General features: G+C 60.2%; 44 protein-coding genes, 1 tRNA gene and 1 pseudogene. 33 read left to right on the forward strand and 13 right to left on the reverse strand.

Annotated features, from left to right (window positions below):
* Nucleotide 1: 1 nt before the first annotated feature.
* The 21 genes from GBM95_RS01970 to pepT all read left to right on the forward strand — a co-directional run bounded on the left by GBM95_RS01970 (nt 2) and on the right by pepT (nt 22456).
* Nucleotides 2-77: transfer RNA gene (locus tag GBM95_RS01970), tRNA-Gly, on the forward strand.
* Nucleotides 78-312: 235 nt separating this feature from the next.
* Nucleotides 313-495 (forward strand): 50S ribosomal protein L32, encoded by a 183-nt coding sequence (rpmF, locus tag GBM95_RS01975; protein ID WP_005430449.1) that lies wholly within the window; start codon nt 313-315, stop codon nt 493-495.
* Between the two features lie 309 nt (nt 496-804).
* On the forward strand, nt 805-1803 hold the full coding sequence (locus GBM95_RS01980) for a beta-ketoacyl-ACP synthase III (protein ID WP_152157541.1): 999 nt from the start codon (nt 805-807) through the stop codon (nt 1801-1803).
* A 36-nt stretch (nt 1804-1839) separates the two neighbouring features.
* Nucleotides 1840-2778, forward strand: a complete 939-nt coding sequence (fabD, locus tag GBM95_RS01985) for an ACP S-malonyltransferase (RefSeq protein WP_152157542.1) — start codon at nt 1840-1842, stop codon at nt 2776-2778.
* Nucleotides 2779-2811: 33 nt separating this feature from the next.
* Nucleotides 2812-3579, forward strand: a complete 768-nt coding sequence (fabG, locus tag GBM95_RS01990; RefSeq protein WP_152157543.1) for a 3-oxoacyl-ACP reductase FabG — start codon at nt 2812-2814, stop codon at nt 3577-3579.
* A 124-nt stretch (nt 3580-3703) separates the two neighbouring features.
* Nucleotides 3704-3943 (forward strand): acyl carrier protein, encoded by a 240-nt coding sequence (gene acpP, locus GBM95_RS01995; RefSeq protein WP_139687876.1) that lies wholly within the window; start codon nt 3704-3706, stop codon nt 3941-3943.
* Between the two features lie 209 nt (nt 3944-4152).
* Nucleotides 4153-5394 carry a beta-ketoacyl-ACP synthase II gene (fabF, locus tag GBM95_RS02000; protein ID WP_152157544.1) on the forward strand — a complete coding sequence of 414 codons (1242 nt, stop codon included), beginning with the start codon at nt 4153-4155 and terminating at the stop codon, nt 5392-5394.
* Between the two features lie 258 nt (nt 5395-5652).
* Nucleotides 5653-7446: a translation elongation factor 4 gene (gene lepA, locus GBM95_RS02005; RefSeq protein WP_152157545.1), complete on the forward strand. Its 1794-nt coding sequence runs from the start codon at nt 5653-5655 to the stop codon at nt 7444-7446.
* Between the two features lie 18 nt (nt 7447-7464).
* A complete protein-coding gene (lepB, locus tag GBM95_RS02010; protein ID WP_152157546.1) occupies nt 7465-8355 on the forward strand; it encodes a signal peptidase I in 891 nt (296 codons plus the stop codon).
* A gap of 52 nt (nt 8356-8407) precedes the next feature.
* Nucleotides 8408-9088: a ribonuclease III gene (gene rnc / locus GBM95_RS02015; RefSeq protein WP_152157547.1), complete on the forward strand. Its 681-nt coding sequence runs from the start codon at nt 8408-8410 to the stop codon at nt 9086-9088.
* Nucleotides 9089-9165: 77 nt separating this feature from the next.
* A complete protein-coding gene (era, locus tag GBM95_RS02020; RefSeq protein ID WP_297611175.1) occupies nt 9166-10104 on the forward strand; it encodes a GTPase Era in 939 nt (312 codons plus the stop codon).
* A gap of 27 nt (nt 10105-10131) precedes the next feature.
* On the forward strand, nt 10132-11031 hold the full coding sequence (gene recO, locus GBM95_RS02025) for a DNA repair protein RecO (protein ID WP_193222537.1): 900 nt from the start codon (nt 10132-10134) through the stop codon (nt 11029-11031).
* Between the two features lie 141 nt (nt 11032-11172).
* Nucleotides 11173-11928: a pyridoxine 5'-phosphate synthase gene (locus GBM95_RS02030; RefSeq protein ID WP_152157550.1), complete on the forward strand. Its 756-nt coding sequence runs from the start codon at nt 11173-11175 to the stop codon at nt 11926-11928.
* A gap of 4 nt (nt 11929-11932) precedes the next feature.
* Complete coding sequence (gene nagZ / locus GBM95_RS02035) at nt 11933-12973, forward strand: beta-N-acetylhexosaminidase (RefSeq protein ID WP_152157551.1); 1041 nt, start codon at nt 11933-11935, stop codon at nt 12971-12973.
* 163 nt (nt 12974-13136) lie between these two features.
* Nucleotides 13137-13652, forward strand: coding sequence for a type II toxin-antitoxin system HicB family antitoxin (locus GBM95_RS02040; RefSeq protein WP_152157552.1), 516 nt, complete (start codon nt 13137-13139; stop codon nt 13650-13652).
* A 154-nt stretch (nt 13653-13806) separates the two neighbouring features.
* Complete coding sequence (gene pncB, locus GBM95_RS02045) at nt 13807-14997, forward strand: nicotinate phosphoribosyltransferase (protein ID WP_152157553.1); 1191 nt, start codon at nt 13807-13809, stop codon at nt 14995-14997.
* Between the two features lie 236 nt (nt 14998-15233).
* Nucleotides 15234-16649, forward strand: coding sequence for a sodium:proton antiporter (locus tag GBM95_RS02050; RefSeq protein ID WP_152157554.1), 1416 nt, complete (start codon nt 15234-15236; stop codon nt 16647-16649).
* 108 nt (nt 16650-16757) lie between these two features.
* Nucleotides 16758-18317: an ATP-binding cassette domain-containing protein gene (locus tag GBM95_RS02055; RefSeq protein ID WP_152157555.1), complete on the forward strand. Its 1560-nt coding sequence runs from the start codon at nt 16758-16760 to the stop codon at nt 18315-18317.
* Nucleotides 18318-18445: 128 nt separating this feature from the next.
* Entirely contained in the window at nt 18446-19387 is a 942-nt protein-coding gene (locus GBM95_RS02060; RefSeq protein ID WP_152157556.1) for an ABC transporter substrate-binding protein, read from the forward strand.
* Nucleotides 19388-19870: 483 nt separating this feature from the next.
* Nucleotides 19871-21022, forward strand: a complete 1152-nt coding sequence (locus GBM95_RS02065; RefSeq protein ID WP_152157557.1) for a porin — start codon at nt 19871-19873, stop codon at nt 21020-21022.
* A gap of 192 nt (nt 21023-21214) precedes the next feature.
* A complete protein-coding gene (pepT, locus tag GBM95_RS02070) occupies nt 21215-22456 on the forward strand; it encodes a peptidase T (protein WP_152157558.1) in 1242 nt (413 codons plus the stop codon).
* 218 nt (nt 22457-22674) lie between these two features.
* Here pepT and guaA read toward each other — a convergent pair whose 3' ends face one another.
* From guaA to GBM95_RS02090, 4 genes are all read right to left on the reverse strand, one after another.
* Nucleotides 22675-24246 (reverse strand): glutamine-hydrolyzing GMP synthase, encoded by a 1572-nt coding sequence (guaA, locus tag GBM95_RS02075; RefSeq protein WP_152157559.1) that lies wholly within the window; start codon nt 24244-24246, stop codon nt 22675-22677.
* Nucleotides 24247-24454: 208 nt separating this feature from the next.
* A complete protein-coding gene (gene guaB / locus GBM95_RS02080) occupies nt 24455-25924 on the reverse strand; it encodes an IMP dehydrogenase (RefSeq protein ID WP_152157560.1) in 1470 nt (489 codons plus the stop codon).
* 371 nt (nt 25925-26295) lie between these two features.
* A complete protein-coding gene (locus tag GBM95_RS02085) occupies nt 26296-28131 on the reverse strand; it encodes an AMP-dependent synthetase/ligase (RefSeq protein WP_152157561.1) in 1836 nt (611 codons plus the stop codon).
* 11 nt (nt 28132-28142) lie between these two features.
* Nucleotides 28143-29996: an AMP-dependent synthetase/ligase gene (locus tag GBM95_RS02090; protein WP_374046797.1), complete on the reverse strand. Its 1854-nt coding sequence runs from the start codon at nt 29994-29996 to the stop codon at nt 28143-28145.
* Between the two features lie 1434 nt (nt 29997-31430).
* On the opposite strand from GBM95_RS02090, the gene GBM95_RS02095 reads away from it, so the two are divergent.
* The 3 genes from GBM95_RS02095 to GBM95_RS02105 all read left to right on the forward strand — a co-directional run bounded on the left by GBM95_RS02095 (nt 31431) and on the right by GBM95_RS02105 (nt 34713).
* Nucleotides 31431-33479, forward strand: coding sequence for a ribonucleoside triphosphate reductase (locus GBM95_RS02095; protein ID WP_152157563.1), 2049 nt, complete (start codon nt 31431-31433; stop codon nt 33477-33479).
* A 214-nt stretch (nt 33480-33693) separates the two neighbouring features.
* Nucleotides 33694-33894, forward strand: coding sequence for an anaerobic ribonucleoside-triphosphate reductase (nrdD, locus tag GBM95_RS02100; RefSeq protein WP_152157564.1), 201 nt, complete (start codon nt 33694-33696; stop codon nt 33892-33894).
* A 12-nt stretch (nt 33895-33906) separates the two neighbouring features.
* Nucleotides 33907-34713 (forward strand): anaerobic ribonucleoside-triphosphate reductase activating protein, encoded by an 807-nt coding sequence (locus tag GBM95_RS02105; RefSeq protein WP_152157565.1) that lies wholly within the window; start codon nt 33907-33909, stop codon nt 34711-34713.
* Nucleotides 34714-34791: 78 nt separating this feature from the next.
* Here GBM95_RS02105 and GBM95_RS02110 read toward each other — a convergent pair whose 3' ends face one another.
* From GBM95_RS02110 to GBM95_RS02120, 3 genes are all read right to left on the reverse strand, one after another.
* Nucleotides 34792-35073: an HU family DNA-binding protein gene (locus tag GBM95_RS02110; protein WP_139687853.1), complete on the reverse strand. Its 282-nt coding sequence runs from the start codon at nt 35071-35073 to the stop codon at nt 34792-34794.
* 602 nt (nt 35074-35675) lie between these two features.
* Nucleotides 35676-36728 carry a tetratricopeptide repeat protein gene (locus tag GBM95_RS02115; protein ID WP_152157566.1) on the reverse strand — a complete coding sequence of 351 codons (1053 nt, stop codon included), beginning with the start codon at nt 36726-36728 and terminating at the stop codon, nt 35676-35678.
* On the reverse strand, nt 36728-37294 hold the full coding sequence (locus GBM95_RS02120; RefSeq protein ID WP_152157567.1) for a hypothetical protein: 567 nt from the start codon (nt 37292-37294) through the stop codon (nt 36728-36730). Before GBM95_RS02120 ends, GBM95_RS02115 begins: the two co-directional genes overlap by 1 nt.
* 192 nt (nt 37295-37486) lie before the next feature.
* On the opposite strand from GBM95_RS02120, the gene GBM95_RS02125 reads away from it, so the two are divergent.
* From GBM95_RS02125 to GBM95_RS02140, 4 genes are all read left to right on the forward strand, one after another.
* Nucleotides 37487-37978 (forward strand): hypothetical protein, encoded by a 492-nt coding sequence (locus tag GBM95_RS02125; RefSeq protein ID WP_226963113.1) that lies wholly within the window; start codon nt 37487-37489, stop codon nt 37976-37978.
* A gap of 194 nt (nt 37979-38172) precedes the next feature.
* Nucleotides 38173-39654: an MFS transporter gene (locus tag GBM95_RS02130; protein WP_152157569.1), complete on the forward strand. Its 1482-nt coding sequence runs from the start codon at nt 38173-38175 to the stop codon at nt 39652-39654.
* A gap of 205 nt (nt 39655-39859) precedes the next feature.
* Complete coding sequence (locus GBM95_RS02135; protein ID WP_152157570.1) at nt 39860-42157, forward strand: inorganic phosphate transporter; 2298 nt, start codon at nt 39860-39862, stop codon at nt 42155-42157.
* Between the two features lie 98 nt (nt 42158-42255).
* A complete protein-coding gene (locus GBM95_RS02140) occupies nt 42256-42966 on the forward strand; it encodes a gamma-glutamyl-gamma-aminobutyrate hydrolase family protein (RefSeq protein WP_152157571.1) in 711 nt (236 codons plus the stop codon).
* A gap of 93 nt (nt 42967-43059) precedes the next feature.
* On the opposite strand, the pseudogene GBM95_RS13125 reads toward GBM95_RS02140, so the two are convergent.
* Nucleotides 43060-43757: pseudogene (locus tag GBM95_RS13125) on the reverse strand (DJ-1/PfpI family protein).
* Between the two features lie 273 nt (nt 43758-44030).
* Between GBM95_RS13125 and GBM95_RS02150 the strand changes: the two are divergent.
* From GBM95_RS02150 to GBM95_RS02160, 3 genes are all read left to right on the forward strand, one after another.
* Complete coding sequence (locus GBM95_RS02150; protein ID WP_193222538.1) at nt 44031-45230, forward strand: hypothetical protein; 1200 nt, start codon at nt 44031-44033, stop codon at nt 45228-45230.
* 91 nt (nt 45231-45321) lie between these two features.
* A complete protein-coding gene (locus GBM95_RS02155; RefSeq protein WP_152157573.1) occupies nt 45322-46497 on the forward strand; it encodes an amidohydrolase in 1176 nt (391 codons plus the stop codon).
* A 94-nt stretch (nt 46498-46591) separates the two neighbouring features.
* The gene (locus GBM95_RS02160) at nt 46592-47863 is read left to right on the forward strand and encodes a Zn-dependent hydrolase (protein ID WP_152157574.1); all 1272 of its coding nucleotides are present in this window, start codon (nt 46592-46594) and stop codon (nt 47861-47863) included.
* A gap of 105 nt (nt 47864-47968) precedes the next feature.
* Here GBM95_RS02160 and GBM95_RS02165 read toward each other — a convergent pair whose 3' ends face one another.
* Nucleotides 47969-48619, reverse strand: coding sequence for a LysE family translocator (locus GBM95_RS02165; protein ID WP_152157575.1), 651 nt, complete (start codon nt 48617-48619; stop codon nt 47969-47971).
* Between the two features lie 382 nt (nt 48620-49001).
* Here GBM95_RS02165 and GBM95_RS02170 point away from each other — a divergent pair, with 382 nt between their 5' ends.
* Together GBM95_RS02170 and GBM95_RS02175 are read left to right on the forward strand one after the other, a co-directional pair.
* The gene (locus tag GBM95_RS02170; protein WP_152157576.1) at nt 49002-49775 is read left to right on the forward strand and encodes a 2-keto-4-pentenoate hydratase; all 774 of its coding nucleotides are present in this window, start codon (nt 49002-49004) and stop codon (nt 49773-49775) included.
* A 165-nt stretch (nt 49776-49940) separates the two neighbouring features.
* The gene (locus GBM95_RS02175) at nt 49941-52436 is read left to right on the forward strand and encodes a tetratricopeptide repeat protein (protein WP_152157577.1); all 2496 of its coding nucleotides are present in this window, start codon (nt 49941-49943) and stop codon (nt 52434-52436) included.
* Nucleotides 52437-52562: 126 nt separating this feature from the next.
* Here GBM95_RS02175 and leuD read toward each other — a convergent pair whose 3' ends face one another.
* The 4 genes from leuD to leuA form a co-directional block, all read right to left on the reverse strand.
* The gene (leuD, locus tag GBM95_RS02180) at nt 52563-53177 is read right to left on the reverse strand and encodes a 3-isopropylmalate dehydratase small subunit (RefSeq protein WP_152157578.1); all 615 of its coding nucleotides are present in this window, start codon (nt 53175-53177) and stop codon (nt 52563-52565) included.
* Between the two features lie 13 nt (nt 53178-53190).
* Nucleotides 53191-54591, reverse strand: a complete 1401-nt coding sequence (leuC, locus tag GBM95_RS02185; protein ID WP_152157579.1) for a 3-isopropylmalate dehydratase large subunit — start codon at nt 54589-54591, stop codon at nt 53191-53193.
* Nucleotides 54592-54593: 2 nt separating this feature from the next.
* Complete coding sequence (leuB, locus tag GBM95_RS02190; RefSeq protein WP_152157580.1) at nt 54594-55691, reverse strand: 3-isopropylmalate dehydrogenase; 1098 nt, start codon at nt 55689-55691, stop codon at nt 54594-54596.
* A 164-nt stretch (nt 55692-55855) separates the two neighbouring features.
* The gene (gene leuA, locus GBM95_RS02195; RefSeq protein WP_152157581.1) at nt 55856-57454 is read right to left on the reverse strand and encodes a 2-isopropylmalate synthase; all 1599 of its coding nucleotides are present in this window, start codon (nt 57452-57454) and stop codon (nt 55856-55858) included.
* Nucleotides 57455-57671 lie beyond the last annotated feature (217 nt).

The raw sequence follows: 57671 nt of genomic DNA on the forward strand, positions 1-57671 counted from the left end.
TGCGGGAGTAGCTCAGTTGGTAGAGCGCAACCTTGCCAAGGTTGAGGTCGCGAGTTCGAGACTCGTCTCCCGCTCCAGATTTTTAGAGAAGGGGAAGTCGATAGGCTTCCCCTTTTTTCCTGTAAGGCTTCGGAATAAAAATATCTGATCTCCGGCTGAGATTTTTCTGGAGATTTGATAAAATCCGCCGCTTGCTGCATGTACCCGGAAGGGAACCTGCAGTGCAATCATGGAATTCCGTGTTCTGGAACGAGTGCCTGGTCACGGAAGCAAATTTTTTCGACACTCGCTTAAACCTACGTGGGGTTAGCCATGGCTGTTCAGCAGAATAAGAAATCGGTCGCCCGTCGCGGCAATCGCCGTGCTCATGACTTCTTGAAGAATCCTCCGACGGCTGTCGAAGCGACGACCGGCGAAGTCCATCGTCGTCATCACATCAGCCCGACCGGCTTCTATCGCGGCAAGAAGGTCATCGCGACGAAGCAGGACGAATAATCCTGGCTGAGGCTGAGCCCTGAACGTTCAGATTCAATAGAAGCCTCGCGCGAAGATGCCGCGCGCACCCCACGGTGATTGTGCTCGACGCAAGAGGCTTGGAAGCTGACGCGTGATTCGAAGGCCAAGAATTACGAGGGCGCAGAAAAGCGAAAAAAGAGGGATCCCTGACGGGGTCCCTTTTTTTATGGCCGGATGACGGAAATACCAAGTAGACGCTACGCCGTGAGGGCGATGAGAACGCCGTTCCCGCAGAAATCTGTACGTGTAATATCTATTGATTCAGATAATTACCGGTACGGCCGCCACATGAGCATGTATTCACGCATTGCCGCAACGGGCTCTGCGCTTCCGAAGACTCGGATCTCCAATGCCGAGCTAGCGACCCGCCTCGCATCGATCGGGGTGGAAACCAATGACGAATGGATTCGCACGCGTACGGGCATTGAAGCCCGGCGCTTCGCAGATCCTGCACTCGGTGAAACAACCACAGAATTAGCTGCCGCAGCTGCGAAGGAGGCGATGGAGCGCGCTCATTTCGAGCCGGATTCCATCGATCTCATCGTGGTTGCGACCACGACGCCCGACATGGTCTTCCCGTCGACGGCCGCGCACGTTCAGTCGATGCTCGGCTGCACCGGGTGCGCGGCGTTTGACGTTCAGGCCGTGTGTGCGGGCTTTATTTACGCCCTCAACGCAGCGGACGCGATGCTCCGCGCCGGTCCTTATCGCCGCGCGCTGGTTGTCGGCGCCGAAACCATGTCCCGCGTGATCGATTTCAACGATCGATCCACGTGCGTTCTTTTCGGCGACGGTGCGGGTGCGGTTGCCCTCGAGGCGAGCGACGCGCCGGGGATTCTCGCTGCCCGCATGTATGCCGACGGGCGCTACGATGAAAAGGTGCTCGGACTTACCGCCTGCCTGAGCAACGGCCGGATTGCCGGCTCGCCCTACATCAATATGGACGGCAGGCAGGTATTCAAGCTCGCTGTCGACGGCCTCACGGGATCGGCAGAAGAGGTGGCGCGTCTTGCCGGCGTCTCTCCCTCGGAAGTGAAGCTTTTTGTTCCCCATCAGGCAAATCTGCGCATCATGACGATGGTCGCGAAGAAGCTCGGAATCCCTGATGAGGCGATGGTGAGGACCGTGAGCGAGCACGGCAATACCTCCGCCGCAAGCGTTCCTCTGGCGCTCGACGCTGCCGTGAAGGAAAACCGCGTGAAGGACGGCGACCTTGTGCTTCTGCAGGCGGTAGGCGCCGGCATGGCCTGGGGATCGGCAATTCTCAAGTGGCGTGCAAACGTCTGATAGTCTCTTTTTCATTCTTTACTAGGAGCCTGGACTATGCGTCTAGCTTTTGTCTTCCCCGGCCAGGGCAGCCAGTCTGTCGGCATGCTGAACGGCTTTTCCGGCAACGAGGTTGTTGAGGACTACGTGCGGCGCGCGGATGCGGCGCTCGGTTTCCCGATCTCAAAGCTGATTGCGGAAGGACCTGCTGAAGAGCTCGGCCTTACCGTCAACACGCAGCCCGCGCTGCTCACGGCAAGCGTCGCGTTTTATGAAGCCTGGCTCGCTGCCGGCGGCATGAAGCCCGAAGTGATGGCCGGCCACTCGCTCGGCGAATATTCCGCACTGACTGCTTCCGGCGTTTTCGGCTTCGAAGAAGCTGTGAAGCTCGTGCGCTTCCGTGCCGAAGCGATGCAGAGCGCCGTTCCCGTTGGCGTCGGCGGCATGTGCGCCGTGATCGGCCTCTCCGACGCGGATGTGCTTGAATGCTGCGCGGAAGCTTCTAAAACGGGGCCGGTGGAAGCCGTCAACTTCAATTCTCCCGGCCAGGTTGTCATCGCGGGCGAAAAGAAAGCCCTCGCGAAGGCGATTGAACTCGTCAAGGCTAAAGGCTGCCGCCGCGCTATTGAACTTGCCGTTTCGGGTCCCTTCCATTCGAGCATGCTGAAGCCCGCGGGCGAAAAGCTTGCCGCCCGGCTTGCGGAAGTCGAGCTGTCCGTGCCGGAAATTCCCGTTATCGCCAATGTGGACGTTAAGACGCATGCCGATCCGGCTGAAATCCGCACGGTGCTCGCCGAGCAGGTTTCCTCGCCAGTGCAGTGGGTGAAGACCATCCAGAAGATGGCGGCCGACGGCGTCACGGACATCGTCGAATGCGGTCCGGGGAAGGTCCTCCAGGGCCTCATCCGCCGCATTGCGCCTGAAATCCGCATCTACGGCATTTCGGATGCGGCGACGCTGGCCGCCGCGCTCGAGAAGCTGAAGGCCGCGCAGTAAGCCCCGAATTCAAAGGAAATAAGGATCTTAAAAATGGAAAAGATGATTTTTGCTGCCGACGCGCTTGCCGGCCAGGTGGCCCTTGTGACGGGCGCTTCCCGCGGCATCGGCGCTGCGGTCATGGAAGCCTTCATGAAGGCGGGCGCCTACGTCGTCGGTACGGCGACCTCTGAAGCGGGCGCGCAGAAGATTACCGAGCGCGCAGAGGCGCTCGGCGGCTCCGGCAAGGGCATCGTGCTTAATGTCTGCGATGCGGCGGCTTCCCAGAAGGCTGTGACCGACCTCGTGAAGGAAAAGGGCAGAATCGACATTCTCGTCAACAATGCCGGCATCACGAAGGACGACCTTGTTCTTCGCATGAAGGACGACGCCTGGGAAGACGTGATTGAAACGGATCTCACGGCAGCCTTCCGGCTCGCCCGCGCCTGCGTTCGTCCGATGATGAAGCAGCGCTCCGGCCGCATCATCTCCATGGGTTCCGTTGTGGGCGCCATGGGCAATGCCGGTCAGGTGAACTATGCCGCCGCCAAGGCGGGCCTCATGGGCATGACGAAGGCGCTTGCGCGCGAAATCGGTTCGCGCGGCGTGACGGTCAACTGCGTCGCCCCCGGCTTCATCGATACCGACATGACGAAGGATCTTCCTGAGGATCATCGCGAAGCGCTCCTCAAGCAGATCGCCCTCGGTCGCCTCGGTCAAACGGATGACATCGCCAATGCCTGCCTCTACCTCGCATCGCCTGCGGGCGCCTATCTGACGGGCGTTACGCTCCATGTGAACGGCGGCATGTTTATGGGCTGATTTTCAAAAGCACCTCAGAAAGGCTTTTGCTAAAATCACCGGATAAACTTTTTTCAACCCTGCCTGCTCCATAAGCACGGGGTTTTCCCAAAGTGAAATCAACCCCTACGGAGTGAAATTAAAAATGGACGAAATCGAACAGAAGGTCAAGAAGATCATCGCCGAACAGCTTGGCATCAAGGAAGAGGACATCAAGAACGAATCCTCCTTCATCGAAGACCTCGGCGCCGACAGCCTGACCACCGTTGAAATGTCCCTCGCTCTCGAGGACGCTTTCGGCATTGAAATCCCTGACACCGAGCAGGAAAACCTCCGCACGGTTCAGCAGGCTGTTGACTTCGTCAAGGCTGCCGTCAACAAGTAATCGGCATTCTCTCTAGAGAGAGCCGGCCTGTGCGCTTCTGCAAAGAGGAATTTCGGACTTCGGAGTCATCCTCATAGGAAGGCCAGGCATCAGCGGGACTCGGTAACGGGTCCCGCTTTGTTTGCGGGGACAGGGATATCCCGAGTTTCTGCTAATCCATCCGTCGGAGCTTCTGGATGCTCAGGGCGGGAAGCAAGGAGTTTTTGGAAATGATGAATCGCCGCGTAGTCGTGACCGGCCTCGGCATGGTCTCCCCCCTTGGCGCGGATCTCGCGACAAGCTGGAAGAATGCGCTTGAAGGCAAGAGCGGCATCGGCCGCATCACCGCCTTTGATCCTTCAGAATTCGGCTGCCAGATTGCAGGCGAAGTGAAGGATTTTGACGCCGCGAAGTATCTCGGCGTCAAGGAAGTCCGCCGCTTCGACCGCTTCGTGCATTTCGGCGTTGCCGCCGGCCTGATGGCGCTTGAGGACTCCGGCCTCGAGATCACCGAGGAAAACGCTCCGATGACGGGCGTTGCGATCGGTGCGGGCATCGGCGGTCTTCCCTCCATCTGCGCCAACAACGACGCGATGGTGAGCCGCGGTCCCCGCCGCATTTCTCCCTTTATGATCCCGGGCTGCATCATCAACATGGTTTCGGGTCAGCTCGCCATCATGAAGGGCCTGAAGGGCCCCAACATTGCGCACGTCACGGCCTGCTCGACGGGTCTTCACGCCATCGGCGAGGCGATGTACATCATTGCCCGCGGCGATGCGGACGTGATGATTGCGGGCGGCGCTGAAGCGACGGTCTGCAAGCTGGGCATCGGCGGCTTCGACGCCATGCACGCGCTTTCGCGCCGCAACGACGAGCCTGAGAAGGCTTCCCGTCCGTTCGACGTCGACCGCGACGGCTTCGTGATGGGCGAGGGTTCGGGCGTTCTCGTTCTCGAGGAGCTTGAGCACGCCAAGGCACGCGGCGCGAAGATTTATGCCGAAGTCGTGGGCTACGGCCTCTCGGGCGACGCGCATCACATCACGACGCCTGCCACCGACGGTCCGGTCCGCTGCATGCGCATGGCGCTTCGCCATGCCGGCATGAACCCCGACGACATCGACTACCTCAATGCGCACGGCACCTCCACGTCCGTGGGCGACGCCAACGAAGTGAAGGCGATCCGCGAGGTCTTCGGCGAACACGCGAAGAAGCTTGTCGTCAACTCCACCAAGTCGATGACGGGTCACCTTCTCGGCGGCGCGGGCGGCATCGAGTCCGTCTTTTCCGTCATGGCCGTTGCCGAACAGGTTTCGCCCCCGACCATCAACCTCGACAAGGTTGATCCGGAGTGCGAGGGGATCGACTTCTGCGCCAACCAGGCAAGAAAGATGACGATCCGCGCGGCGATGAAGAATTCCTTCGGCTTCGGCGGCACGAATTCGACGGTGATCTACAAGCGCTACGAAGCCTGATTGCCGCGTTGAAAACGCGCTGATTTCGGAAAGGACGTCTTCTCATTACGGGGAGGCGTCCTTTTTCTCTTGCGGGCGAGAGAAGGGTGCCGCATCTGCTGTAAAATCCCGGATTCCGGGGATTTTTGCCGCCTTGACTTAATTTGGAAAGCGCGGATTCCGAGCGCCCTGCAGACGGCCGCTCGATCTGATTATTCCTGATCGCTCGCCAACCGCCGAGCAATGATCTCGCCCCGACTGAACACCATTTCCCTGACGATGCAGAACATTCGCAACTTTTCGATCATCGCCCATATCGACCATGGCAAGTCAACGCTTGCCGACCGCTTGATTCAGCGCTGCGGCGGCCTCTCCGACCGTGAAATGAGCGAGCAGGTGCTCGACAGCATGGATCTCGAGAAGGAGCGCGGCATTACGATCAAGGCCCAGACGGCTGCGCTTCGCTACAAGGCGAAGGACGGAAAGGTCTATGAGCTCAACCTCATCGACACGCCGGGGCATGTTGACTTTTCCTATGAAGTGAGCCGCTCGCTCTCCGCCTGCGAAGGCGCGCTTCTCGTCGTCGATGCGACGCAGGGCGTTGAGGCGCAGACGGTTGCCAACTGCTACACCGCGATCGATCTCGGCGTTTCCGTGATTCCGGTCCTCAACAAGATGGACCTTGCGAGCGCGGATCCGATTGCCGCTGCCGAGGAAATTGAGGACGTGATCGGCATCGATGCGACGGATGCGATTCCCTGTTCTGCGAAGACGGGTCTCGGCGTCGACGAGATTCTCGAGCGCGTCGTGCGCGACGTTCCCGCGCCCAAGGGCGATCCTGAGTCGCCGCTCCAGGCCCTCATCATCGACTCCTGGTTCGACAACTACGTGGGCGTCGTGATGCTCGTGCGCGTGGTGAACGGCACGATCCGTCCGAAGGACAAGATTCAGCTGATGGCGACGGGCGCCACGCACCTCGTTGAACAGGTGGGCGTCTTCACGCCGAAGAGCAAGCTTCGCGATGCGCTCTCCGCGGGTGAAGTGGGCTTTGTTATTGCCGGCATTAAGGAACTGAAGCACGCCCGCGTGGGCGACACGGTGACGCTCGCCCAGAAGCCCGCCGAGAAGCCCCTTCCGGGCTTCAAGGCCGTGAAGCCTCAGGTCTTCGCGGGCCTCTTCCCGGTTGAGTCGAACCAGTACGATGCGCTTCGCGACGCGCTCACGAAGCTCCAGTTGAACGACGCGGCGCTGCGCTTTGAGCCCGAGAGCTCTCAGGCTCTCGGCTTCGGCTTCCGCGCGGGGTTCCTCGGGCTCCTTCACATGGACATCGTCCAGGAGCGTCTCGAGCGCGAATACAACATGGACCTCATCACGACGGCGCCTTCCGTCGTCTATGAGGTGCTCCTCACCGACGGCGAAGTGATTCAGGTTGAAAACCCCTCGAAGCTTCCTCCCGTCGACAAGATCGAGGAAATCCGCGAACCCATCGATTCGGTCACGATCTTCGTGCCCAACGAATTCGTGGGCGCCGTGATGAAGCTCTGCCAGGAAAAGCGCGGCATTCAGACAAATCTCGCCTATCACGGCCGTCAGGTGCATCTCACCTATGATCTCCCGCTCGCTGAAATTGTTCTTGACTTTTTCGACCGCATGAAGTCCTTGACGCGCGGCTATGCTTCCATGGACTATGAGTTCAAGGAGTACCGTGCGGCTGACGTCGTTCGAGTCGACATCCTCATCAACGGCGACAAGGTGGACCCGCTCTCCGCGATCATGCACCGCTCCAATGCGGTTCCCCGCGGGCGCGAGCTCGTGCAGCGCCTGAGAACGCTCATTCCCCGCCAGATGTATGAAGTCTCCATTCAGGCGGCAATCGGCGCCAACATCATCGCCCGCGAGAATGTGAAGGCGCTCAGAAAGAACGTTCTTGCGAAGTGCTACGGCGGCGACATCACCCGCAAGCGCAAGCTCCTTGAAAAGCAGAAGGCCGGCAAGAAGCGCATGAAGCAGGTGGGCAGCGTGGAGATTCCGCAGGAAGCCTTCCTTGCGATCCTCCAGACGGAAGAAAAGTAATTTTTTAAGAAGACTCAGATGAATTTTGCTCTGATCCTATTTCTCCTCTCGATCTTCACGGGCATTTTCTGGATTCTCGAGCGCGTGAAGTTTTATCCCGCCCGGGTGAGGAAGGCCGAGGCGCTCGCGAGCGAGTTCGAGGCTGCCAATCGCGAGGCGCTGCGCCGCGGCGAAGCTTCGGTTGCCGAGGAATACCGTGCGATCCGCGCCAGGGCGATTCGTCAGCCCTGGTGGCTCGAATACACCGCCGGGCTCTTCCCGGTGATTCTGGTGGTCTTCCTTCTGAGGAGCTTCCTCTTCGAGCCCTTCCGCATTCCTTCCGGGTCGATGCTGCCGACGCTCCACATCGGCGACTTCATCCTCGTCAACAAGTTCGACTACGGCATTCGTCTTCCGGTGTCGAACATGAAGGTGATCGACCTCGGCGCGCCGAAGCGCGGCGATGTCGTCGTCTTCCGCTATCCGATGGATGAGAACGTCGACTTCATCAAGCGCGTTGTGGGCGTCCCGGGCGACCGCGTGGAATACCGCGACAAGGTCGTCTACATCAACGGCGTCGAGCAGAAGCAGAGCGATCCGCGCGACTTCGTCGACGAATCCACAATGGTGACCCTTGACGAACGCGACGAGGATCTCGCGGGCGTCTCGCACCTCATGGCGCTCGACCACCGTCGTCCGAGCTGGGTTCCCATGCATGCCGTCATGAGAAAGGAAGAGACCTGCGACTACAACAATCGCGGCTTCGTCTGCACCGTTCCCGACGGGAAGTACTTCGTCATGGGCGACAACCGCGACAACAGCGAGGACAGCCGCTACTGGGGCTTCGTGCCTGACGAAAATCTGGTCGGCCGGGCTGTATTCATCTGGGCCAATTTCGGAGACATGACCCGCATCGGCAGCTTCCGCTGACCGAAATGGTTCCGAATGTGACCCCCAGGTATTAATAGAAGACTAAAAAGACATGCTTCCGCTTACAGAGCTCGAAGAACGCATCGGATATGAATTCACCGATAAAAAGCTCCTGAGGCGTGCGGTCACCCACCGCAGCTTCGCTCAGGAGCATAACGAGCGTCTGGAATTCTTGGGCGACTCGGTTCTCAACTGCGTCATCGGCTACGCGCTGTTTCTGCGCGACAAGCACTTCAACGAGGGCGAACTGTCGCGCGTGCGCGCAAACCTCGTCTGCGAGGGAACGCTCTTTGAGATTGCGACCCGAATCGATATTTCCTCATTTCTCTTCATGGGCGAAGGCGAAATCAAGACGGGAGGCGCTCACCGCCCGTCCATTCTCGCCGACGCCATGGAGGCGATTTTCGGTGCGGTTTTCCGCGAGGCGGGCTTTGAGACCGCTCAGCGCGTGATTCTGCATCTCTACGAGCCGATTCTCACGGCGCTCACGCCGGAGAAAATGAGCAAGGATCCGAAGACGCGCCTGCAGGAACTCCTTCAGGGCGAGCATCTTCCGCGTCCTGAATACGCGATCGTCAATACGACGGGCGCGGCGCATGAGCGTTCCTTTGAATGCGAGTGCCGCATCCATTCCCTCAACATCATTACGACCGGAAAGGCCGCAAGCCGCCGCGCTGCCGAACAGGCAGCCGCCGAGACGGCCCTTCAACTGGTGAAGGAGCGCTCGAAATGACTGAAGAGAACATGAACCCGCAGGAGCTCCCCGAAAAGGAGGAGCCCGCGGAATCGTCCGAGAGCGACTTTGAGGCGATGCTTGCCCGTGCGGGCGCGCTCAATTCCGTGAAGGTCCCCGAAGGCTTCCGCTGCGGCTACGTCGCGGTGGTGGGGCGCCCGAATGTCGGAAAGTCGACCCTCATCAACGCGCTTGTGGGCGAAAAGGTTTCGATCACCTCGAAGAAGCCCCAGACCACGCGCAACCGAGTGCTGGGCGTCCTCACGACCGAGATGGCGCAGTTCATCTTCGTCGACACGCCGGGCTTTCAGACGAAAGTAAAGACTCAGCTTACGCGCCGCATGAACCGCTCCGTCCGCTCGACCCTAGGCGAGGTGGACGCGATCGTGCTCCTTATCGAGTCCTCCGGCTGGCGGCCTGCGGACCTCGAGGTGCTTTCGCTCATCCCGAAGGACGCTTCGAACGTCATCCTCGCCATCAGCAAGACTGATCTTGCGAAGGACAGAAACGCGATGCTTCCCCTCATGGCCGATTCCATGAGGCGCTTCCCCTTTGCGTCCATCGTTCCGGTTTCGGCGGAGAAGCACCGTCAGCTCGACGACCTCCTGAAGGAGATCGAGAAGCTTCTTCCGGAAAGCATTCCGTACTTTGATCCCGAGCTCTACACGGACAAGTCGCCGCGCTTCATGGCGGCCGAAACGATTCGCGAGAAGGCCTTCAGGCTTCTGGGCGACGAGCTTCCCTACGGAACGGCGGTCACGATCGACCGCTGGAAGGAAACCGAGGAAAACGGCGAACGCCACGCGGACATCGTCGCCACGCTCATTGTTGACCGCGAGAGCCACAAGCCGATCGTGATCGGCGAAAAGGGCGCGAAGCTCCGTGAAATTTCGCGTCTTGCGCGAGCGGATATCGCCGAACAGCTCGGCTGCCCCGTGCACCTCGAAGTCTGGGTGCGCGTGCGCCGCGGGTGGTCCGACGACGTGAAGGCGCTGAAGACGCTCGGCTACGACTGATCTACTTCCATCACAAGCGGATCTTTCGTGACGGAACGTTCAGGAGCAGATAACCCGACGCCGGAGAAGAAGCTTCCCGAAGAGGCTTCTTCCCCGGCGCCTGCGCTCCGCGCAAAGCGCCGGGACGATGAGGAAAGCATCGCGCACCTCATCGGGAACGAGCGCGCAGCGCTCGAGATCCTTTCTGAAATTGAAGCCGAAAGCGATCGCCCGTCGGGAAGAAAGACCGGACGACCCGCCGGGCAGCCCGCCTTCATTCTGCACACCTACCCCTGGAGCGAATCGAGCCTTGTGCTCGACGCCTTTACCGCGCGCTTCGGGCGGCTCCTCCTCATTGCAAGGGGCGCGAAGCGCCCGGGCTCCACGCTTAAAGGGATGCTGATGCCCTTTGTTCCGCTGAAGCTTTCCTGGACGGGACGCAAGGAAGCGAAGATCCTTACGCGGGCGGACTGGCTCGGCATTCTTCCGCCCCTGAGAGGAGAAGCGCTCCTTTCCGGGTTTTACGTGAACGAACTTCTCATGCGGCTCACTGAGCGAGAGGACGTCCATCCCGGGCTCTTTCCGGCCTACGTGCGCGTGCTTGAAGCGTTGACGCTCCCCGATCCTGCTGCTCAGCAGCGGGGCTTGAGGCGCTTTGAGGCGGAGCTCCTTCGCATCTGCGGCTGGCAGGTGCTCATTTCCGAGGGCGAGGATGCGCCGAGGTTTGCGCTCCGCTCAACTGGTGACCTTGCCGGCGTTTCCGGAACGATCGGGAATGAAATCCGCACGTGGGAGAGACGTGATGTGCTCGACGTCCTCGCAGGACGACTCGAACGCCCGGAAGCGCTCCGTGCCGCGCGGGAAATCTACCGCGAGGCGATTGAGCTGAGGCTTGACGGCCGGCCGCTCAGGACGCGGCGCGTGCTCGCGGAACTGAAGCGCCTCTGACGGTTTTTCTCTCCGTCATTCCGGGAAACAGACGGATACTTCCGTGTCTTTGGGCGCGTGTTATGCTCGAAGGTTCTATCTCAGCCGAAAAGCTTTCTTCAGAAGGCATCCGGCTTCAAATTGCTCTGGAGTTTCGCGTTTATGGTCCGCACTCAGCTTTCCGTCAATCTGAATAAAGTCGCGCTTATCCGCAATTCCCGCGAAGGCAACTGGCCCGATCCGGTCTTTTTCGGCCGCATCGCGCTCGAGGCGGGAGCTGCGGGACTCACGGTGCATCCGCGTCCCGATGAGCGCCACATCCGCGTGAGCGACCTGAAGCCCCTGAGCGACCTCGTGAAGGAATATCCGGGCCGGGAATTCAATATCGAAGGGAACCCTTTCGAAAATCTGATGCCGATCCTGCGCGACATCCGCCCGCATCAGGCGACCTTCGTGCCCGATGCCGTGGGCCAGAAAACCTCAGACCACGGCTTTGACTTTTCTGATCCGGAAGTGCGCGCCAGGCTCGTTCCCGTGATCGAGGAAGCGAAGTCATACGGCTGCCGCGTGAGCCTCTTCATGGATCCGGAGCCCGAATACACGCGTTTTGCCAAGGAAGTCGGGGCCGACCGCATTGAGCTCTATACCGAAGCCTATGCGGACGCCTGGAATACGCCGATTGCGGACGCGATCGTCACGCCCTATGCCGACTGCGCGAAGTTGGCCGATGAAGTGGGGCTCGGCGTCAATGCCGGCCATGATCTGTCGCTCGAAAATCTTGAGCCGCTCCTTAAGGCCTGCGGCAATGTGCTCGAAGTCTCGATCGGACACGCCTTTACGGCTGAGGCGCTCCAGTTCGGTTTTGCCGAGACCGTGCGCCGCTACAACGAACTCCTCGACAAAATCGCCGCGGAGTAAGCGAATGCTCACGCTTGAAAAGCTCGAACGCGCTCGATCGCTCGGCCCCGTCGTGGTCGATATTGAAGGCACGACGCTCAGCGCTCATGAAATCAAGCGCCTTCAGCATCCGCTCACGGGCGCGGTAATTCTCTTCACGCGGAACTATTCCACGCCCGAGGAGCTCACTGCGCTCACGGGCGCCATTCATGCGGTCCGCCCCGGCATTCTGATCACGGTCGATCATGAAGGCGGGCGCGTGCAGCGCTTTCGCGAAGGCTTTACCGAGATTCCGCCCATGGGGGACTTCCTGCGGCTCGGTTCCCGTGCGCCGGGGCTTCTCGCTCAGGCGGGATTCATTCTCGCCTCTGAACTTCGCGCCGTGGGGGTCGACTTCAGCTTCACGCCCGTACTCGATATCGATTACGGACGCTCGAAGGTGATCGGAAACCGCTCGCTTGGCCGAACGCCCGAAGAGGTTGAACGCAATGCGCGCGGCCTCATTTCAGGGCTCCGTTCGGGCGGCATGGGTTCATGCGGGAAGCACTTTCCGGGACACGGCTGGGCGGAAGCCGACAGCCACGTGGCGCTCCCCGCGGACGAACGTCCGAGGGAAAAAGTGCTTTCGGACCTTGATGTTTATCGGGGACTCGCCTCAGAACTCTCCTCTCTCATGACGGCGCACGTCGCCTATGAGGGATTTGACGGCGAAACGGCCACCTTCTCGCCGACGCTTTTGAAGGAAATTCTGCGCGACGAGATCGGCTTCACGGGCCTCGTCTTCTCGGACGACCTTTCCATGAAGGGGGCAGGCAGCTCTGAATCCGTGGCGGACCGGGCCCGTCGGGCGCTTTCGGCAGGCTGCGACATGGTGCTTCACTGCAATCATCCCGATGAGGTCGATGAGATTCTTCGCGATCTCGACTGGGAGCGGCCTGAGCGATTCTCTGAGCGCCTGGCCGGACTTCTCCCTGACTCCGGGACGCCTCTCGGGCTTGAGGCCCTGAGAAGCACGGAGCGCTGGAAGGAAGCCCTGAGGCAGCTTCGGGCGGCAGGTCTCCTCTGACGCGTCATGCGAGATCGGGCCCGGGAAGCAGATTTCCGGGCCTGATTGTTTTTTCTGAGCCGTTTTCTGACGCAAGGTCCTTCAGAATTTTCCCCGTATTCAACGGGCACGCTTCTAAGGGGAAGGCGTGCTTTTCGGACACTGAAAGAGAAGAGCAGCAAGAATGAAGAAGTTTCTTGTCCTTATTGAAATGGCGTCGGAAAATGGTCTCTGGCGCGGGTTTGCGCCGGATTTCGAGAAGCTTGAGGCGGAGGCTGCAACGCCGGAAGAGCTTCTCAGCAAACTTCGGGAGGCGCTTGGGGAGAGGCTTGAGCGCCTCCGTGAAGCGGGAGAGGCTGAACCCGAGCCGATGCCACTCGAATGCGTGCCCATGCCGGAGAGCTTTCACGACTGGCGTCTTGCCCGCGTTGAGCCGGAGGGGGACGCCGAACTGGTTTATCCCTGCGACCTGTTGCGGGTCCTCGGGAACGGCGCTTATATTCTCACCTGCAACACGCCGTCCCTTTCCTTCATGGGCGAAGACCTTGAGGATGTGAAGCGCGCCATGAGTGCGGGAATCAGAGAGGTGCTCGAGATGAGGATGAATGAAGGAAAGTCGCTTTCAACGCTCCTTCCATTTCCGGAAGCGATCGGGATGCGCTCGGCCGATGTCGTCCTGATTCCGGTCGCCGTCCCCTGAGAAATGCCGGGAGGCCCGTGCGCCTCCCGAAAAGTGCTCTTTTTTCTCCGGGCCTCATCTTTTTCTCTTGAAAAAGATCTGGGTTTTTCTGTATGCCGGCGGGCAGAAGCTAAACTGTCAGGATCAGATACAGACAGCCCACGGAGGCTAAGGCATGATTATCGAGTCGCTCCTCGACACGGATCTCTACAAGTTCACGATGCAGCAGTGCGTGCTGCATCAGTTTCCGGCTGCGGAAGTGCAGTACCGATTCAAGTGCCGCACGCCGGGAGTGGACCTCGCGCCCTTCGTGGATGAGATCAATGCGGAGATCGACTATCTCTGCGGGCTCTACTTCACCGAAGACGAGCTCTCGTATCTCGGAAGCCTCCGGTTCATGAAGCCCGACTTCATTGAATTCCTGAGTCTCTTTCACCTGAAGAGAAAATATATTGAGGTGAAGGCTGACCCGACGCGTCCCGGCGGAATCGACATTCACGTCCGCGGGCCGTGGCTTCATACCATTCTCTTTGAGATCCCGGTGCTCGCCATCGTGAACGAGGTCTACTTCCGCAGAACCTTCCCCGGGCTCTCTGAAGCGGAGGGCTGGAGAAGGCTCAATGAGAAGATTCATCTGCTTTTGAATGAACCCGACGCCGAGGGGCTTCGCATTTCAGACTACGGCACGCGCCGGCGCTTTTCGCGCGCCTGGCAGAGAAAGGTGGTCGAGGCGTTGAAGGACCGGCTTGGAAGCAGGCTCTCGGGCACGTCGAACGTGCTCTTTGCGAAGGAGCTCGGCCTCACGCCTCTCGGCACCATGGCGCATGAATACCTTCAGGCCTGCCAGGCGCTGGGGCCGAGGCTTCGCGACAGCCAGGTCTTCGGGTTCGAGCAGTGGGCGAAGGAATACCGAGGCGACCTCGGGATTGCGCTCTCGGACGTGTACGGCATGAAGCCCTTCCTCGAGGACTTCGACATGTACTTCTGCAAGCTCTTTGACGGCGCCCGCCATGATTCGGGCGATCCCTTCGTCTGGGGCGAGCGAATGATCGAGCACTGGGCGGCCAACAAATGCGACCCGAGAACGAAGTGCCTCATCTTTTCCGACGGCCTCACGGTGCCGCGCATTCTTGAACTCTGGCGGCGCTTCAACGGCCGCGTGGGCTTAGGGTTCGGCATCGGCACCAATCTCATGAACGACCGCGGCCCGCAGGCCCTGAACGTGGTCATCAAGATGATCGAATGCAACGGCCAGCCCGTCGCCAAGATTTCCGATTCGCCCGAAAAAGGCATGTGCGAGGACGAAAGCTATCTCAAATATCTCCGGCAGGTTTTCCGGCTCGACGAACTCCAACAAAAGAGATAGTCCCAAAGCATTAGAGGGGTGGTTTTCAACCATATAAACCGGGCGAAGGGAAGCCTTGCGCCCGGTTTTCGGTGTAAGGTTAAGCGCGGTATATGCTGCAATCGTGAGGCTCATCTCGCGCTTTACATATTTCGGCAATGCCCTTCGACTGGCCTTCTTTTCCTGACGCCCATCCATGGCGCTGTTTTTTCCCGAAGGCCGGCCACAAAAACAAAACATAAAGCTGGGAGTTCCTTGTGACGTCTCTCTTCCCCGCCCGTGCGCTCGCAGCGCTCGCCTTTCTTTCCGCCGCCCTGCCGGCGAGCGCCGCTTCCCTTGACGGCAGCGCTCTCGGGCTCGGCTGGGCCATTCCGTTTGCAGGCATTCTGCTTTCGATTGCGCTCATGCCGCTTTTCCTGCCGCATTTCTGGCACGCGAATTTCGGCAAGGTCGCTCTCTTCTGGGCGCTCTGCTGCGCAGTGCCGCTCTGCCTTCTGATCGACTTTTCGACGGGCATCAATTCCATCATCCACGTGCTCCTCGCGGACTACGTGCCCTTCATCATCTTCGTGGGGTCGCTCTTCATTGTGGCGGGCGGCATTCACGTGAAGGGATCCTTCGTCGGCCGTCCGATCGTCAACACGTGCTTCCTCGCGCTCGGCGCGGTGCTCGCGAACTTCATGGGCACGACGGGCGCCGCGATGCTCCTCATTCGTCCGCTCATTCATGCCAATGAAGGCAGAAAGCGCTCGATCAGCACCTTCATCTTCTTCATCTTCCTCGTCGCCAATGTGGGCGGCGCGCTGACGCCCTTGGGCGACCCGCCGCTTTTCCTCGGCTTCCTGAAGGGCGTTTCCTTCTTCTGGACGACCGAGCACATCATTCTCCCGTGGCTTCTCTGCTGCGCGATTCTTCTTGCCATCCATCACGTGATCGACACGATCATGTACAGGAAGGACGTGGCCGACGGCTTCAAGCCTAAGGATCCGTCTACGAAGTTTGCGCTCGAGGGCCTCGTCAACATTCCGCTTCTCGCCTGCATCATCGGTGCGGTTCTGATGTCGGGCTTCTGGAAGTCGGGCGTTGAGATCACGGTTCTCGGCGTTCACTTCGCGCTCGAATCCCTCTGCCGCGACGGCCTCTTCATCGTGATTGCTGCGCTCTCGCTCGTTCTTACCTCGAAGGCGACGCGCGAAGCCAACCACTTCTCGTGGGATCCGATCCTCGAGGTCGGGAAGCTCTTCTTCGGCATCTTCTGCTGCATCGTGCCGGTGCTCGAGATGCTCCGTGCGGGCCATGAAGGCGCCTTTGCGTCCCTCGTTGCCCTCGTCACGAACGCCGACGGGACCTTCAACAACACGGTCTTCTTCTGGCTCACGGGCATGCTCTCGGCGTTCCTCGACAATGCGCCCACGTATCTCGCCTTCTTCAACCTTGCGGGCGGTGATCCGACGGTGCTCATGAACGAGGATGCGCATACGCTGATGGCCATCTCCATGGGTTCGGTCTTCATGGGTGCGGTCACCTACATCGGCAATGCCCCCAACTTCATGACGGTGGCGATCTGCAACGAACGCGGCATCAAGATGCCGTCCTTCTTCGGCTATATGGCCTGGTCGGTGCTGATTCTCTTCCCCACCTTCTTCATCATGGACATGATCTTCCTCGCCTGATGAGTGGAGCTGAGGAATATTTAAGCCCAGAATAGTGAACGGGCGCCGGAAGTCAGCTGCCGGCGCCCGTTCACGCATTTTCTCCCGTTTTTCTTTTTCCCTTCGCTGATGACCAAGAAGCTTCTCCCGTTTGCGCTTCCCGTCCTGCTTCTGCTCTTCTGGTGGGGAATTACCGAAACCGGAAGCGTTCCGGCGCTTCTGCTCCCCGGGCCGGCGGCCGTGGCGGAGCGCTTCATGACGCTCCTCGCTTCAGGGGAGCTCCTTCACCACGCGGCAACCTCCATGCTGCGGGTCTTTTCGGGCTTTCTGATTTCGGCTTCGATTGCGCTCGCGCTCGCGCTTCTGGTTTCGCGGTCCGAGCGGCTCTTCGACTTTCTTTCGCTCACGCTCGAGGCGCTGAGGGTCATTCCGCCGCTCTCCCTCGTTCCGCTCCTCATTCTCTGGCTCGGGATCGATGAGGCGCCGAAGCTCGCCATCGTTGTTCTTGCGAGCTTCTTTCCGATTTATCTCTCGGCTCTGACGGCGCTTTCGAAAGCGAGGAACGACTACCGCGATCTCGCCCGGATCTTCGGGCTTTCGGAAAAGGATGCGGCGCGCCACATTCTCATTCCGGGCGCTTCGCCCGGGATCATCACGGGCCTGAGGCTCGGCTTCGGCTACGCCTGGCGGGCGCTCGTCGGATCGGAACTCATTGCCGCCGCATCAGGCCTCGGCTACCTGATTGAGGATGCCTCGGCGCTCGCCCGAACCGACGTCGTGATGGTGGGCATCCTGACGATTGCCGTTCTCGGCATCATTTGCGACAAGCTTTTCCGGATTGCGGCAGAACGTGCCGCGCCCTGGACGTCCGCACGCAAGGCTGCGGCGTCTGATGATGAAAAGACGCCCGGAGGACAGCAGCCGACCCGGACGGCTGATGCGGGCAGGGAGCCCCCTGAAGCGCTTCCCGGCATCGAAATCAGGGATCTCACGGTCAGCTACCCGGGACTCGCGAAGCCCCCCGTTTCAAACCTCACGCTCTCCCTTCCGGGAGGAAAAGTGACGGCGGTTCTCGGACGTTCCGGCTGCGGAAAAACGACCCTCATCAAGGCGATTTCAAAGCTCATTGAAAAGAAGAGCGGATCGATCCGCTTTACGGGCGGAAAAGAAGCCCCGAGGCTCTCGATGGTTTTTCAGGAGCCTCTGCTCCTTCCCTGGAAGACCGTGAGGGAGAATGTTGCGCTCTCGCTCATCCCTGAATGCGGGGAGAGTGCTCTCCATGATCCCAGGGTCTCGGAAGCACTCGCTCTTGTCGGGCTCTCGAGTCGGGCGGAAAGCTTTCCCGGAGAACTCTCGGGCGGCCAGCAACAGCGCGTGGGGTTCGCACGCGCCCTGGCGGCGGACCCGGAAGTGCTTCTGATGGATGAACCTTTCGGCGCGCTTGATGCGCTCACGCGCGAGGAGCTTCAGGACGAATCGATCGAAGTCTTCTCCCGGCGCCGCATGACGGTTCTCATGATTACGCATGATGTGCGCGAAGCCGTCCGGATGGCCGACTCTGCCGTGATTCTTGAATCCGACCGGGCGCCTGAAGTTTTCGCGATCGACCTCCCGCGTCCGAGGAGACTTTCCTCTCCGGGCGTTGCAAAGCTTGAAGAAGAAATCCTTTCGATCCTGATGCGCCGGTAGCGCGGGACGAATCTAGAATTGAGGACAATTCTCATTGAGAAGCGGCTGCGCGGAAAAGCGGCTCCAGTTCCGTATTGGCGCCGCTTTTTCGTGCGCTCTTCAGAAATTTTTTTGGCTTCAAGCACAAAATGAAATTCAAGTCCTTTATTGCCGCGCTCGCCATTACGCTCAGCACGGCGCTTTCCGCCGCCACGATGCCCGAGAGCATCTCCATTACCTACGTGAAGTCGCCCTTCAACCTTCAGAACATCGTGATGAAGGAGCGCGGCATGCTCGAGGATGCCTTCAAGGCTGACGGCGTCTCGATCAAGTGGCGCGTCATCAATTCGGGCGCCGTCCAGGGCCAGGCGATGGCTTCGGGCGACCTCGACTTCTCCGCCGTGATGAATACGGCGAGCGTTCTGATGGCTGCCGGCGCCGGCAACCCGATCGCCATTGCCTCGGGCGTCGCTCACCCGCAGAAGATCTTCGCCCTTATCGGCAAGCCCGGCACGAATTATTCCGTGAAGGATCTGAAGGGAAAAAAGGTCGCCGGCCCCAAGGGCACGGTGCTCCATCAGCTCCTCGTTGCCGCGCTTCTGAAGGAAGGCATGAAGATCTCTGATGTCGACTTCGTCAACATGGATCCGGGCAAGGCCATGACTGCCGTGGTCTCCGGTCAGGTTGATGCGGGTCTCGTCGCCGCGGGCCTCATCATCAAGGCCAATGCCGCGGGCGCGAAGACGATTGCCACCTGCGAGGGCTACGTTTCTCCGAACCTCGTCATGACGGTTCGCCGCGCATTTGCTCAACAGTATCCGGAAGCTTATGAGAAGGTCGTGGCCACGAACCGCGCCGCGCTTGCCTGGATCAAAGCCCATAAGGCTGAGGCCCTTGCCATGGGCGCCAAGGAGCAGGGAATCAGCATGGCTGATGCCGAGAAGCTCTACGACTGGTCGGGCTTCTACGACGTCCTCACCGAAGCCGATGTGAAGAGCCTTGAAACCGATCAGGCCTTCCTCCTTGAAAACGGCATGATGGAAAAGAAGGTTGACGTTCGTACGCTGATTCTTCCGGGCGCAATGAAGTAATCCCGACTTTCCGTCTGAACACCAAAAAAGGACGCCGCTAGGCGTCCTTTTTTGTTGGTGTGAGAAAAATGCACAGCAGCCATCCCGAAAACGTCCTGAGGCGTCGTCATCAAAGGTAAATTCATATCGCATTGAATCTGCTGAAGAATTGATCAATCCCGACTGCGTGCGGCAGAAATGGGCAGTTTCGTCGTCAAAGTACGTCTGGTTTTCACGTATAGCAAAGTACCTAGAAACCGAAATACATTCGGCATCTGACGTCTGAATACAGGGGACCGGCAGCAATGCCGGGGATGGCGTCAGACGCTTTTTGCGCGATGAATGGCGAAGAAAGCAGTCAATTTCAAAATACATCCCCTGACTTCTTGACCACCACTAAATGGAGTTGTCTTGAAGCGCCTCCCGGGGAATGCAGGGTGGATTTCAGATCCGGCGCTTTTCCTTCGAGGCCCGGCATCTCCGTGAAATCCAGGAAACAAAACGATGAAACAGCTCAACATCGCTCTCGCCGCTGCGGTTGCCGCCCTCACTTTCGGCATGGCTTCTCAGGCTTCCGCCGCTGATGTTCAGATCTACGGCCGCATTGACGCGGGCCTCGTCTATGAACACACGGATCCGGGCGTCGGCGACGCAACCGACAAATTCACGCTCGACTCCGGCGTCGGCACGGCGAGCCGCTTCGGCCTTCGCGGCAGCGAAGACCTCGGGAACGGCTACCAGGTGAAGTTCGTGCTCGAAAACGGCTACAAGACCGATACGGGCGCCCTGAGCACGGCCAATACGATTTTCGACCGCGAAGCCACCCTGCAGCTCGTCGGCCCCTTCGGCACGATCTCTGCCGGCCGCTCCGCGATCCTCGGCACTGACGGCGGGAGCTTCAATCTCCTGGGCGGCATCAACCCCTTCGGCACGGGCATGGGCAGCATCGGCAATCAGGGCATCGTCTTTGCGAAGATCGATCCCTCCCGCCGCGACAACATCCTCACGTACCGCAGCCCCAATATGGCGGGCTTCCAGGTGACGGCCGCCTACGCGATGGGTACGAACGACTATGAAAACAAGGCCGGTACCGACCGCTACATGGGCATCGGCGCAACCTACACCGTGGGCGCCCTCAGCACGGTTCTCCTTTATGAAGGCATGAACGAAGGCACGCTTTCGAACCTGGAGACCGGCGACCATAAGGCAAAGAATCCGGAAGACATGTGGCGCGTCACCCTGGGCGGCAACTACAACTTCGGCTTCATGACCGTCTATGCGGCTGCTCACTGCTTCGGCAATGCCAATGCGCTCAGCACGCAGGGCTGGAACAGCGATGCGATGAAGACCACTTTCGGCATTACGGCCGCATACGATGAACTCGAAGGCTACAGCGGCATCGTGGGCTTTGACGCTCCGCTCGCGGGCGGCAAGGTTCTCGCCTCCGTCGGCGCCCTCAAGGCGGAAACCGATGAGTTCGACGAAAAGGTGAAGGCCACGGCCTGGTTCGCCGGCCTGGGCTATCAGTACAACCTTTCGAAGAGCACGCGCGTCTATACGGGCATCGGCTACACGGAAGGCGAATACAAGTACGACGGCAAGAAGGTGAAGCCTGATTCGCTCAGCACCGTTGCCGGCCTTTCCTACTACTTCTAAAGCCTGATAGAACCCTCAGCGCTTCTCTCTGACAGAACCGGCGCTTCGAACTGATCTCCGGAGCGCCGGGATTTTTTGTGACTTTCCCTGACGGTTCGAGTTTTCGGAAGCGCTCGGGCGCCGGTCCTGAAGTACTTGTCTCTCAGGAAAGATGAATTCTCAAACAGCATTCAAAGGCAAAAGAAAATCATCATGACGGACACGGTTCAATCGCGATTCCTTCGCTACGTGAGCTTCGATACGCAGTCTGCACGTGAGAGCAGCACGGCTCCTTCCACGACGAAGCAGCTGAAGCTCGCCGAAGCTCTGGTTGAGGAATTGAAGTCCTTCGGTCTCGAAAATGCCCGTGTGGGCAATGGCGGCGTCGTCTACGCCGAAATTCCCGCGTCGAAGGGGTGCGAGGCCTGTCCCTCGATCGGCTTCATCGCGCATATGGATACGTCGCCTGACGCTTCGGGCGAAAACGTAAAGCCGCAGATCCTGCGCTATGAGGGCGGAGACGTCGTTCTCAATGCGCAAAAGAACATCGTCTTCAGGGCGGCCGACTTCCCTGAGATCACGAAGTACGCGGGCGAAGACATCATCTTCACGGACGGAACGACGCTTCTCGGCGCCGACGACAAGGTGGGCGTCGCCGCCATCATGACGATGGCCGCTGAAATTGCGGCGCACCCGGAAATTCCGCATGCACGCCTTGCGATCGGCTTCACGCCTGACGAGGAAGTGGCGCGCGGCACGGAAAACTTCGACATCGGGCACTTCGGCGCCAAGTATGCCTATACGTTTGACGGCGGCGAAGTGGGGACGCTTGAGAGCGAAAACTTCAACGGCGGCACGGCCATGGTGACGATCGAGGGCGTGGGCGTTCATCCGGGGCTGGCGAAGGACAAGATGGTGAATTCGCTGCGCTACGCGGCGAAATTCATGGAAATGCTCCCCGCAGAGATGAGCCCGGAATGCACGGCCGGCCATGAAGGGTTTCTCCACCCCAATATGATGCAGGGGAACGTCGTTGCGACGAAGATCAGGATTCTCATCCGCGACCACGATACGGCGCTCTATGAAGCCAAGAAGACGCTTCTCGCCGGTCTCGTCGAAAAGATGAATGCGCTCTATCCGCAGGCGAAGGCGAAGCTTGAAATCAAGGACAGCTACCAGAACATGCGTCCCTACCTCGATCGGGCGCCCAAGGTTCTTGAAATCGCACGCGAAGCCTATCGTGCGGCAGGGCTTGACCCGATCGAGGAGCCGATTCGCGGGGGCACCGACGGCGCGCGTCTTTCCGTTCGCGGTCTTCCCTGCCCGAACGTCTTTACGGGCGGAATGAACTTCCACGGGATCTACGAATGCATTCCCGTGAAGTCGCTCGAGAAGGCGGCGGAAGTTGCGATGAAGCTCGCTCAGCTCTCGGGCAGCATCAGGTCGCTTGACTGAAACCTGAAGAATCGCAGAGCCTGATCGGCGCTTTCCCTGCTTCGCGCGGGGAAGGCGCCGATTTTTTGAGCGCTGCCCGGAAATTCCGGCGGCAGAGGCGGGAGCACTGAGCAAAAAAGAAAGGCAGTCCGTCTGGATGCGGACTGCCTTCTTTTCGATCTCTCAGCAGCCGAAATGCGGGATCTCAGGCTGCTGAAGACGAGGATTTCCGGGAGAGGTTATTCCCATTCAATCGTGGCAGGGGGTTTGCCGCTCACGTCGTAGACCACGCGGTTGATGCCGCGGACTTCGTTGATGATCCGGTTCGAAACGGTGCCGAGAAGCTCGTAGGGGAGCTCGCTCCACTTGGCCGTCATGAAGTCGGAGGTCTGGACCGAGCGCAGCGACACCACCCATTCGTAGGTGCGGCCGTCGCCCATGACGCCCACGGACTTGACGGGGAGGAAGACGACGAACGCCTGGCTCACCTTGTCGTAGAGGCCGGCCTTGCGGAGTTCCTCGATGAAGATCGCATCGGCTTCGCGCAGAAGATCCGCGTATTCGCGCTTCACTTCGCCCAAGATGCGCACGCCGAGGCCCGGTCCGGGGAAGGGATGACGGTAGACCATTTCAGCGGGGAGACCAAGCTCGATGCCGAGTTCGCGCACTTCGTCCTTGAAGAGGCTGCGAAGCGGCTCAAGAAGCTTCAAGTGAAGCGTCTCGGGAAGGCCGCCCACATTGTGGTGGCTCTTGATCACCTTCGCCTTCTTCGTCTTCGCGCCGGCCGATTCAATCACGTCCGGATAAATCGTGCCCTGGGCGAGCCAGCGGGCATTCTTGATCTTTTCGGCTTCAGCCTGGAAGACGTTCACGAATTCGCGGCCGATGATCTTGCGCTTCTGCTCGGGGTCGGAGACGCCCGCGAGCGCATTCATGAAGCGGTCGACGGCATCGACCACGATGAGCTTGAGGCCCATGTTCTTTTCAAAGGTTTCGCGAACCTGTTCGCGTTCGCCCTTGCGAAGGAGGCCGTTGTCGACGAAGACGCAGGTGAGGCGGCGGCCGATGGCGCGGTGAATGAGGGCCGCAGCGACGGAGCTGTCGACGCCGCCCGAGAGGCCGAGAATCACTTCCTCGTCGCCCACTTCGCGGCGGATGGTTTCAACGGCTTCGGCAACGTAATTGCCCATCACCCAGTCGGGACGGCACTTGCAGATGTCGAGAACGAAGCGGTTGAGGATCTGGCGACCCTGAACGGTATGCGTGACTTCCGGGTGGAACTGCACGGCGTAGAAGCCCCGCTCCTCGTCGCACATGCCGGCGATCGGGCAGGACGGGGTCGAGCACATCACCTTGAAGCCGGGAGGAAGCTCAGTGACCTTGTCGCCGTGCGACATCCAGACCTTCAGCATGCCTTCGCCCGATTCCGTACGGAAGTCCTCAATCCCCTCGAGGAGCTTCGTGTGGTTGCGGGCGCGCACTTCAGCGTAGCCGAATTCGCGCTTCGTGCCGCTTTCGACCTTGCCGCCGAGCTGCTGGGCCATCGTCTGCATGCCGTAGCAGATGCCGAGAACGGGAACGCCCGCTTCAAAGACGGCCTGGCTCGCCTGGTCGTTGCTTTCCTCATAGGCGCTCATGTGCGAGCCCGAGAGGATGATGCCCTTCGGGGCGAACTCGCGGATGAAGTCCGCCGAAACATCGTTCGGGTGAACTTCGCAGTAGACGTGGGCTTCGCGCACGCGGCGGGCGATGAGCTGGGTCACCTGGCTGCCGAAGTCGAGAATCAGAATGCGGTCGTGAGAGGTTTGCATGGGTACGCTGCAGTTCGGGAAAAAGTATTCGTCTCTTCCTGAGAGCGCCTGGCGGAATGCAGAGCGCTCTTAAAGAAGATTCGGGCGAGACTATAACAAAATGAAAAGGCGCCCGCGCCCGGATTTCTTCGGGGGTTCGGGCGCCTTGACGTTTTCTGCTCCGGATCGGGAGGCTCCGCAGGAGGGAGCATCCCGTTCTGATGCTTTATCAGTTGGCCTGACGATAGTTCGGGGCTTCCTTCGTGATCTTCACGTCGTGGACGTGCGATTCACGCAGGCCGCCGGCGGTGATCTGAACGAAGCGGGCGCGGGTGCGCATTTCTTCGATCGTGCGGCAGCCGCAGTAGCCCATCGAGGAGCGCAGACCGCCGATCATCTGATAGATGATCGCGGAGATGGATCCCTTGTAGGGAACCATGCCTTCGATGCCTTCCGGCACGAACTTGTCGATGTTGCCCTGGTTGTTGTCCTGGAAGTAGCGGTCGGCCGAGCCCTTGCCCATGGCGCCGAGCGAGCCCATGCCGCGGTAGGACTTGTAGGAGCGGCCCTGGTAGAGGATCACTTCGCCCGGAGCTTCTTCCGTGCCGGCGAACATGCCGCCCATCATGACGGAGCTCGCGCCCGCGGCGATCGCCTTGGCGATGTCGCCCGAGAAGCGGATGCCGCCGTCGGCGATGCAGGGAACGTCCGTGCCCTGAAGGGCTTCGGCGACGTTGCTGATGGCGGTGATCTGGGGAACGCCGACGCCGGCCACAATGCGGGTCGTGCAGATCGAGCCCGGGCCGATGCCGACCTTGACGCCGTCAGCGCCGTGCTCGACGAGGGCGAGAGCGGCTTCGCCGGTGGCGATGTTGCCGCCGATCACCTGCAGATCCGGGTAATGGGTCTTCACCCACTTGACGCGGTCGAGAACGCCCTTCGAGTGGCCGTGAGCCGTATCGACGACGATCACGTCGACGCCGGCGTCGACGAGCTTCTCAACGCGTTCTTCCGTGCCCTGGCCGACGGAAACGGCAGCGCCCGCGAGGAGCTTGCCCTTGGCGTCCTTGGCGGCGAACGGATGGTCGGTCGCCTTCGTGATGTCCTTCACCGTCATGAGGCCGGCGAGGTGGAAGTCCTTCGTAACGACGAGCACGCGTTCGAGGCGGTGCTGGTGCATGAGTTCCTTCGCTTCCTCGAGCGACGCGCCTTCGTGAACCGTGACGAGGCGTTCGCGCGGCGTCATGACTTCGCGGACGGGAACGCTCATGCGGGTTTCAAAGCGCAGGTCGCGGTTCGTGACCATGCCGAGGACGGAGCCGTCTTCGGCAACGACCGGAAGGCCGGAAATGCGGTGTTCGCGGGCGAGCGCAATCACGTCGCCGACGAGCATGTCGGGGCCGATCGTGATCGGTTCGGCAACGACGCCGGCTTCGTGGCGCTTCACCTTGGCGACTTCAGCGGCCTGCTGGTCGGCGGTCATGTTCTTGTGAATGAAGCCGATGCCGCCTTCCTGAGCGAGGGCGATCGCGAGCTTCGCTTCCGTCACCGTGTCCATGGCGGCGGAAACCATCGGAATGTTGATCGAAAGACCGCGGGTGAGCTTCGTCTGAAGCTGCGTGTCGCGCGGGAGGATTTCCGAGTAGGCGGGAACGAGCAGAACGTCGTCGAACGTGTAAGCCGTCTGAAGGAGTCGCATAACAACCTCTGAGTGCAAAAAAAAATACACCGGTCGAACCCTGCAGAGGCTTTCTGCTCTGCGGAATCCGGAGTACGGCACGTAATTGAATTCAGTCTGCGCCGGGAGGGAACGGGCGTTCCCCGCGGGCTGAATGTTCCTCCCCTCTTGATGCATGCCGCCTGTGCGGAAAAAGCACCGGAGCGGCAGGGAAGGAAAATCCGAGATTGGTTTGCGCACGCAGTCTAATGATTTTTTACTTCTCCGTGTGGTCCGGCCGAAAGTTTTTTTCTCGGCTTTGAAGCAAAACGCTCCGCATGCCGGGAATGGCGTGCGGAGCGCTTGAGAAGATAGGCCGGGTATGCGGCGAAACGAGCGGTATACCTTGCGGATCACGCTGCGGGGTGTCCCGCATAGATGGCTTCAATCAGGTGTCCCCAGCGGGCAAAGATTTCCTTTCTGCGCGGCTTCATGGTCGGCGTGAGGAGGCCGTTTTCAATCGTGAAGGGTTCGCGCACGACGGCAATCGAGCGCGGAATGCCGTAGGAAGGGAAGTCCTTCGCCGCGGCGCGCACGCGCTTCAGAAGGAGCCTCGTCATGCTCCTGTCCGTGAGCGTGGCTGGATCCTCGGGATCGAGCTCCATTTCCCGGCAGAGCGACTGCCAGAGCTCGGGCTGCACGACGATGAGCGCGCTGATGAAGGGGCGGTTTTCGCCGTAGACGAAGACCTGCTCGAAAAGCGGGTCGTTCTGAATGGCGAATTCGAGATCCACCGGCGCGATCTTTTCGCCCGTGGAGGTCACGATGATTTCTTTGAGACGCCCGCGGATGCGCACGCGCCCGCCGTCGGAAAGGTCCGCCTGGTCGCCGGTGCGGAACCACCCGTCCTCGGTGAAGGCCCGGGCGGTATCGGCCGGACGCTGCCAGTAGCCCTGCATGACCTGGGGACCGCGGACCTGGAGCTCGTCGTGTTCGCCGAGCCTTACTTCCGTATCCTCCACAGGCCAGCCCACGCAGTCGGGGTGGTTCATGCGGTCTGCGGTAAAGGAAATGATGGGACTTGTTTCCGTGAGGCCGTAGACCTGGCGAATGGGAAGCCCCATCGCGCAGAAGTAGCGGGCAACGGTCGCGGAAAGGCTCGCGCCCCCCGCAAAGATCGCCTTCATGCGGCCGCCAAAGACGGCGCGCACCTTGACGCCGACATCCTCGTCAAGGGTCGGAAGCACAGTCTCATCGAGCTGCGCGCGCTCCGAAGGCTCCACGGGAAGGCCGTTCTCGCGGCAGAAGCGCCGCCAGCCGGCTTCGGCCGCCCAGGCGGCGATGTACTGATCGTGCTCGGACGCTTTCGAGAGCTCAAGCTGCAGCTTCTGGTAGATGCGCTCGAGAACGCGCGGCACTGTGCACATCAGGGTCGGGCGCACTTCCGCAAGGTCGGCTTCGATATGGGCGACCGAGCGGGCGAAGGCCATGGAGGCCCCGTGCGCGAGGGCGACGTAGTGTGCGACCGTGCGCTCAAACGTATGCGAGAAAGGAAGGAACGAAAGGTAGACGTCGTCGGGCGTGACCTCAATGCGTCCGGAAATCTGCTTCACGTTTGCAACCAGATTGGCGTGGGTCAGCATGACGCCCTTCGGCCGTCCGGTGGTGCCGGAGGTGTAGATGAAGCCTGCGAGGCTTTCGGCCTTAGGTCCCTCGGGCAGGGCGTCGTCGGGAATGCCGTTCCCGCGGGCGAGCCAGGTTTCAAGACCCGACACGCGCACGCCGTCCTCTTCCTCGTCTCCGAGGTCGTTGATGAGGACGACCTCCATGAGGTCGGGAAGCTTCCCGGAAACGGCATGAATGGCGTTCCAGCGCGCTCTCGAAGTCGTCACGAGAATGCGGCTTCCCGAATCGCGGAGGATGTAGGAGGAGGACCCCGGCGTATCGATCGCGTGAAGCGGAACCGGCACGAGGCCTGCCGCGAGCGCCGCCTGATCGAAGGTCACGGCGTCGATGGAATTCGTGAGGAGCATTGCCGCCCGGTCTCCCGGGCGCAGTCCCGCCGCATGAAAGGCGCGCCGCCAGCGCATCACGGACTGGCAGAATTCGCGCCAGGTGACGGAAATCCAGCGGTTTTCCGCGTAGTCGAACTGACGGAAGGCTTCGCGCTCCGGCATCTCCCGCACGGTGCGCGCGAGGTACTGTGGGATGGTGACGGGGCTCCCCGTCGGAAGATCTCTATCAAGCATTTTTTGTGCGGTCAGGCCTTCTTCTTCGGAGCAATGGCTTCATACATGGCGTCGATCCTGTCGCCGTAGCGGCGCACGATCTGGGCGCGCTTGATCTTGAGGGTCGGCGTGAGAAGGCCGTTTTCGATCGTCCACGGGTCGCGCAGGAGCGTGACGACGCGCGGAACGCCGTAGTTGGGGAAGCCCGCCGAAGCGGCCTTGATGCGGCGCAGCGCCGCCTGAGTGGCTTCGCGCGAGGCGAGCGACTTTTCGTCCTCAGGATCGAGCCCGAGGCTTTCGGCAAGGCGCTTCCATTCGTCGGGATTCACGACGGCGACGAGGCCGATGCAGGGACGGTCGTCGCCCACTGCCATCGTCTGCGAGAAGAGCCGGTCGCATTCAATTGCAGCTTCAAGGTCCGCGGGCGGCACTTTTTCGCCCGAGGAGGTCACGATGATTTCCTTGATGCGCCCCGTGATGCGGATGTGTCCGTCTTCGTAGATTTCCGCCACGTCGCCGGTGGAGAGCCACCCTTCGTCGGAAAGAATCGCCTTCGTTGCGTCCTCGCGGTGCCAGTAGCCCTGCATGACCGAGGGACCGCGCACCTGCAGTTCGCCCTCGGGCGAGAGGCGCACTTCAATATTGTCGAGCTTCGGTCCCACCGTGGTCGGGTGGTTGCTTCCAATGCGGTTCACCGCAATGATCGGGCTCGTTTCCGTCATGCCGTAGCCCTGATAGATGGGGACCCCGAGCGCGAGGAAGACGCGGGCGACGGCGGGATTGAGCGCGGCGCCGCCGGAAATATAGAGGTGAATGTTGTCGCCGAAGACCGCGCGGAGCTTTTTGCCCACCTTGCGGTCGAGGAACCCGGCGACGAAGGGATCGAGCCAGGCGCGGCCCGAGGGTTCAATGGGGAGGTTGTTCTCGCGGCAGACGCGGCGCCAGCCCACTTCGACCGCCCAGTCGAAGAGGTACTGCACGTATTTGGGCTGCTTCGCGAGCCCGTCGCGCAGCTTCCCGTAGATCATGTCGTAGACGCGGGGCACCGACATCAGAATGCTCGGGCGGATGGTCTTCAGATCGTCGGCAAGGTTTGCAATCGAGCGGTTGAAGGCGAGCGTGAGCCCGCAGCCCACGGCGAGGTAGTAGGACGCCGTTCGCTCGAAGGTGTGCGAGAGCGGGAGGAAGGAAAGGAGCGTTTCGCCGCTCCAGGGCTGAAGGCTCAGCAGAACGCCCCGGAGGTTAGAGAGAACGTTCCGGTGCGTGAGCATGACGCCCTTGGGGCTCCCGGTAGTGCCCGAGGTATAGACGAGGGCGGCAAGGTCGGTTGAGCGCGGTCCCGGGGGAAGCGGCGCTTCAGGCGTCTTTTTGAGCCACGTCTCGAGCGACATCGTCGGAATGGCGGCATCCGGATCGTCGCAGAATTCATCATCCGTAATGACGACGAGCTTCAGATTCGGGAGCTCTCCGGATTCGCGGATCTGTCGCCACTTGAGCTTCTTGTTGGTGACGAGAACCTCGGCGCCCGAGTCGTTGAGGATGTAGGCCGAGGATTTCGGCGTATCGATGGCGTGAAGCGGCACGGGCGTGAGGGCGTTCGCAAGGACCGACTGGTCGAAGAGCACCGCCTCCATGCAGTTGGGGAGCAGCATCGCCACGCGCGCCCCGCGTTCAAGCCCCATGCCGGCGAGCGCGTGACGCCAGCGCTCCACTTCGTCGTATGCCTCGCGGAAGGTCCAGTCGCGCCAAGCCTTCTTCTTCGCATCCCAGGACTTCCAGCCAATGGCAGTCGGACGCTTTTCAACCTGGAGGGCGAGCATCTCGGGAATTGTGGAGAGCACATCCAGATCGCGGATGCGCTCAAGGCCTTCTTCTTGACGAGACATGGTGTTCATTTGTTTGGTGGAATTCGGGTGGCGGAGGAAATTGAGGTTCTGCAGGCTCAGCCGCGCCCGTGAAGGAAAAAAGGCAAACCCGGGCAGCGGTTTGCGTGGTCAGACGTACTTCGAATTGTATCGGTGCCGGCCCGTGAGAAGCACCGCCGCGCTCGCCTGAGAGGCTTTCATGCAGATGGATGAAGGGGAATGAATGCGCTTCAGCCCGGGCTTCAGGGCGAAGCGTCGAAGCCGGCCGACAGGTTCGCAATATATACGAATAAATACGTATTTTTCTATGAATTTAGATCTTAGGATGTGTTTTATGATTAATGGTTAACCCTGAAATTGCACCGTTATAGGGCGAGTCGCGGAAAGACGGTTAGGGTTTGCGTGGACGGGGCAAAGAGCGTAACTTTAGTTCCGCAGCGAATAAAACAAAGTCATGTGTTGCTCCTCAAACGCAAGAAAGTGATGTGGTTGGTCCCGCGTCATTACAAATTGGCTGCATCGAGAAAAGGCTGACGACGGAAAAAAGGGACGTCGTCAGCCTTTTTCATATCCATTTTCTGGAGCGGCAGGCTTCAAAGCGCTGGTCTGCCGCGGCTTCGCCCGGGCTCACGGGAACCTGAAGGCTCCTCAATCTGAAGTTTGTTCCGGGAGACACTGGAGCCTCCAGGAGGCGCACGGAAGCTCCTTTCTCTTTTCCCCTTTGCAGCGTCATTGCGCGCATTCGCCTCAATAAGGCGTGCCGGAGGGCGGCGGCAGCCCGCATTCAGAGGGGCCTTCATGACGACGGGATGAAGGCGAGATGACGTCTCATTGACGGCCGTCAATCGTCTTCGCAAATGTAAGGGAATGTTGAAGGCATTTCCGAAGGCTCAGCAGCATTCGTATTTATGCGTAGAAAAATCATGCTGCGGGCCGACCCGGCGAAAAAAAGCCCGCGGTGTCTTCAGACATCGCGGGCTGGAACAACATTCGGACGCGGCATGCTTGCATTAGCAATGACGGCCGGCACAAAGCTTTCGGCGGTCATTCCAATACAGCCCCTCGGAAGCGTCCGATGTCGACGCACGCCTTGCCGGCTCGGAGCGAGCCGGAAGGAGGAATTGATCCGATATTCATTCTAGGGACTTTTGAGTAGATTGCTCCTCAGGAAAATCCCTTGAGTAGATGGAGCATGCGGTTTTCAGGACGTGTCGATGATCCACATGACCCGGGAAAACCCTGTCGGGTGAGCTTTTGTCTCATAAAGTCGCTTCAGACAAGGAAAGCGTTTTTTGTGAGCTTTCGTACTGAATCGAAGGGAGTAGGCGCATGTGCCGGCGCTCTGTTATAGTTTTCACCCCTGCTCATGAGAACCACAATCTATAGTCTGTCTATTTTTTAGACAAACTATAGGTTGTAGTTCTTATATTCTTGTGATTTATCTGGAAAAGAAGTATGTCTAGCGCCCTCCCTCAGCATCTCCTCAAGCGCGACGGGTCCGTCAGGGATTTCGATGCGGAAAAAATCGTGTTGGCTGTGGCTAAGGCCGGACGTGCGACCAACGAGTTCGATGAGAAGGAAGCCCGGCGCGTGGTTGAGGAGCATGTGCTTCCCCGTCTTTCCCAGCATGATGCGTCCCGCACCCCCAATATCGAGTGGGTGCAGGATGCCGTCGAGCATGCGCTCTTTGAAACCGGGCACTTCCCGACGCTGCGCGCCTACATCGTTTATCGCGAATCCCGCGCCAAGGCGCGCGACGCCAAAAAGAGCTGGGTCAATGTGGAGAGCTCCATCAACGAGTATCTCGATCAGCTCGACTGGCGCGTCAATGCCAATGCCAATCAGGGCTATTCGCTGGGCGGCCTCATTCTGAATGTTTCCGGCAAGGTGGTTGCCAACTACTGGCTCAACTACATCTATCCGCCGGAAGTGGGCCGCGCGCACCGCGAGGCGGACGTGCACGTGCACGACCTCGACATGCTTTCGGGCTACTGCGCCGGCTGGTCGCTGAGAACGCTCCTTCAGGAGGGCCTCAACGGCGTTGCAGGCAAGGTTGAAGCGAATGCCCCGAAGCACCTTTCCTCCGCAACCGGACAGATCGTCAACTTCCTCGGCACGATGCAGAACGAATGGGCGGGCGCTCAGGCGTTTTCGTCCTTCGACACCTACCTTGCGCCCTACATCCGCAAGGACAACCTCCCCTATGAGGAAGTGCTGCAGTGCATTCAGGAACTCATCTACAACCTCAACGTTCCCTCGCGCTGGGGCACGCAGACGCCCTTCACGAATCTCACCTTTGACTGGACGTGCCCTGAGGACCTCAAGAAGGAGCACCCCCTCATCGGCGGTGAAACCATGCCCTTCACCTACGGTGAACTCCAGGATGAGATGGACATGATCAACCGCGCCTACATTGAGGTGATGCTGAAGGGCGACGCCAAGGGCCGCGTCTTCACGTTCCCGATTCCGACCTACAACATCACGCCGGAATTCGACTGGGAGAGCCCCAACGCGCTGCGGCTCTTCGACATGACGGCGCGCTACGGGCTTCCGTACTTCCAGAATTTCATCAATTCGGAACTGAAGCCCAACATGATCCGCTCGATGTGCTGCCGCCTTCAGCTCGATCTGAGGGAGCTCCTCAAGCGCGGCAACGGCCTCTTCGGCTCTGCCGAGCAGACGGGGTCGCTCGGCGTTGTGACGATCAACTGCGCTCGTCTCGGCTTTCTCTTCAAGGGCGATAAGAAGCACCTTTACGAACGCCTCGACTATCTCCTCGATCTTGCGAAGACGAGCCTTGAAATCAAGCGCAAGGTCATTCAGCGCCATATCGACCAGGGGCTCTTCCCCTATACGAAGCGCTACCTCGGGACGCTGCGCAATCATTTCTCGACGATCGGCGTGAACGGCATCAACGAGATGATCCGCAACTTCACGAACGATGCGGACGACATCACGACGGATGCGGGACATGCCTTTGCGCTCGAATTCCTCGATCACGTCCGCGCCCGCCTCGTCGAATTCCAGGAAGAGACGGACCACATGTACAACCTCGAGGCGACGCCGGCGGAAGGCACGACCTACCGCTTTGCGAAGGAAGACAAAAAGCGCTTCCCCGGGATCCTTCAGGCGGGTACTCCCGAGCATCCCTACTACACCAACAGTTCCCAGCTTCCCGTCAACTTCACCGACGATCCCTTTGAGGCGCTTGAACGCCAGGATGATCTTCAGAGAAAGTACACGGGCGGCACGGTGCTCCACCTCTACATGAACGAGGCGGTGAGTTCGGCTGAAGCCTGCCGCGACCTCGTGCGCCGCACGCTCACGAATTTCCGTCTTCCCTACATCACGATCACGCCCACGTTCTCGATTTGCCCGAAGCACGGCTACCTCTCGGGCCGCCACGACTTCTGCCCGAAGTGCGATGCGGAGCTGATTGCGAAGAAGCGCCGCGCGCTTGCCGGCAAAACGGAATCTGCGGCAGAGGCGAAGGCTGCCAGCTGAGCGGGCTCTAAGCGCATGAAAACTATATGTAGTAGGTCCTCTCTAAAAGAAATACTCTGTATAGCGTTGATAGCTAATTTTTAATTTGCATCCCCGGACCCGCCTGTTATCATGGCGGGCACCCACCAGGGATGAAGCGGAGGAACCAGGACTGCAGTCTTCACGACTGCAGCTGAAGGCGGAAAGCTTCATCCCGATCGACTGGAGAAGAAACATGACTCAGCAGAACGAACAGATCGAACTCAAGGATTCCGAGCGCCAGAAGTGCGAGGTCTGGACCCGCGTGATGGGCTACCACCGTCCGGTTCAGAGCTTCAACATCGGCAAGAAGGGCGAATTTGAGGAACGCGTCTGCTTTACGGAAAAAAGCGCTCAGGGACACGGCGAAATTCACCGTACCTGCTGCGGCCGCTGATTTCCTTTGAAGATGATGGAATCCGGCGCCTCTGACACCTCCCGGGTGATTCGTCTCGAGGAGGCGGGCAGCCGGGAGTCGGAAGGTAAGGTCCCGGCAGCGCGTCTGCGCGTTGCCGGGATTACGCCTTTTACGACGATCGATTTTCCGGGAAAGCTCTCCGCCGTCGCCTTTCTTCAGGGCTGCCCCTGGCGGTGCGTCTACTGCCAGAATCCCTGGATGCAGCCTGCGGAGTTTTCACCTGAACTGGAGCACGACTCCTGGGAAAAGCTTGAGTCGCTCCTCATGCGCCGCAAGGGGCTCCTTGACGGCGTCGTGTTTTCTGGCGGAGAACCGACCGTCGACCCGGCGCTTCCCGATGCCGTGCGCAGGGTAAAGGACATGGGCTTTGCCGTGGGCCTTCATACCGGCGGCATTATTCCGAAGCGCCTCGGGGAGATTCTTCCCCTGATCGACTGGGTGGGGCTTGACGTGAAGGCTCCTCCGACGGATGCGGAACTCTATGACCGGGTGACGGGAAGGCCTCATTCGGCCGCGCATTTCCTCGAATCCTTCAAGCTCATTCAGGCTTCCGGCGTGAAGTTTGAATGCCGCACGACGGCGCATCCGGACTATCTGCCCGAAGAGAAGCTTCTTGAGCTCGCGCGCTGGCTTCGGGAGGAAGGCGTCGATACATTTGCCCTTCAGATCTACCGGCGCCCCATGGGAACCCTTTTTTCACCGTTTCCCGCCGTGGGATCGGACTATCCGTCTGAAGAGGCGATAGCGCTCCTCAAGGGGTATTTCCCGCACTTCATTGAGCGCCGCAACGACCGGTGACGAGGCGCTTTAATTGCCTCCACGAAAAAAGCAGCCCCGAAAGGCTGCTTTTTTACATGGTTGCTGGGGTCGAGCGGCTTATTTGTCGCTGTTGAGCAGTTCCTTGAAGGACGTGCCCGGGATGAACTTCGGCTTCTTGGTTGCCGGAATGTGGATCAGTTCGCCCGTGGAGGGGTTGCGGCCCGTACGCGCAGCGCAGTCGGCGCACTTGAAGGTGCCGAAGCCGATAAGCGTAACAGTCTCGCCATCGCGGACAGCCGAGATGATTTCCTCGAGCGCGCTCACGATGATGCGGTCCACTTCAGCCTTCGAGGCGGTATTGCGAGCAGCAACGCGATCTACGAGTTCGAGACGGTTCATGTTGAATAATCCTTGGGAGAGAGAGTTCCTGGATATGAATTCAGTCCGCACGAAATAAAAATATCCGGCGGATTGCTGGGTCGGTCCGGGTGTAGGCCAGGAAAAGCTCTCCCCCTGAGACGTTTTCCTGAGCCGCTGTTCCCATGGCCGTAGAGAGACTGTAACACTATCTTCCTTGGGGTCGCGCAAAAAAATTGTCAGCGTCTCCACCAAGGCTCGAGGAAGGCACAAATGCGCTGGCGGTCAGGAAAGGATGTCCCGGCATGTAGCGCACGGGTATTTCCGTGACTATTAATAGGTATCAATGTATACAATTTATAGGTTTGAGCTCCCCGAAACTTTGAGCCTTCGCAAGGATCAAACAATTTTTACGAAAGAAATGCAAAATTTTCAATTGGATGAGATGAGATCGTGCGACAATACAGATGTCGCGAATTTCGCGGCAGTTGTCTCAGGCGATTGAGACAACCTCCTTTGGTGGTATTTCTGGAGTCATTGCTTCGAAGAGACTGCCCTCAAGGACTTCGGATGCCTGTGCGTCCGGATGACCGGAGGCACAGATCTTCGACAATGACTCTTTTTTTGCGCGTTGGGAATGCGCCTCACCGGTCGCTTCGGGGAATGAGGGTCTCGAGCATTGCTTTTGGGGATAAATCTTTGAGGAGCTTCTCGCCTTCGGCGCGCTCGGCCTGAGAGATCTGATTCTCAATAATGCGGGCAGTGGATTCGGCGCCGGCATCCCCGCGTTCGGCAGCCCAGCGGAAAAGGGTCCAGGCGCGCGGGAGCGACAGGGGCAGGCCGTTTCCCGTCATAAGGAATCCTGCGAGCATCGATGCCGCCTTGATGGAACCGCCTTCCGCCGCACGGCAGAGCCAGCGGACGGCCTCGCGCTGATCGACTGCGCCGCCTGCGCCCGACCAGCTCGCAATACCGATCCTGAGCTGCGCCTCCACAATGCCGGAAAAGGCTGCCTCGCGCATCCAGCGGCGGGCGCCGGGAATATCGCGAAGCGAAATGTCGCGGCGCCTGAGGAGCTCGGCGAGTTCGAACTGCGCTGCGGGAATTCCGGCTCTGGCCGCCTGCTCGAGCCATTTCTGAGCTTCCCTTTCGTTCTGCAGGGTGCCCAGACCGTCGCGGTACATGCGCCCGGCGCTGAGCGCGCTCGCGTTGTCGCCCTGAGCGGCTGCGAGCCTGAGCCAGTAGAGCGCCTTCCCTTCATCTTTGGCCGTGCCGATCCCGAGCGCAAGGGCTTTGGCAAGATCGGTCTGGGCGGCGGCGCTGCCGAGATAAGCCGCTTCCTCAAGAAGCCGGACGCCTTCCGTCGGATCTTTCTTCATCCCCTGGCCCCGGAGATTGAGGAGCGCGAGGAGATGAAGGCCTGCGGGCGAACGCTGGGCGGCGGATTTCCTGAGAAGAATCAGTGCGCGGCGGTTGGTGCGCGCATTGGGAGACTCGGTGAGAAGCCTGCGCGCAAGTTCAGCCTGGGCTTCCGGGTCGCCCTGATGCGCGGCTGCCTCAATGCGGGCGAGCTGCGCGATCGCTTCTTCCCCGCTTAAGGAACGGGGCCGCGCCACGCCGCCCAAAAGGTCGAGAACGGGCTCGGTAAAGGCGGCGGGACGGGGAATTTCAAATAAAGGGTCCGGGCGTTTGGGCATCAGTGCTGAGCGGCCGTGCCGGAGGCCTCTTTTTCCTTCGGAAGCGGTTCAACAATGGGCGCTTCGCCCTCCTTCGGAACGCGGATGATGACGCCGTTCTGTTCTTCCTTCGGCGTTTCCGTGAGGGCAGACAGGGGTTCAATGCCGGTGAGCACGAGGCCGAGCGTGATCGTAACGGTGATGAGGCCGTAGGCGAGCCAGCCTGCGGCGCCCAGAATGATGGCGCGGCCCATCGGGAGCGAATCGTAGTTTTTGCCGATCGTGCGCGAAACGACGACGAGCTGCTGCCAGCCGCTCGTCAGCATCCAGGCGCCCCAGAGCACGACGAGGAAGTAGGGGCCGAGCCAGTCCATGACGGGCTCATTGCGAAAGAGCGTCTGCACGACGAGGTACATGACGATGAGCCAGAGCGAGGAGCGGATCCACATGCGGCTTGCCCGGGCGTTGTCGGGTTCGCCCAGAGCCATCCAGTTCTTCGCCTGAAGCGCGGCGCCGAAAATAGGGGTGAATAAAAGCGCGGCGGCGCAGACGAGCTTGGGGTTGTAAAGCTGAGGACACTGAGACATGCTTGGATGCTACGTGAGTCGTGAATGGGTTTCAGAAGAAGGCACTGAGTATATTCGCGCGGGAGCCGCCCGGATTCTTCGTATGCCTCGGAATTGAGTTAACCTTAATTAATAGATTTCGCATTCAACATATCGAAATTAAAACTTATGAAGCGAATCGCTGTTTCATCCATCTGCGCTCTGGCATTTTTAATGATGCTTTCCGGCTGCGCCTCGGATTTTCAGAGGGAATCCGTACTGGATGCGCGCGCGGAGGATCCTCAGGGGCTCATTTCGGGCATTCCCGCTCAGGGCGAGAAAGTGTGTCTTGCCGCGGGGAGCTTTCATTCCACTGAACTCGACATCTCCGTTCACCGGGCGCTGCGCGACCGCGGCTACATTGTGACGTTTCTGAAGGGCTACGAAGAGCCCAATCCCCGCCGCTGCCGCTTTTTTGTCGCCATTTCGGGGTCTGAAATGTCCACGCCGGGCGATCTGCCCGCATCCATTACGCTCGACTACCGCGATCTCTTTACCGGCGAAACCCAGCGCTCCGTCTGGCGCAGGGATCCGGGGACGACGGCTGCCGGCTGGCGCCATGCCTCTCAGAAGGCTTCTCCCAATGCGCTTCTCGCGGGGGCCTGGGGCGACCTCGACCTCATCACGCGAAATCTGGTGGATCAGCTTTTTCCCGAACTGCATTGAAAGACAGTAAAGGCGTTTTTCCTGACTTTTGCAAAAGCGCCTTCAGGGGTAGCATTTCAGAATAGAAGCCTCGTGCGTTTACCGCCCGAGCTGCGCTTCATTCTTTAAGCCTGCCAACCCGTCCTCCGACCCCTTTCTCCACAAAGCAGCTTTTCGGAACAACACGGCGAAAAATAAATCGACAGAGGCCGCTCATGACCCAAGAGAATCAGAAAATTCCCGGGAACGAAGCCGGGAGCGAAGCCGCACAGAACGCAAAAGCCGCTTCGGTCCAGGATGAGGCCGAGGAGCTGCGCCGCGCTGAAAATGAAGCCAAAGGGGTGTACGACGAGCCCCATGAAATCGATTTCTCGAAGAAGCCCGCGGCCAAAAAGGATGTGAAGGCGGAGGAAGCGCCTGCCGAAACGAACGATTCCGACGACGATGCGCTCGAACGCGCGGCCGAAGAGGAGCTCCAGAAGGACATCCTGCAGAACTGGAAGATGACGCTCACGATTCTGACGGCGGCATCCGTTCTGATGTCTCTTTCCTACACGATGCTGATTCCCTTCCTTCCGATGTATCTCCTTGAAGAGCTCAAGGTTGCGCAGGAAGACGTGAATCTCTGGTCGGGCCTCGTCTTTTCCGTCTCCTTTCTGATTTCAGGCATCATGGCCCCCATCTGGGGCGCTATGGCTGATAAAAAATCGAAGAAGCTCATGGCGGTGCGCGCCGCGGTTCTCCTTGCGGTGAGCTATGGTTTGGGCGGCATCGTTCAGAACGAGTGGCAGCTCCTTGCCGTACGAGCCTTCCAGGGCTTCGCGGCCGGACTCTGGCCCGCCTGCCTCGCGATTATTTCCTCTTCGGTGCCGAAGGACAAGCTCGGCTTTTCGCTCGGCACCATGCAGTCCGGCATGACTGCGGGCGGCGTCCTGGGGCCGCTCCTCGGCGGCCTCCTCGCGGAAGCCTTCGGCATGCGGGCAACCTTCTTCCTCGGCGCCGCGGCGCTCTTCATCATCTCGCTCATGATCATCTTCAAGGTGCGCGAGCCGAAGAAAAAGAAGGTCGTGAAGAGCGGGGCGCCGCGTCCGAAGACGAATCTTCTCAAGGTGCCCGTGGTGCAGCGCATGCTGGTCACGGCGGGCGTCGTCCAGATGACGATTCTCCTCCTGCAGCCGATTCTGCCGCTTTATGTCGGCGAACTGCAGGGGAGCATGGACCGGCTCGTACTGGTTTCCGGCATCCTCTTCTCGGTGGTGGGGCTCTCCGGCGTCATCGCGTCGCCCCTCTGGGGCATTGCCGGGCAGAAATGGGGCTACCGGCCGGTGCTCTACCTTGCGCTTCTCGGGTCCGCTGTCTTCGGCATGGTTCAGGCGATCCCCGACACGATTGTTCCCTTCGGCGCCTGGCGCTTTGTGGGCGGGCTCGCCTTTGCAGGCATTTTCCCGGCGATCAACGCCGTTCTCACGCATTCGACGGGTCCGGAAGACCGCGGCCGCATCTTCGGCCTCTCCTATGCCGCACAGCAGGTGGGGAGCGTCATCGGCCCGATCGCGGGCGGCATGTTCGCCATGTGGTTCAGCATCAAGTTCGTCGTCTTCCTCGCGGGCTTCATCCTGCTTCCGATGGTGGTCTGGCTCTACCTCAAGCGCCCGCATGTTGAGCCCAACATGAGCGGCGTGAGCACCCGGCTTTGATCGCATGCGGGAGGCATACCGCGCGCGGAATAAATATTTCGGCCTAATTGATCCGCCCCATATGCTTCCCTAAAATGTCGGGTTACATATTTATTACATTCCGGAAATGAGCTCGTCAGCACGTCTGCCTACTCCAAGAAGAAGGCCTTCCCGCGGGGAAGGCCGTGCCGGGCAGGGCATGCAGAAGCGGGCATAAAGGCAAATCGTGGACATATTTCTTTACACCGTCCTGGCCCTGATCGCAGCCCTTGCCATCTGCGACCTCTTCGTCGGCGTTTCTAACGATGCCGTTAATTTTCTGAATTCCGCCGTCGGCTCCCGCACTGCTCCCTTCTGGGTGATCCTCACGGTGGCAAGCGCCGGCGTGCTGCTCGGCGCGACCTTCAGCTCCGGGATGATGGAGATTGCAAAGACCGGCGTATTCGTGCCGGAGATGCTCACCTTCAAGGAAGTGATGGTGATCTTCTGCGCCGTCATCGTGACGGACGTGTTGCTCCTCAATACTTTCAATTCCCTGGGGCTTCCCACTTCCACCACGGTTTCGATCGTCTTCGAGCTTCTCGGCGGCACGCTCGCCGTCGCCTGCGCCAAGATCTGGATGAGCGGAGCGCCTTTCTCCGAGCTCGGGAGCTACGTCAATTCCGGCAAAGCCCTCGCCATGATCATGGGCATTCTCGTTTCCGTGATCATCGCCTTCGTGGCGGGCCTCGTCATCCAGTACATCCTGCGACTCATCTTCACGTTCCAGTACGAGCGCATGTACCGCTGGGCGGGCGGCATCTTCGGCGCGGTGTCGCTCACGGCCATCCTCTACTTCCTCGTCATGAAGGGCGCGCGCGGCGCGAGCTTCATGCAGCCCGAGTGGATTCTCTGGATGGATGAAAATACCGAGGAAATCCTGATCGGCGTCTTCGCCTTCTGGTTCGTCGTCTTCCAGAGCGCGATCATTTTCCTTCGCGCCAACATCTTCCCCTTCATCATTCTTTCGGGCACCTTTGCGCTCGCCTTCGCCTTCGCCGGCAACGACCTCGTCAACTTCGTGGGCGTTCCGGTGGCGGCGCTCGACAGCTTCCATCTCTTTACTGCTCAGCCGGGCGCTGATCCGGAAGTGATGACGATGGGGGGCCTGAGAAACATCACGCATACTCCCACGCTCATCCTCGCGGGTTCGGGCGTTGTGATGTGCCTCACGCTCTGGTTCTCCAAAAAGGCGCACCGCGTCATCCGCACGGCCGTCAATTTGTCCTCCGCTACCCGCGGCGGCAAGGAACAGTTCGGCTCCTCGCTCCCGGCGCGCGTCATGGTTCGAAGCGCCCTCCGGATGAACGACGTCTTTCATCAGATCATTCCGAAGTCCGTCTTTGCGGCGCTCGACACGCGCTTTGTGAAGCCGCGTCCGAAGCCCGGTCAGATTGAGCTCCCCTTCGACGAGCTGCGCGCGAGCGTGAATCTGGTGCTCGCAGCGGCGCTCATCGCCTCGGCAACGAGCATGAAGCTCCCGCTCTCGACCACCTACGTCACCTTCATGGTTGCCATGGGGTCGTCGCTTTCCGACCGCGCCTGGGACCGCGAAAGCGCCGTCTACCGAATTTCGGGCGTCCTCACGGTGATTACGGGCTGGTTCCTCACGGCCTTCAGCGCGGCAACCGCCTGCGGCTTCGTGGCGTCCCTCATGGCCTTCTGGGGCGAACCCGTCATTCTGATCGGCATGATCTTCGCGCTCTGCGTGATCGCCCGCACGAACTTCTTCACGAAGGAAGCTCCGGAAGAAACCGAAGAAACGGCGCGTCAGGTCGATAAGGGCGACCAGAGCTCGATCTGCGAGCTCCTCACGACGAACGTCAATCACTACCTTGACCGCACGCTCACGGTCTTTTCCGACGGCCTCGTCGCCTTCCTGCGCGAAGACGACGCCACCCTCGCCAAGCTCAAGGCTGAGTCGATTTCCCTTATGGATGAAATCTCCGAGCGCCGCGGCATCTACTACAGCATGGCGCTTCAGGGGGGAGGCAGAAAGCGCGACCGCGATGCGCGCAATTTCTACTACCGCGCCTTCACCAACATGAAGGAAGTGAGCCATTCGCTGCGCGATCAGCTCGGCGTCGCTGAAAACTACGTCGCCAACAGCCATTCGCCCTTCCACGGCAAGATGCGCGAGAACACGATTCTTCTTGCCAAGGAAATGCAGCAGGTGCGCGACAACTTCAGTCCCCAGGCCTGCACGCGCGTGCTCGAGCACCTCGACCTCGCCCAGCAGAGCTTCCTCGTGCAGATCGGCGACGAGCATATTTCGCTCCGAAAGAGCGAGCTCTACCTCGGGTTCCTCCTCTTTGCACGTGAGGTTCTCAACCGCTTCATGATGGTGAAGCTCCTTCAGACGGAGCTCGAGGTCGAAACCGCCAAGACCGCTCAGGAAGATGCTGAAAAGAAGGCCTCCTTCAATGAGGCGCTCGTTGAGGGCGCGGTTTTGCAGAACACCGCTTCGGATAAGCAAACCGCCTGATTCGGGGGAATTCCCCTCAAAATAGAATCGATCGGGTCGAAGGGCTTCGAGGAGCCTTTCGGCCCTTCTCTTTTTTGTCTCCAGAGGATCTTAGCGCCATGAAGCCCTTGATCGGCGTAACGCCGGACCTGAAGCCCGAATCCGTCGTGGGCGTTCGCAATCAGTATCTGCAGTCGGTGACGCGCGCAGGAGGCATTCCTGTGCTCCTGCCGATCAGCATCAATGAAGCGGACATGAGGGAGGTTTTCAGCCGCCTTGACGGTCTCCTCATTACGGGCGGCGCCGACATTGATCCTGCGCTCTACGGCGAGGAAAAATCTCCCGCCTGCGGGGAGCTCGAACCCGAGCGCGACCGCCTCGAAATGGTTCTTGGGGCGCTTGCCGTCGAGCACAACCTCCCGACCCTCGGCATCTGCCGCGGCTGCCAGGTGCTCAACGTCGTCTACGGCGGCACCCTTATTCAGGATATTCCGACGGAGCTCGGGGTCCCCATGGACGTTCACCGTCAGCCTGAGGACTACGCAATTGTGACGCACGGCGTTACGGTCGAGCCCGGAACGCTTCTCGAGTCGATCGTGGGTTCGGGCGAAATCCGCGTCAACAGCCGCCACCATCAGGCCGTGAAGAAGCTTGGGAAGGGGCTCGTCCTCAACGGCCGGTCGACCAAGGACGGCATCATTGAGTCCTTCAACGACCCGGCAAAGCGCTTCATGCTCGCGGTGCAGTGGCATCCGGAAATGCTCTCGCACGAGCGTCCCGAAGCGCTCAATCTCTTTAAGGCTCTGGTATCGGCGGCCGCAAGGGACTGAGCGGAACTCGGCTTTCCTTCGTCACGGTTCGCATGGAAAAGAGGCGCTTTCCCGGTCGGAAAAGCGCCTCTCTTTTCAGGCTTCAGAGCGTTCTCAGATCGCGAAGGGATCGTCTGAAGGGTCGGCAATGCGGCGGTATTCCGTGAAGCCCGCAATCCTTTGGGCTTCCTCTTCGCCGTAGCGGTCGGCAATGAAGCCGAGCGCCATGTCCATGCCGGCCGAAATGCCCGAAGAGGTGTAGAAGCGCCCGTCGACCACCCAGCGCGCTTTTTTCTGCCAGTTGACCTGCGGAACCGCCTTCATCACCATCGGCAGCGCCTTTTTGTTGCTCGTCGCCTTTCTTCCGTTCAGAAGTCCGGTTTTCGCTACGAGAGCGACCCCGTGCAGACGGTGAGCACGCAGTCCGCTTTCTGGGCTGCGGCTTTAAGCATTTCAAAGAAGCGCGGGTCCTTCGGCAGGAAGGCGGGCGCCGCGCCGGGAACGAGAAGGAGCGGCGAGGCGTTTTCGATCCCGAATTTTTCCGTCATCACCGGAAGGCCCTGGGCGCTCTTCACAACGCCGCCCTCGAGAGAAACGAAGCGCATGGAAAAGTCCCTGAGGTTCCCGAACATTTCGACCGGGCCCATGGCGTCGATTGTTTCAAAGCCCGGGAAAAGGAGCACGGAGAGCTCTGCTTTTTTGGATTCCTCTGCGCCGGCCTTCGCCTGGGCCGCCTGAGCAGATGAGGCAATGGCGCCGAGCGGCATGACGGCGGCAAGCGCGCAGATCTCGCGGCGGGTGATGAGAGACATGGATGACTTCCTTCTAAAAAATGTTTAGCTGCGGTATTTTGCTCGACGCCGGTGAAGAGCTCCTGAAGGGACGGAAGATTCCGGCCTGACGATGTTTTTTCCTCGTTTTCGCGAAAGCTTTTCTAGGCAAAACCTACTATTTGCCAACATGAATCATCAGAGAAGCACGAGAAAAGACGGGCTTGAAAACGGGTTCTACCTAGAATCAGGCTTACGGATAAAGGCAGGAAAAGCGCGCGTCTGACGCGCAGCCTTTGTCTGCAGGAGATACTCATGCTTTACAACTTCATGTCCGCCTTCGTGGCCTGCCTTGTGGTGGTGCTCTTGGGCGAATGGCTCTCCAAGCTCACCAAGGGCTGGATTCCCTCAGTCTTCATTTCTGCAGTCATTCTTCTTCTCTGCTTCTGGACTTTCCTCCCGAAGACGGTGGTGGCGGACGCCAAGATCCTGCAGCTCGGCTCGACCGTTGCAATCTTCCTTCTGATTGCTCATATGGGCACGCTCTTTTCCCTTAAGCGCCTCCTTGAGCAGTGGAAGACCGTGATCATCTGCCTCGCGGGCCTCTTCGGCATGTGCACGCTCGCCTGGTTCGTCTGCCCGCTCCTCATGGACAAGACCCTCGTCATTACTGGCCTTCCCCCGCTCGCGGGCGGCATCGTTGCGACGACCATGATGCAGAAGGCTGCGCAGGACGCCGGTCTCCCCGTGGCGGCAGTCTTTGCGATTTCGATGTACTGCATTCAGGGCTTTGCCGGTTATCCGCTTACCGCGATCTGCCTGAAGCGTGAAGCGCAGAAGCTCCTGAAGGAAGCCCGCGAAGGTCATCCGGAGGGCGGCGCCGTTGTCGACAGCCGCCGCGTGATGGCTGACGCCATGGCGCTTCCTGAAAATGAAAAGCGCGGCATTCTTGCCGTCCCGGACGCCTGGAATACGCCTTTCTTCGTTCTGCTCAAGCTCGCCCTCGTCGGCTGGCTGGCACTTGTGATCGGCATTCTCACGGGCGTGAGCGGCGCGATCTGGGCGCTCGTTCTCGGTGTGATCTTCTGCCGCCTCGGGTTCCTCGAGCCTGACGTGCTGAGCAAGACCGGTTCGAAGGACCTTCTCTTCTTCACTCTGATCATGTTCGTCTACAGCGGCCTCGCCGACTGCACGCCGGCGCTCCTCTTCGACCTGATCGGACCGATGCTCATTCTTCTCGTGATCGGCCTCTGCGGCATGGGCATCATGGCCTTCATCGTCGGCAAGATCCTGAAGATTTCCCCGTGGCTCGGCTATGCCAACTGCCTCACGGCGCTCTACGGCTTCCCCTTCGACGCGATCATGACTGAAAAGATCTGCCATGATGAAGGCGCCAACAAGGAAGAGGTCGACTATCTGATGAGCCGTCTCTTCCCCTCGATGATCGTGGGCGGGTTCGTTACGGTGACGATTACTTCCGTGGTGCTCGCCGGCATCTTCGTCAAGTTCCTCTGATTTCTATTTCTTCCTGACGTAAGGCGTTCAGGAGCTTCTCCCGGAGAGGCTCGCCTGAGCGCCTTATGTCATTATCCGGACGCAATCAAAAATGACTTTGCAGGACCTTATTGAAAAGTACAGCGCTTATCAGGTTGAGATGCGCCGCTATTTCCACCAGCACCCCGAGGAAAGCACGAAGGAGGTGAAGACCGCCCAGCGCATCCGCGAGGAGCTCGATAAGGCTGGAATTCCCTGGAGAGTTTGCGGCATGGGCACTGGCACCCTCGCGCGCATTGAAGGCAAGCTCCCCGGGAAGACCATCATGCTGAGAGGCGACATTGACGCGCTTTCCGTGACGGAAAAAACGGGTCTTCCCTTCGCGAGCGAAAATAAGGGCGTGATGCATGCCTGCGGCCACGACTGCCACATCTCGATGCTCCTTACCGCCGCGCATATGCTGAACGACGTGCGCGACCAGATCAAGGGCACGGTTCTGCTCGCCTTCCAGCCTGCCGAGGAAATCGGCCGCGGCGCGCAGTCGATGATTACCGAGGGCGCGCTCGAAGGGGTCGACGCCTGCTTCGGCATGCACGTCTGGGCGGACTATCCGGCCGGCACCGTCGGCATCCGGAAGGGCCCGACGATGGCGAGCGGCGACAAGTTCACGATTACCGTGAAGGGCAAGTCCACGCACGGCGCGCAGCCCCATCACGGCACGGACGCTCTGGTGATGGCCGCTTCGATCGTCATGAACCTGCAGACGATGGTTTCGCGCGAATTCTCCCCGATCGATACGGCGGTCGTTACGGTCGGCAAACTGACGAGCGGCACGCGCTTCAATGTTGTTGCCGGCGATGCGGTGATGGAAGGCACGACCCGCACCTTCTCGAAGGAAATCCGCGACAGCTTCGCCGAACGCATCACGCGCATCGCGAAGTGCACGGCCGAAGCGATGAGAGGCACCGCTGAAGTCAATTACGAGTATCTCGTTCCGGTCACGACGAATGATCCGAAGATCTGCGACCTGGCAGCTGAGGCCGTGACGAAGATCTTCGGCGAAGGCAAGGTGGTCGAGGCTGATCAGACGATGGGCGGCGAAGACTTCGCCTACTACCAGGAGAAGATTCCGGGCGCCATGGTCTTCCTCGGCATCCGCAACCCCGCCTGCAATGCCGTCTACCCGCAGCACCACATGTGCTATACGGTGGATGAATCCGTCCTCGTGAAGGGCGCAGCGCTCCATACGCAGACGGCGCTCAATTTCCTCGGCGTCGACCTGAAGTAACGCCTGAGGCGCGTCTCGCCTGAATGGTCCCCGGAGTCCTTTCCCGAATGAGAAGCTCCGGGGATTTTCGTTTTCTGTTTTCCCCATTTTTGCCATGACTCAGGACACATCTGATTTCGCCCGCGTCTGCGGACCCTTCATTGAAAAACTCTTTTCCGATGTGCGCGAACTCACGCATTCGCCCGCACCGAGACGCGGCGTCACGCGCCTCGGCTATTCGCCCGAGGAAGACCGGACGGTGGAATACCTGAAGCGTGCGGGCGAGGCGCTCGGCCTTGAATCGGAAGAGGACGGCGCCGGGAACCTCTGGCTCACGCTCCCCGGCCGCGACCGGTCGCTTCCGGCGCTCGTCTCAGGCAGCCACGCCGACAGCGTGCTTGACGGCGGCAACTACGACGGGCTTGCCGGCATTGCCGCGGCCTTCTGCCCGGTTCTATGGCTGAAGGCCCAGGGCATCGTGCTCCCGCGCGACTACCGCGTGCTCGTTCTTCGCTGCGAGGAGCAGGGGCTGGTGGGCTCCACGGGGCTTCTCGGAAAATTGAAGCCCGTCGACCTCGACCGCCGCTTCATTGCAGGGGCGCCCACATTGGGCGAGCTTCTCGCCAGGCACGGCCTGGATGCTCAGAAGCTCACGGGCGGAAAACCCCTGATGGATCTCACGAAGATCGCCGCCTTCTTTGAAGCCCATATCGAGCAGAGCTCGAAGCTCGACAACTTGAAGACCGCGCGCGTGGGTCTCGTCACCGGGATTCGCGGCATACGGCTCAACCGCAGAATCCGCGCGATCGGCGTGGGCGCGCATGCGGGCGCAATCGACTTCCCCTACCGTCATGATGCGGCCTGCGCCTGCGCGCGCTTTGTTTCGCACATCTACGACAAATGGGCGCATGCCCTTGCGATGGGCGACGACCTCGTCGTGACGACGGGTTCGATCCGCACGCCTGATACGGCGATCCCGAACAAGATTGCGGGCGAATGCGAGATGACGCTCGACATGCGCTCGCTCGACGATGAGGCCTTTGCGCGCTTCTCTGCCGTCATCGACCGGGAGCTCGACGAGCTCGCCGCGGAAATGGGCGTCACCTTTGAAGCAGACCCCTCCATCATCATTCCGCCCAATCATTCCGATCCGGTGCTGATGGCGCATCTCAGAAAGGGCGCCGAGTCGCTCGGCATCGGCGTTCAGGAAATGCCTTCGGGCGCGGGCCACGATGCGGCGAATTTCGGTGCGGCGGGGATTCCCTTTGCGATGCTTTTCATCGCCAACCAGAAGGGATCGCACAATCCCGATGAAGCCATGAGGATGGACGACTTCCTCGCGGCTGCGCGGGTCCTCACGGAGGCTCTCGTCCGCTACGACGAATAAGCGGAAGAAAGTCCGGGAGAAGCTCTCCCAAAAAATTTCCGAATTGAAAAAAAAGGCCGGAGGCATGTCTTCCGGCCTTTTTCCTTAGAAGCTTTCAGCCATTCCTCAAGCCATCTGAGCGGCCACGGCCTTCACGAGGACGCTCACGCCGAAGAAGATGAAGAGCGCTCCCGAGACGCGGTTCATGATGGAGGAAGCTTTCGGGCCCGAAAGGAACCGTCTTGCCCAGGCGGCCGAGTAGCTGTAGCAGAAGTGGATGACGATGCCCGTGCCCGCAAAGATGGCGAGGAGCACCGCCATGCGCTCGACGTAGGGGTCCTCGGGCGCCACGAACTGCGGCAGGAGCGAGACGAGGTAGACGAAGAGCATCGGGTTCGTGAGCTGGAGCAGAAACGCGGAGAGAAAGAGCGATCCCCCTCTGGGCTTCGGTCCCTTTTCGGATTCAATTTCGCCTTCCCTGAGGGATTCGAAGCTCTTTGCCGGACTATGCCAGGCGCGCCAGCCGAGGTAGAGAAGGACGATCGCCGAGGCGACCTGGAGCGCTGTAAAGAGAACGGGCGATGTGGTGAGGACAGCGCCCAAGCCCACCGCGCAAAGGAGCGCAATCACGAAGGAGCCGAGAACGTTGCCGAGGGGCGCCTGCCAGGCAGAGCGCATGCCGCCTCTCAGTGCCGAGGAAATCGTAAAGAGAACGCCGGCGCCGGGGGTGAGGACGGTAACGAAGGTGATGGCAAAAAAGACGGAAAGGTCGTGCATGCCGGATCGGGGAAAAGCGGGTGACAAAAAGAGGCTGATTCCAAAATCTTAGAGCCCGAAGATGCGCCCGGCTCTCAGCGTTTTCGCGGATTGGCGCCGCCCGGGTTGATGTCTGAGAAAGCGATGCTCTATGCGCTGATACGCCCTCTGATCGGGGGTTCTGCTTAGAGATGCGCGTGTTTTCACGATGTGAAGACGATATTCTTTAAAGAATATTCTCTGCGAAATTCGGGATGTCACGTTTCCGGAGGGGCTCGAGGAGTCCGTCCGCCGGATGTCCGTCCCGTGAGGAGAAAACACCCGTCTTTTTGGTTGTGCAGAGGGGGGGTTAAGCGGGAAGCGAAAACCCCGAGGCTGCGCATTTATTTCATGAGGCAAGCCGATGAATCTTTCCACACTCCCGAAGGCGCTCTTTGAGGCATATAAGAACAACGCTCCGCTCGAAATGAAGGCCTGCGAAGGCATTCTCAACGACTTCGAAACCGCTTACGCGGTTCAGCGCGCGGTGGCCGAGCAGAAGGGAGAGCCTACGGGCGGCTACAAGATTTCGCTCACGAGCAAGACGACGCAGGACATGTTCGGCACGACTGAGCCGCTCTTCGGCGAGCAGATCCCCTCGCACATTCTTGCTGCGCCTGCCGTCCTCCAGATGGCAGAAATGAATGAGCCTCTGATCGAGGTCGAGCTCTCGATGATCCCGAAGGTTGATCTCGAGCCCGGCATGTCGGACGAAGAGCTCCTCAGGAATGTGACCGTCGCGGGCGGCATTGAGGTTCCGGATGCGCGCTTCAAGGCCTGGTTCCCGGCCCTCAACAAGTATCTCGTCGTCGCGGACTGCGCCGTCGGCGGCTACATCATTCACGGCACGCCCGTGGACGGCACGAAGCTGAAGCTCGAAGACCTTCTCAAGATCCATGTGGATCTCCTGAAGGACGGCAAGGTCATCAAGTCGGGCGACTCGACTGAAGTGCTTGATCAGCCGATTCATGCGCTCAAGTGGCTTGTCGAGGCGCTTGCGAAGCGCGGCAGGAAGCTCACGGCCGGTCAGGTTGTTTCGACGGGCACCTTCTTCGTGCCGCCGAAGCTCGAAAAGGGCGAATACATCGCCCGCTACTCGGGCGCCATCACGGAAGACGTCAAGCTCTCCGTTCGATAAAGCGCTTTCTCGGGAATAATTGCCTGAAAGCCCGGCAGCCGGATGCCTTCCGCTGCCGGGCTTCATTTTTTTGGGAAAGCGCTTGGAGCTCCAATCTGATTTAATGGGAGAAAGTCATCTGCCGCTGCAGAACAAACCAAGGAATCGGAGAGGAAGGAGAAAATCATGGCAGCCCCGAAAGGGAGAATCTTCACCGACGCGGATCGAGAGGAGCTTGATGCCCTTGACGACGGCACTTCCATGTATGCCTGGCGCGTGGAGCATCTGATCGACGAGAAAATTGCGAAGGGCATTGCCGAAGGCCGGTTCACGGAGGAAGAGGCCGCGGAGGATCTCGAGGCGGCGCTCCGGCTTTCCTATGCGCTCAACAACATGGACAGCTACGAAAAGTACGTCCGGGCCGTGAAGGTTCTCCGGCGTGCTGAGAAGAATGCAGCGGGCTCGGGCGCTTATTGGTATCGGCTCGGATCGGCGCTCAACTATCTCGGGAAAATCGAGGAGGCAAAGGAGGCGGCCGACCGCGCCGTGGCGGAGGAGCCTGATTATCCCTGGGGATGGCTTCTTCTCGGGAGGCTCTGCGCCCATTTCGGACTCAGGTCTGAGGCTCAGGAAGCGCAGAAGCGCGGTCTCGCGCTCGTGCCGGATGATCCGGAGTTCCTGATGCTCGGAGAGGATATCGAGCGAGGCGCCGATCTCGCCCGGATGGAATACCACCTCATCGACCCGGAAGCCGAAAAGGCATTGCGCGAGGATGCGCTCCCTTCGAACGATCTTCTCGAAAAAATACGGTCCTGCCATTGCATCCTCACGGATCCGGAGGGGCTTGCTGCGGCGAAAAGAGCGCTTCCCTTAAAAGACTGGAAGCCGGCGGATCCGCCTGACGATCCCTTCTGCCGCGGCGTCTTTGCGTTCGGGAAGGGCGAGGTGGAAATCGTTTTCCGCATGAATGAAGCCGGGTTTTCGCACATGCCGGCCTGGTGGCTCGCAGGTCTCGCGCGCCTTCTTCCTTCAGCGCTCGAAAGTTTTGAGAAGCCCCGTCTGGTTGAAGTGCAGCAGAACCGGATCGTCGCCGTCTATGCGGCAGACGAAGAATCTGATGAGGAAATCGTCAGATACTACGACTTAAGCCATATCAGCACGGACGATTCGTCTGAGCTGAGGAGCGGCGGGGAGGGCGCCGAATACGAGCCCGGCGAGAAGGCGCTGCTCGAGAAGGTGGAGGCTCTCAACGAACTTTCCGAATACCAGAGAATCATTGATCTTCTGGAGGCGCTGCCTCCGGAAAAGCGCACGTGGCGGCTCTCGGGCGAACTCGCCCGCGCCTACAACAACCTTGCAGAGCCCGGAGACGACGAACTCTTTGAACGGTCGATTGAAATCCTCGGCGCATCGCGAAGCGCCGCGGGGAGCACTTTCCTCTGGAACTACCGCATGGGCTACGCGCTCTACTTTCTCGACCGGGACGGCGAAGCGCTCAGGTTTTTCGAAAGGGCGCTCGAGAAGAAGCCCGGCGACGAGGATGCGATTGCGCGCCTTGAGGCGGCAAGACGCGGCGTGACGCTTCCCATCTTCTTCAAGCCCTTCAGAAATCGCGTGAAGCTCGTCTGGCGGCGCTTTTCTGACGAAGCTGCCGTCGTCATGGATCTGCTTCGCGAAGGGCGGATGGTCGAGGCGAGAGAACGGGCAGAGCGCATTTTCCACCCGGTCGCGATGAACTGGGGATTCGGGCTCGGTCTGGATGAGCACGGCCGGGGACTCCTTTTCTTTTCGCCGAAGGGAAGGCTCAGCGAAGCATTCCCTCTCGTGCATTTCGCCGACCGGATGCCGGAAGCCCTCGCGGAGAAATGGTCGCTCAAGCTGGGACGCGGCCCGGGAATTCATATCGGAAGCGGCGCCTTCCGGTCAGGGATCCGTCCGGAGGAGCTCACGCTCTGGGTGGACCAGGAGGAATCGGGCTGGCGGGTGAGCTTTTATGCGGAGAGCTTCCGCGGGATCTCTGAGGAGGATGCCCCGGCGATCTTTGAGGATCTCGGCACGATGATCGAGGATGCGGTCGGCGAAGCCGTGAGCATGCGCCTTGTCCGCGGCATTTCCATCATGAAGGCGAAGCGCGGTGAGCCCGGGATCAGGATGAATGAACTCGCCCGATGGTTCCATGAACACGTGCCGATGTCGGCGGATTTCGACATGCGCCTCGTGATCCGAGAGAAGCTTGAATTCTGGCTCAAGCCCGATCCGAGGGCGCTGGAACTCTACTTCGACATCGGTCCGGGCTTCACGCAGTGCGCGGCCTTCATGAATGAATACCGGGCCGATGAGGCCGAGGCCCTTGACGCCTTCCAGAGGATTGGCGCCGCAGCGGGCTTCTTTGCCTTTGAATTTGCGCCGGATCTGGATAGAGAGGCACGGGACGAAGCGGAGCGCCGCGCGATCGCGGATTTCAAAGCCGCGATGGCGGAGTTTCCTGAAGAAGGCTTGGTCTGCGGCGAAGCGCAGTCGCAGGACCGCGCTTATGTCGAGGTGATGCTCTGGGATTCGAGGGTTTTCCTGAGCAGAGCGGCCGCGTGGCTTGAGCGCTATCCCGGGATTGAGCGGGCGCTTTTCAGGACCTGGAGGCGAAGAGCGGGAAATGTCATTCTGAAGGCGCCCGGAGAAGGCTGAAGGCTTTCCGGAAGCCTGAAATCCCGCACGTGAAGCCCGCGAGAGCGAAAAAAGGCAGCTTCCCCGCCAGAAGGAGGAAGCAGCCAGTCATGGGCAAAAGGGATTTTTGAGGAAAAGGCGCGCGGATCAGCCGAGGGGCTTAGCGCGCCAGGCCGGCATCGTCGCCTCATAGGCGGCGATCTTGTCCTCGTCCTTCAGGGTGAGGCCGATCGCGTCGAGGCCTTCGAGCATCATCCAGCGGCGGAAGGGATCCACCTTGAAGCTGAAGTGGAGGTCCCCCGCCGTGACGGTTTCCTTTTCGAGGTCCACAGTGACTTCCATGCCCTTTTCGGATTCGAGCTTCCTGAAGAGCGCGTCGATTTCAGACTGCTTGAGCTCGACCGGAAGAAGGCCGTTCCCGAGGGCATTGTTCTTGAAGATGTCGGCAAAGGAGGGCGCAATCACGCAGCGGAAGCCGTATTCGAGGAGCGCCCAGGGGGCGTGCTCGCGGCTCGAGCCGTTGCCGAAATTGGCCTGCGCAACGAGGATCCCGGCGCCCTTGTATTCCGGGTAGTTGAGCACGAACTCGGGATTGGGCTTCGTTTCCTCGGCGTCGAGCCAGCGGTGGTCGTGAAAGAGATGGTGCCCGAATCCCTTCCTGTCGACGGCAAGAAGGAATTGCTTCGGGATGATCTGGTCGGTGTCGACATTGGCGCGGTTCAGAGGAACTGCGACAGACGTGAAGACGGTGAATTTCTGCATTGCCGGAATTCCTTTAGAGATAGTCGCGCGGGTCAGCGATGCGGCCGGCAACGGCAGAGGCTGCCGCGGAGGCCGGGCTCATCAGGTGCGTGCGGCTGCCGCGCCCCTGACGGCCGACAAAGTTGCGGTTCGAGGTGCTCGCCACGCGGGAGCCCGGTTCCGCTCGGTCGTCGTTCATCGCGAGGCACATGGAGCACCCCGGGAGGCGCCATTCGAAGCCTGCATCGCGGAAGATCTGGGCAATGCCCTCGGCTTCGGCCATCTCGCGGACCTGGGCGGAACCCGGAACCGCAAGCGCGCGCACGCCGGGCGCAACCTTGCGGCCCTTCAGGATCTCTGCCGCTGCGCGGAAGTCTTCAATGCGTCCGTTCGTGCAGGAGCCGATGAAGACGGTGTCGATTTTCGCCGACGTCATCGGAGCGCCCGGTTCGAGCTCAATGTACCTGAGCGCGTTTTCGGCGCTTTCGCGGGCAACGACATTCTCAAAGGATTCGAGAACGGGGACGTTCCCCGTAATCGCCGTTTCCTGACCCGGGTTCGTGCCCCAGGTGACCTGCGGCTCGAGCTTCGAAGCGTCGAGCACGACTTCGGCGTCGAACTTCGCGTCGGGGTCGGAAGCGAGCGTGCGCCAGTAGGCGACGGCTTCGTCCCAGTCCTTGCCCTTCGGGGCGTAGGGACGGCCCTTCAGGTATTCAAACGTGACTTCGTCGGGCGCAACCATGCCCACCTTGGCGCCCATTTCAATCGCCATGTTGGAGAGCGTCATGCGGCCTTCCATCGTGAGCGCCTTGACGGCTTCGCCCGCAAATTCGACGGCGTAGCCCGTGCCGCCCGCCGTGGTGAGGCGTCCGGCAATGGCCAGAATCAGGTCCTTGGCGGAGAGGCCTTTCCCGAGCCTGCCGTCGCAGCGGATGCGCATGGTTTTGAGGCGCTGCTGCTTGAGGGTCTGCGTCGCCATCACGTGCTCGACCTCGGACGTGCCGATGCCGAAGGCAAGGGCGCCGAAGGCGCCGTGCGTCGCCGTGTGCGAGTCGCCGCAGACGAGGGTCGTGCCCGGAAGCGTAAAGCCTTCCTGGGGCCCGATGATGTGCACGATGCCCTGGCGGGCGTCGCCGAGGCCGAAGAGCTTCACGCCGAATTCGCGGCAGTTCTCGATAAGCGTCGTCACCTGCTTCTTTGCGAGCGGCATGCAGGCCTCAAGCGTCGGGCGCTGGGTCGAGATGTCGTGGTCCATCGTCGCGATCATGAGGTCGGGGCGGCGCAGCTTTCGTCCGGCCGCGCGCAGACCCGCAAAGGCCTGCGGGCTCGTCACTTCGTGAATGATGTGACGGTCGATGTAGAGGAGCGGGAGTTCGCCTTCCTTCTGCATCACGACGTGAGCGTCATAGACTTTTTCGTAGAGCGTCTTTCCCATTTTCAGGCTCCCTCGGCAATGCGGCGGACAATGGCGTCGCCCATTTCGCGCGTGTTGAGAGGTTGGGCCCCTGCGGCGCGGGCAAGGTCGGTCGTGACTTCGCGGGCGGCAAGCGCGTCGAGAACCGCCTTTTCAATGGCGTCGGCGGCTTCCTTTTCGCCGAGCGAATAGCGAAGCATCATGGCGGCGGAGAGAATCTGCGCGACCGGGTTGGCGATGCCCTTTCCGGCGATGTCCGGAGCGGAGCCGCCCGCCGGCTCATAGAGGCCGAAGCCGCCCTCGCCGATCGAAGCCGAGGGGAGAAGACCCATCGAGCCCGTGATCATGGCGCATTCGTCGGAGAGAATGTCGCCGAACATGTTCGAGCAGAGCATGATGTCGAACTGCGCCGGATCGCGGATCAGCTGCATCGTGGCGTTGTCGACGTAGATGTGCGAGAGCTCGACGTCGGGATAGTTGCGCGCGACCTCCTCAACGGTTTCGCGCCAGAGGACGGAGGAGGCGAGGACGTTCGACTTGTCGACAGAGGCAACCTTCTTCCTGCGGCCGCGGGCGGCTTCAAAGGCGGCCACGGCGATGCGGCGCACTTCGCGCTTCGAATAGACCTCGGTGTCGTAGGCGGTCGTATCCTCGCCTTCGCCCTTCCTGCCCTTGGGCGTGCCGAAATAGATGCCGCCCGTGAGTTCGCGGACGATCACCATGTCGAAGCCCTTTTCCGAAATGTCGGCGCGCAGCGGCGAGAGCGCGGAGAGGCCGGGGAAGATGCGGGCCGGACGGAGATTGCAGAAAAGCTTGTAGCGCTTTCTCAGGGGAAGGAGCGCGCCGGCTTCAGGGCGCTGGGAATGCGGGAGATGGTCCCACTTGGGGCCGCCGACGGAACCGAAGAGAATCGCGTCAGCCTTGTCGCAGGCAGCGATTGTCGCTTCCGGAAGGGGCGTGCCCTCCGCATCAATGGCGGCGCCGCCCACGAGGGCTTCCGTGCGTTCGAGCGTGAAGCCGAAGCGGGCGCCGGCAGCGTCGAGCACCTTGAGCGCTTCGCGCATGACTTCGGGTCCGATGCCGTCGCCGGCGAGAACTGCAATGCGGTGGTTGCGGGTCATATCAGTCATCCTGGTAGGAAATACGGGGTAAAAAGAGGGCGGCCGTCTTCAGAAAAGCTCCTGAAAGCGGTCAGTCGTAATGGGGTGAGGCCCGGGAGCCGGAGAGGAAAGGGAAAGCGTTTTCCGCTTTCCCTCATTTCAACCCGGAATCCGGGCCTGATGCTTTATTGAGCGGCCTTCGCGGCTTCGTCTGCAGCGGCCTTCACCGTGCGCGAGGGGCGCTTCTTCGCGGCGTGAATGCGCTTCGCGCGTTCAATGTTGTTGATCGCGTGGAGGAGCGCGAGCGCGGAGGATTCAATCACGTCGGTCGAGAGACCCATGCCGTGGAAGATGCGGCCTTCGTATTCGACCGTCACGTCCACCTGGCCGAGCGCATCCATGCCGGCGCCGTTGGCGTTGATTTCGTAGCTCTTCAGCACGCACTTGATGCCGGTGAGGTGCGTGATGCAGTTGTAGCAGGCGTCGACAGGGCCGTTGCCGATGCTCGATTCCGTGCGGGTGCGGCGGCCGACGCGCAGACGCACCGTAGCGGTCGGAATGACCGAGGCCGTGCCGCTCGTCACGTTCATCTGCTCGAGATGGTAGGTGTCGTCCTCTTCGTCGAGCTTCGTGAAGAAGATGAGGGACTCAAGGTCGTAGTCGAAGACCTGGCCCTTCCTGTCGGCGAGCTTCAAGAAGCGCGCGTAGATGTCGTTGAGATCGTACTCGTCGTCGGCGTAGCCGAGCTTCCTCAGGCATTCGCGGATCATGTGGCGGCCCGATCGAGCGGTCATCAGCATCGTGTTGCCGCTGAAGCCCACCGATTCGGGGGTGAGGATTTCGTAGGTTTCGCGGTTCTTGAGGACGCCGTCCTGGTGGATGCCGGACGAATGCGAGAAGGCGTTCGAGCCCACGATCGCCTTGTGCGAGGGCACGGGTTCGTGGCAGATCTTCGAAACGAGTGCGGAGGTGCGGGCGATGTTCTTGGCGATGATGCCGGTTTCGACGCCGCCCAAAATCTTCGAGCGGAGCTTGATCGCCATGGCAACCTCTTCGAGGGAGCAGTTGCCGGCGCGTTCTCCGAGGCCGTTCACGCAGCACTCGATCTGGCGGGCGCCCATCTGGACCGCGGTGAGGGAATTGGCCGTCGCCATGCCGAGGTCGTTGTGGCAGTGAACGGAAATGACCGCCTTGTCGACATTGGGGACCCGGTTCATGACCTGGGTGATGATGCCGCCGAATTCGGTCGGAACCGTGTAGCCCACGGTATCGGGAATATTGATGGTGGTGGCGCCCGCGTTGATCGCTTCCTCGATCATGCGGCAGAGCTGATCGATCGGGGTGCGCCCTGCGTCTTCGCAGGAGAATTCGACGTCGTCCGTATATTTTCTCGCCTGCTTCACGGCGGCGACGCCCATGGCGAGCACGTCGTCGAAGGTCTTGCGGAGCTTGTCCTTCACATGTATCGAGGACGTGGCGATGAAGGTGTGTATTCGGAAGTGCTCGGCGGCCTTCAATGCCTGAGCGGCCACGTCGATGTCCTTGATCACGGCGCGCGAGAGGCCGCAGGGAACGGCGTGCTTGAGCGTTCTTGCAATCAGCTGAACGGATTCGAAGTCGCCCTGGGAGGAAACGGGAAAGCCCGCTTCAATGACGTCAACGCCGAGCTCTTCGAGCGCGAGCGCAATCTGAAGCTTCTGCCGTTCGGAGAGGCTCTGCGGAAGCGCCTGTTCGCCGTCGCGCAGCGTCGTGTCGAAGATGATTACTCGGTCCTGACTAGCCATGTTCCTTCTTCCTTTGTTGTTGTCGGCTCAAACTGAAAATTTTGCTTTCAGTCGTTGGGTGCAGTGTGCGAAACATACTCCCGCGTGAATGCAACTGTCAAGAAATGCAGAACTAAAGTACCGGGTTTTGAAAAGGGAACTAGTTGATAATCTCTATAAACCTATTTTTTAAGTGGTAGTTTTTGCAAAGCCGGCGTTTTGTGCAGAATCCGGATTT

The organism is Sutterella seckii (assembly GCF_009183815.1).
Taxonomy (GTDB): domain Bacteria; phylum Pseudomonadota; class Gammaproteobacteria; order Burkholderiales; family Burkholderiaceae_F; genus Sutterella; species Sutterella seckii.

Bases quoted from the DNA above. Each gene is read 5' to 3' on its own strand.
- rpmF (WP_005430449.1), top strand. From the start codon at position 313: ATGGCTGTTCAGCAGAATAAGAAATCGGTCGCCCGTCGCGGCAATCGC.
- GBM95_RS01980 (WP_152157541.1), top strand. From the start codon at position 805: ATGAGCATGTATTCACGCATTGCCGCAACGGGCTCTGCGCTTCCGAAG.
- fabD (WP_152157542.1), top strand. From the start codon at position 1,840: ATGCGTCTAGCTTTTGTCTTCCCCGGCCAGGGCAGCCAGTCTGTCGGC.
- fabG (WP_152157543.1), top strand. From the start codon at position 2,812: ATGGAAAAGATGATTTTTGCTGCCGACGCGCTTGCCGGCCAGGTGGCC.
- acpP (WP_139687876.1), top strand. From the start codon at position 3,704: ATGGACGAAATCGAACAGAAGGTCAAGAAGATCATCGCCGAACAGCTT.
- fabF (WP_152157544.1), top strand. From the start codon at position 4,153: ATGATGAATCGCCGCGTAGTCGTGACCGGCCTCGGCATGGTCTCCCCC.
- lepA (WP_152157545.1), top strand. From the start codon at position 5,653: ATGCAGAACATTCGCAACTTTTCGATCATCGCCCATATCGACCATGGC.
- lepB (WP_152157546.1), top strand. From the start codon at position 7,465: ATGAATTTTGCTCTGATCCTATTTCTCCTCTCGATCTTCACGGGCATT.
- rnc (WP_152157547.1), top strand. From the start codon at position 8,408: ATGCTTCCGCTTACAGAGCTCGAAGAACGCATCGGATATGAATTCACC.
- era (WP_297611175.1), top strand. From the start codon at position 9,166: ATGCTTGCCCGTGCGGGCGCGCTCAATTCCGTGAAGGTCCCCGAAGGC.
- GBM95_RS02030 (WP_152157550.1), top strand. From the start codon at position 11,173: ATGGTCCGCACTCAGCTTTCCGTCAATCTGAATAAAGTCGCGCTTATC.
- nagZ (WP_152157551.1), top strand. From the start codon at position 11,933: ATGCTCACGCTTGAAAAGCTCGAACGCGCTCGATCGCTCGGCCCCGTC.
- GBM95_RS02040 (WP_152157552.1), top strand. From the start codon at position 13,137: ATGAAGAAGTTTCTTGTCCTTATTGAAATGGCGTCGGAAAATGGTCTC.
- pncB (WP_152157553.1), top strand. From the start codon at position 13,807: ATGATTATCGAGTCGCTCCTCGACACGGATCTCTACAAGTTCACGATG.
- GBM95_RS02055 (WP_152157555.1), top strand. From the start codon at position 16,758: ATGACCAAGAAGCTTCTCCCGTTTGCGCTTCCCGTCCTGCTTCTGCTC.
- GBM95_RS02060 (WP_152157556.1), top strand. From the start codon at position 18,446: ATGAAATTCAAGTCCTTTATTGCCGCGCTCGCCATTACGCTCAGCACG.
- GBM95_RS02065 (WP_152157557.1), top strand. From the start codon at position 19,871: ATGAAACAGCTCAACATCGCTCTCGCCGCTGCGGTTGCCGCCCTCACT.
- pepT (WP_152157558.1), top strand. From the start codon at position 21,215: ATGACGGACACGGTTCAATCGCGATTCCTTCGCTACGTGAGCTTCGAT.
- guaA (WP_152157559.1), bottom strand. From the start codon at position 24,246: ATGCAAACCTCTCACGACCGCATTCTGATTCTCGACTTCGGCAGCCAG.
- guaB (WP_152157560.1), bottom strand. From the start codon at position 25,924: ATGCGACTCCTTCAGACGGCTTACACGTTCGACGACGTTCTGCTCGTT.
- GBM95_RS02085 (WP_152157561.1), bottom strand. From the start codon at position 28,131: ATGCTTGATAGAGATCTTCCGACGGGGAGCCCCGTCACCATCCCACAG.
- GBM95_RS02090 (WP_374046797.1), bottom strand. From the start codon at position 29,996: ATGTCTCGTCAAGAAGAAGGCCTTGAGCGCATCCGCGATCTGGATGTG.
- GBM95_RS02095 (WP_152157563.1), top strand. From the start codon at position 31,431: ATGTCTAGCGCCCTCCCTCAGCATCTCCTCAAGCGCGACGGGTCCGTC.
- nrdD (WP_152157564.1), top strand. From the start codon at position 33,694: ATGACTCAGCAGAACGAACAGATCGAACTCAAGGATTCCGAGCGCCAG.
- GBM95_RS02105 (WP_152157565.1), top strand. From the start codon at position 33,907: ATGATGGAATCCGGCGCCTCTGACACCTCCCGGGTGATTCGTCTCGAG.
- GBM95_RS02110 (WP_139687853.1), bottom strand. From the start codon at position 35,073: ATGAACCGTCTCGAACTCGTAGATCGCGTTGCTGCTCGCAATACCGCC.
- GBM95_RS02115 (WP_152157566.1), bottom strand. From the start codon at position 36,728: ATGCCCAAACGCCCGGACCCTTTATTTGAAATTCCCCGTCCCGCCGCC.
- GBM95_RS02120 (WP_152157567.1), bottom strand. From the start codon at position 37,294: ATGTCTCAGTGTCCTCAGCTTTACAACCCCAAGCTCGTCTGCGCCGCC.
- GBM95_RS02125 (WP_226963113.1), top strand. From the start codon at position 37,487: ATGATGCTTTCCGGCTGCGCCTCGGATTTTCAGAGGGAATCCGTACTG.
- GBM95_RS02130 (WP_152157569.1), top strand. From the start codon at position 38,173: ATGACCCAAGAGAATCAGAAAATTCCCGGGAACGAAGCCGGGAGCGAA.
- GBM95_RS02140 (WP_152157571.1), top strand. From the start codon at position 42,256: ATGAAGCCCTTGATCGGCGTAACGCCGGACCTGAAGCCCGAATCCGTC.
- GBM95_RS02150 (WP_193222538.1), top strand. From the start codon at position 44,031: ATGCTTTACAACTTCATGTCCGCCTTCGTGGCCTGCCTTGTGGTGGTG.
- GBM95_RS02155 (WP_152157573.1), top strand. From the start codon at position 45,322: ATGACTTTGCAGGACCTTATTGAAAAGTACAGCGCTTATCAGGTTGAG.
- GBM95_RS02160 (WP_152157574.1), top strand. From the start codon at position 46,592: ATGACTCAGGACACATCTGATTTCGCCCGCGTCTGCGGACCCTTCATT.
- GBM95_RS02165 (WP_152157575.1), bottom strand. From the start codon at position 48,619: ATGCACGACCTTTCCGTCTTTTTTGCCATCACCTTCGTTACCGTCCTC.
- GBM95_RS02170 (WP_152157576.1), top strand. From the start codon at position 49,002: ATGAATCTTTCCACACTCCCGAAGGCGCTCTTTGAGGCATATAAGAAC.
- GBM95_RS02175 (WP_152157577.1), top strand. From the start codon at position 49,941: ATGGCAGCCCCGAAAGGGAGAATCTTCACCGACGCGGATCGAGAGGAG.
- leuD (WP_152157578.1), bottom strand. From the start codon at position 53,177: ATGCAGAAATTCACCGTCTTCACGTCTGTCGCAGTTCCTCTGAACCGC.
- leuC (WP_152157579.1), bottom strand. From the start codon at position 54,591: ATGGGAAAGACGCTCTACGAAAAAGTCTATGACGCTCACGTCGTGATG.
- leuB (WP_152157580.1), bottom strand. From the start codon at position 55,691: ATGACCCGCAACCACCGCATTGCAGTTCTCGCCGGCGACGGCATCGGA.
- leuA (WP_152157581.1), bottom strand. From the start codon at position 57,454: ATGGCTAGTCAGGACCGAGTAATCATCTTCGACACGACGCTGCGCGAC.